This is a genomic window from Vibrio neptunius, from assembly GCF_000967495.1.
In the GTDB taxonomy this organism is placed as follows: domain Bacteria; phylum Pseudomonadota; class Gammaproteobacteria; order Enterobacterales; family Vibrionaceae; genus Vibrio; species Vibrio neptunius.
Window position 1 is genome coordinate 115343 of the sequence record NZ_JXXU01000001.1, and the last position, 57078, is coordinate 172420.

The 57078-nt window shown below is 43.6% G+C and carries 59 protein-coding genes (2 of these 59 only partly in view); 35 read left to right on the forward strand and 24 right to left on the reverse strand.

Annotated elements, in window-relative coordinates; genetic code table 11:
* The 6 genes from TW84_RS00490 to ttcA all read left to right on the forward strand — a co-directional run.
* Positions 1-1325: the 3' portion of a heavy metal translocating P-type ATPase gene (locus TW84_RS00490; protein WP_045973610.1), read on the forward strand. The gene continues 1048 nt to the left of window position 1, outside the view; only the last 1325 of its 2373 coding nucleotides appear in the window; the start codon falls outside the window, past its left edge; the stop codon is at positions 1323-1325.
* A gap of 1 nt (position 1326) precedes the next feature.
* Complete coding sequence (ccoS, locus tag TW84_RS00495; protein WP_006962265.1) at positions 1327-1491, forward strand: cbb3-type cytochrome oxidase assembly protein CcoS; 165 nt, start codon at positions 1327-1329, stop codon at positions 1489-1491.
* The gene (locus tag TW84_RS00500) at positions 1488-2159 is read left to right on the forward strand and encodes a sulfite exporter TauE/SafE family protein (protein WP_045973613.1); all 672 of its coding nucleotides are present in this window, start codon (positions 1488-1490) and stop codon (positions 2157-2159) included. Before ccoS ends, TW84_RS00500 begins: the two co-directional genes overlap by 4 nt.
* A gap of 91 nt (positions 2160-2250) precedes the next feature.
* Entirely contained in the window at positions 2251-3000 is a 750-nt protein-coding gene (locus tag TW84_RS00505) for an FNR family transcription factor (RefSeq protein WP_045973615.1), read from the forward strand.
* Between the two features lie 129 nt (positions 3001-3129).
* Entirely contained in the window at positions 3130-4077 is a 948-nt protein-coding gene (gene uspE, locus TW84_RS00510) for a universal stress protein UspE (protein ID WP_045973617.1), read from the forward strand.
* Between the two features lie 138 nt (positions 4078-4215).
* Positions 4216-5148 (forward strand): tRNA 2-thiocytidine(32) synthetase TtcA, encoded by a 933-nt coding sequence (gene ttcA, locus TW84_RS00515; protein ID WP_045973619.1) that lies wholly within the window; start codon positions 4216-4218, stop codon positions 5146-5148.
* A gap of 61 nt (positions 5149-5209) precedes the next feature.
* Here the strand turns inward: ttcA and TW84_RS00520 are convergent, their stop codons facing one another.
* The 3 genes from TW84_RS00520 to TW84_RS00530 are packed head-to-tail and all read right to left on the reverse strand — an operon-like array spanning position 5210 to position 7520.
* Positions 5210-5869, reverse strand: coding sequence for a DUF2987 domain-containing protein (locus tag TW84_RS00520; RefSeq protein ID WP_045973621.1), 660 nt, complete (start codon positions 5867-5869; stop codon positions 5210-5212).
* Between the two features lie 12 nt (positions 5870-5881).
* A complete protein-coding gene (locus TW84_RS00525; protein ID WP_045973624.1) occupies positions 5882-6724 on the reverse strand; it encodes a glucosaminidase domain-containing protein in 843 nt (280 codons plus the stop codon).
* Entirely contained in the window at positions 6717-7520 is an 804-nt protein-coding gene (locus TW84_RS00530) for a DUF2189 domain-containing protein (RefSeq protein WP_045973626.1), read from the reverse strand. Before TW84_RS00530 ends, TW84_RS00525 begins: the two co-directional genes overlap by 8 nt.
* A gap of 366 nt (positions 7521-7886) precedes the next feature.
* Between TW84_RS00530 and potA the strand changes: the two genes are divergently transcribed.
* From potA to TW84_RS00560, 6 genes are all read left to right on the forward strand, one after another.
* Entirely contained in the window at positions 7887-9020 is a 1134-nt protein-coding gene (potA, locus tag TW84_RS00535; protein ID WP_045973898.1) for a spermidine/putrescine ABC transporter ATP-binding protein PotA, read from the forward strand.
* Entirely contained in the window at positions 9001-9861 is an 861-nt protein-coding gene (gene potB / locus TW84_RS00540) for a spermidine/putrescine ABC transporter permease PotB (protein ID WP_045973628.1), read from the forward strand. Before potA ends, potB begins: the two co-directional genes overlap by 20 nt.
* Positions 9861-10631 (forward strand): spermidine/putrescine ABC transporter permease PotC, encoded by a 771-nt coding sequence (gene potC, locus TW84_RS00545; protein ID WP_045973631.1) that lies wholly within the window; start codon positions 9861-9863, stop codon positions 10629-10631. Before potB ends, potC begins: the two co-directional genes overlap by 1 nt.
* A gap of 122 nt (positions 10632-10753) precedes the next feature.
* On the forward strand, positions 10754-11788 hold the full coding sequence (locus tag TW84_RS00550; RefSeq protein WP_045973633.1) for an extracellular solute-binding protein: 1035 nt from the start codon (positions 10754-10756) through the stop codon (positions 11786-11788).
* A 173-nt stretch (positions 11789-11961) separates the two neighbouring features.
* Complete coding sequence (locus tag TW84_RS00555) at positions 11962-12999, forward strand: extracellular solute-binding protein (RefSeq protein ID WP_045973634.1); 1038 nt, start codon at positions 11962-11964, stop codon at positions 12997-12999.
* 80 nt (positions 13000-13079) lie between these two features.
* The gene (locus TW84_RS00560; RefSeq protein WP_045973636.1) at positions 13080-13874 is read left to right on the forward strand and encodes a GGDEF domain-containing protein; all 795 of its coding nucleotides are present in this window, start codon (positions 13080-13082) and stop codon (positions 13872-13874) included.
* Between the two features lies 1 nt (position 13875).
* On the opposite strand, the gene cobB is transcribed toward TW84_RS00560, so the two are convergent.
* Complete coding sequence (cobB, locus tag TW84_RS00565) at positions 13876-14613, reverse strand: Sir2 family NAD+-dependent deacetylase (RefSeq protein WP_045973638.1); 738 nt, start codon at positions 14611-14613, stop codon at positions 13876-13878.
* 346 nt (positions 14614-14959) lie between these two features.
* On the opposite strand from cobB, the gene TW84_RS00570 reads away from it, so the two are divergent.
* Positions 14960-16849 carry a methyl-accepting chemotaxis protein gene (locus tag TW84_RS00570; RefSeq protein WP_045973640.1) on the forward strand — a complete coding sequence of 630 codons (1890 nt, stop codon included), beginning with the start codon at positions 14960-14962 and terminating at the stop codon, positions 16847-16849.
* A gap of 196 nt (positions 16850-17045) precedes the next feature.
* On the opposite strand, the gene TW84_RS00575 is transcribed toward TW84_RS00570, so the two are convergent.
* Positions 17046-18344 (reverse strand): aminotransferase class I/II-fold pyridoxal phosphate-dependent enzyme, encoded by a 1299-nt coding sequence (locus tag TW84_RS00575; RefSeq protein ID WP_045973642.1) that lies wholly within the window; start codon positions 18342-18344, stop codon positions 17046-17048.
* A 136-nt stretch (positions 18345-18480) separates the two neighbouring features.
* Here TW84_RS00575 and TW84_RS00580 point away from each other — a divergent pair, with 136 nt between their 5' ends.
* Both TW84_RS00580 and TW84_RS00585 read left to right on the forward strand, forming a co-directional pair.
* Positions 18481-19374 carry a dihydrodipicolinate synthase family protein gene (locus TW84_RS00580; RefSeq protein ID WP_052707865.1) on the forward strand — a complete coding sequence of 298 codons (894 nt, stop codon included), beginning with the start codon at positions 18481-18483 and terminating at the stop codon, positions 19372-19374.
* Positions 19375-19396: 22 nt separating this feature from the next.
* Entirely contained in the window at positions 19397-20611 is a 1215-nt protein-coding gene (locus tag TW84_RS00585) for an MFS transporter (RefSeq protein ID WP_052707866.1), read from the forward strand.
* Between the two features lie 126 nt (positions 20612-20737).
* Here TW84_RS00585 and TW84_RS00590 read toward each other — a convergent pair whose 3' ends face one another.
* Positions 20738-22021: a hypothetical protein gene (locus TW84_RS00590; RefSeq protein WP_045973644.1), complete on the reverse strand. Its 1284-nt coding sequence runs from the start codon at positions 22019-22021 to the stop codon at positions 20738-20740.
* A 586-nt stretch (positions 22022-22607) separates the two neighbouring features.
* On the opposite strand from TW84_RS00590, the gene TW84_RS00595 reads away from it, so the two are divergent.
* Positions 22608-23681 (forward strand): M23 family metallopeptidase, encoded by a 1074-nt coding sequence (locus TW84_RS00595; RefSeq protein ID WP_045973646.1) that lies wholly within the window; start codon positions 22608-22610, stop codon positions 23679-23681.
* Between the two features lie 68 nt (positions 23682-23749).
* Here the strand turns inward: TW84_RS00595 and TW84_RS00600 are convergent, their stop codons facing one another.
* The gene (locus tag TW84_RS00600) at positions 23750-24625 is read right to left on the reverse strand and encodes a LysR family transcriptional regulator (RefSeq protein WP_045973648.1); all 876 of its coding nucleotides are present in this window, start codon (positions 24623-24625) and stop codon (positions 23750-23752) included.
* Between the two features lie 112 nt (positions 24626-24737).
* On the opposite strand from TW84_RS00600, the gene TW84_RS00605 reads away from it, so the two are divergent.
* Positions 24738-25607 carry an MBL fold metallo-hydrolase gene (locus tag TW84_RS00605; RefSeq protein ID WP_045973650.1) on the forward strand — a complete coding sequence of 290 codons (870 nt, stop codon included), beginning with the start codon at positions 24738-24740 and terminating at the stop codon, positions 25605-25607.
* Between the two features lie 68 nt (positions 25608-25675).
* Here TW84_RS00605 and TW84_RS00610 read toward each other — a convergent pair whose 3' ends face one another.
* Positions 25676-26545, reverse strand: a complete 870-nt coding sequence (locus TW84_RS00610; RefSeq protein WP_045973652.1) for a LysR family transcriptional regulator — start codon at positions 26543-26545, stop codon at positions 25676-25678.
* Between the two features lie 106 nt (positions 26546-26651).
* On the opposite strand from TW84_RS00610, the gene TW84_RS00615 reads away from it, so the two are divergent.
* Both TW84_RS00615 and TW84_RS00620 read left to right on the forward strand, forming a co-directional pair.
* On the forward strand, positions 26652-27365 hold the full coding sequence (locus tag TW84_RS00615; RefSeq protein WP_045973654.1) for an AzlC family ABC transporter permease: 714 nt from the start codon (positions 26652-26654) through the stop codon (positions 27363-27365).
* Positions 27355-27663: an AzlD family protein gene (locus tag TW84_RS00620; protein WP_045973656.1), complete on the forward strand. Its 309-nt coding sequence runs from the start codon at positions 27355-27357 to the stop codon at positions 27661-27663. The genes TW84_RS00615 and TW84_RS00620 overlap by 11 nt, the downstream gene beginning before the upstream one ends.
* A gap of 49 nt (positions 27664-27712) precedes the next feature.
* On the opposite strand, the gene TW84_RS00625 is transcribed toward TW84_RS00620, so the two are convergent.
* The 3 genes from TW84_RS00625 to TW84_RS00635 form a co-directional block, all read right to left on the reverse strand.
* Entirely contained in the window at positions 27713-28288 is a 576-nt protein-coding gene (locus TW84_RS00625; protein WP_045973658.1) for a hypothetical protein, read from the reverse strand.
* Positions 28285-29868 carry an FAD-binding protein gene (locus TW84_RS00630; protein ID WP_045973660.1) on the reverse strand — a complete coding sequence of 528 codons (1584 nt, stop codon included), beginning with the start codon at positions 29866-29868 and terminating at the stop codon, positions 28285-28287. The genes TW84_RS00625 and TW84_RS00630 overlap by 4 nt, the downstream gene beginning before the upstream one ends.
* A 270-nt stretch (positions 29869-30138) precedes the next feature.
* Entirely contained in the window at positions 30139-31620 is a 1482-nt protein-coding gene (locus TW84_RS00635; RefSeq protein WP_045973661.1) for an FMN-binding glutamate synthase family protein, read from the reverse strand.
* Between the two features lie 414 nt (positions 31621-32034).
* Here TW84_RS00635 and TW84_RS00640 point away from each other — a divergent pair, with 414 nt between their 5' ends.
* Together TW84_RS00640 and TW84_RS00645 are read left to right on the forward strand one after the other, a co-directional pair.
* Positions 32035-32802, forward strand: a complete 768-nt coding sequence (locus tag TW84_RS00640) for an SDR family NAD(P)-dependent oxidoreductase (protein ID WP_045973663.1) — start codon at positions 32035-32037, stop codon at positions 32800-32802.
* A gap of 181 nt (positions 32803-32983) precedes the next feature.
* Complete coding sequence (locus TW84_RS00645; RefSeq protein WP_045973665.1) at positions 32984-33562, forward strand: cysteine hydrolase family protein; 579 nt, start codon at positions 32984-32986, stop codon at positions 33560-33562.
* 65 nt (positions 33563-33627) lie between these two features.
* On the opposite strand, the gene TW84_RS00650 is transcribed toward TW84_RS00645, so the two are convergent.
* Positions 33628-34179, reverse strand: a complete 552-nt coding sequence (locus TW84_RS00650) for a cytidine/deoxycytidylate deaminase family protein (protein ID WP_045973667.1) — start codon at positions 34177-34179, stop codon at positions 33628-33630.
* 181 nt (positions 34180-34360) lie between these two features.
* On the opposite strand from TW84_RS00650, the gene TW84_RS00655 reads away from it, so the two are divergent.
* The 3 genes from TW84_RS00655 to TW84_RS24285 all read left to right on the forward strand — a co-directional run bounded on the left by TW84_RS00655 (position 34361) and on the right by TW84_RS24285 (position 36437).
* Positions 34361-35023 (forward strand): transcriptional regulator, encoded by a 663-nt coding sequence (locus tag TW84_RS00655; protein ID WP_045973669.1) that lies wholly within the window; start codon positions 34361-34363, stop codon positions 35021-35023.
* 308 nt (positions 35024-35331) lie between these two features.
* Complete coding sequence (locus tag TW84_RS00665) at positions 35332-36084, forward strand: queuosine precursor transporter (protein WP_045973673.1); 753 nt, start codon at positions 35332-35334, stop codon at positions 36082-36084.
* A 185-nt stretch (positions 36085-36269) separates the two neighbouring features.
* The gene (locus TW84_RS24285) at positions 36270-36437 is read left to right on the forward strand and encodes a hypothetical protein (RefSeq protein WP_157633984.1); all 168 of its coding nucleotides are present in this window, start codon (positions 36270-36272) and stop codon (positions 36435-36437) included.
* 178 nt (positions 36438-36615) lie between these two features.
* Here the strand turns inward: TW84_RS24285 and TW84_RS00670 are convergent, their stop codons facing one another.
* The 5 genes from TW84_RS00670 to TW84_RS00690 form a co-directional block, all read right to left on the reverse strand.
* A complete protein-coding gene (locus tag TW84_RS00670) occupies positions 36616-38208 on the reverse strand; it encodes an ABC-F family ATPase (protein ID WP_045973675.1) in 1593 nt (530 codons plus the stop codon).
* Positions 38209-38416: 208 nt separating this feature from the next.
* Entirely contained in the window at positions 38417-39169 is a 753-nt protein-coding gene (locus tag TW84_RS00675; protein WP_045973677.1) for a hypothetical protein, read from the reverse strand.
* On the reverse strand, positions 39154-39675 hold the full coding sequence (locus tag TW84_RS00680; RefSeq protein ID WP_045973678.1) for an RNA polymerase sigma factor: 522 nt from the start codon (positions 39673-39675) through the stop codon (positions 39154-39156). The genes TW84_RS00675 and TW84_RS00680 overlap by 16 nt, the downstream gene beginning before the upstream one ends.
* Positions 39676-39682: 7 nt before the next feature.
* Complete coding sequence (locus tag TW84_RS00685) at positions 39683-40399, reverse strand: hypothetical protein (RefSeq protein ID WP_045973680.1); 717 nt, start codon at positions 40397-40399, stop codon at positions 39683-39685.
* Positions 40400-40413: 14 nt separating this feature from the next.
* Entirely contained in the window at positions 40414-41211 is a 798-nt protein-coding gene (locus TW84_RS00690; protein ID WP_045973682.1) for a substrate-binding domain-containing protein, read from the reverse strand.
* Between the two features lie 355 nt (positions 41212-41566).
* On the opposite strand from TW84_RS00690, the gene mobA reads away from it, so the two are divergent.
* From mobA to TW84_RS00705, 3 genes are read left to right on the forward strand one after another with little or no spacing between them, the layout of a single operon-like run.
* Positions 41567-42154, forward strand: coding sequence for a molybdenum cofactor guanylyltransferase MobA (mobA, locus tag TW84_RS00695; protein WP_045973684.1), 588 nt, complete (start codon positions 41567-41569; stop codon positions 42152-42154).
* The gene (gene mobB, locus TW84_RS00700) at positions 42151-43599 is read left to right on the forward strand and encodes a molybdopterin-guanine dinucleotide biosynthesis protein B (RefSeq protein WP_045973685.1); all 1449 of its coding nucleotides are present in this window, start codon (positions 42151-42153) and stop codon (positions 43597-43599) included. The genes mobA and mobB overlap by 4 nt, the downstream gene beginning before the upstream one ends.
* A 51-nt stretch (positions 43600-43650) precedes the next feature.
* The gene (locus tag TW84_RS00705; RefSeq protein WP_045973687.1) at positions 43651-43917 is read left to right on the forward strand and encodes a DUF2960 domain-containing protein; all 267 of its coding nucleotides are present in this window, start codon (positions 43651-43653) and stop codon (positions 43915-43917) included.
* A 33-nt stretch (positions 43918-43950) separates the two neighbouring features.
* Here the strand turns inward: TW84_RS00705 and TW84_RS00710 are convergent, their stop codons facing one another.
* From TW84_RS00710 to TW84_RS00720, 3 genes are all read right to left on the reverse strand, one after another.
* Complete coding sequence (locus tag TW84_RS00710; protein ID WP_045973689.1) at positions 43951-44433, reverse strand: GNAT family N-acetyltransferase; 483 nt, start codon at positions 44431-44433, stop codon at positions 43951-43953.
* 63 nt (positions 44434-44496) lie between these two features.
* Positions 44497-45405, reverse strand: a complete 909-nt coding sequence (nagK, locus tag TW84_RS00715; RefSeq protein ID WP_045973691.1) for an N-acetylglucosamine kinase — start codon at positions 45403-45405, stop codon at positions 44497-44499.
* Between the two features lie 148 nt (positions 45406-45553).
* On the reverse strand, positions 45554-46288 hold the full coding sequence (locus TW84_RS00720) for a tRNA-uridine aminocarboxypropyltransferase (protein WP_045973901.1): 735 nt from the start codon (positions 46286-46288) through the stop codon (positions 45554-45556).
* 84 nt (positions 46289-46372) lie between these two features.
* Between TW84_RS00720 and TW84_RS00725 the strand changes: the two genes are divergently transcribed.
* Positions 46373-47161 (forward strand): sterol desaturase family protein, encoded by a 789-nt coding sequence (locus TW84_RS00725; RefSeq protein ID WP_045973693.1) that lies wholly within the window; start codon positions 46373-46375, stop codon positions 47159-47161.
* Positions 47162-47177: 16 nt separating this feature from the next.
* On the opposite strand, the gene TW84_RS00730 is transcribed toward TW84_RS00725, so the two are convergent.
* Positions 47178-49211 carry a methyl-accepting chemotaxis protein gene (locus TW84_RS00730; RefSeq protein ID WP_045973695.1) on the reverse strand — a complete coding sequence of 678 codons (2034 nt, stop codon included), beginning with the start codon at positions 49209-49211 and terminating at the stop codon, positions 47178-47180.
* Positions 49212-49306: 95 nt separating this feature from the next.
* On the opposite strand from TW84_RS00730, the gene TW84_RS00735 reads away from it, so the two are divergent.
* Positions 49307-49819, forward strand: coding sequence for an NlpC/P60 family protein (locus TW84_RS00735; protein WP_045973696.1), 513 nt, complete (start codon positions 49307-49309; stop codon positions 49817-49819).
* A gap of 2 nt (positions 49820-49821) precedes the next feature.
* Here the strand turns inward: TW84_RS00735 and TW84_RS00740 are convergent, their stop codons facing one another.
* Complete coding sequence (locus tag TW84_RS00740) at positions 49822-50166, reverse strand: DUF3802 family protein (RefSeq protein WP_006962343.1); 345 nt, start codon at positions 50164-50166, stop codon at positions 49822-49824.
* Between the two features lie 353 nt (positions 50167-50519).
* Here TW84_RS00740 and TW84_RS00745 point away from each other — a divergent pair, with 353 nt between their 5' ends.
* Positions 50520-51386 (forward strand): fructosamine kinase family protein, encoded by an 867-nt coding sequence (locus TW84_RS00745; RefSeq protein ID WP_045973697.1) that lies wholly within the window; start codon positions 50520-50522, stop codon positions 51384-51386.
* A gap of 267 nt (positions 51387-51653) precedes the next feature.
* The gene (locus TW84_RS00750; RefSeq protein WP_045973699.1) at positions 51654-51857 is read left to right on the forward strand and encodes a CPXCG motif-containing cysteine-rich protein; all 204 of its coding nucleotides are present in this window, start codon (positions 51654-51656) and stop codon (positions 51855-51857) included.
* A gap of 35 nt (positions 51858-51892) precedes the next feature.
* Here TW84_RS00750 and TW84_RS00755 read toward each other — a convergent pair whose 3' ends face one another.
* Complete coding sequence (locus TW84_RS00755) at positions 51893-52507, reverse strand: riboflavin synthase (protein ID WP_045973701.1); 615 nt, start codon at positions 52505-52507, stop codon at positions 51893-51895.
* 176 nt (positions 52508-52683) lie between these two features.
* Between TW84_RS00755 and TW84_RS00760 the strand changes: the two genes are divergently transcribed.
* Both TW84_RS00760 and TW84_RS00765 read left to right on the forward strand, forming a co-directional pair.
* Entirely contained in the window at positions 52684-54054 is a 1371-nt protein-coding gene (locus tag TW84_RS00760) for an MATE family efflux transporter (protein ID WP_045973703.1), read from the forward strand.
* A gap of 152 nt (positions 54055-54206) precedes the next feature.
* Positions 54207-55136: a DUF3080 domain-containing protein gene (locus tag TW84_RS00765; protein WP_045973705.1), complete on the forward strand. Its 930-nt coding sequence runs from the start codon at positions 54207-54209 to the stop codon at positions 55134-55136.
* Here the strand turns inward: TW84_RS00765 and TW84_RS00770 are convergent.
* Positions 55126-55989 (reverse strand): DNA ligase, encoded by an 864-nt coding sequence (locus TW84_RS00770; protein WP_045973706.1) that lies wholly within the window; start codon positions 55987-55989, stop codon positions 55126-55128. The two genes, TW84_RS00765 and TW84_RS00770, sit on opposite strands and share 11 nt — an antisense overlap.
* A 292-nt stretch (positions 55990-56281) precedes the next feature.
* On the opposite strand from TW84_RS00770, the gene TW84_RS00775 reads away from it, so the two are divergent.
* Complete coding sequence (locus TW84_RS00775) at positions 56282-56599, forward strand: STAS domain-containing protein (RefSeq protein WP_045973708.1); 318 nt, start codon at positions 56282-56284, stop codon at positions 56597-56599.
* Positions 56600-56640: 41 nt separating this feature from the next.
* On the forward strand, positions 56641-57078 hold the 5' portion of the coding sequence (locus tag TW84_RS00780; RefSeq protein WP_045973711.1) for an OmpA family protein. The gene runs 402 nt beyond the window's last position; the window shows 438 of its 840 coding nt (coding positions 1-438); it begins with the start codon at positions 56641-56643; the stop codon falls past the right edge of the window.

The following is a 57078-nucleotide window of genomic DNA, read 5'->3' on the forward strand; positions in this document are numbered from 1 at the left end:
TCCATATTGATGAGTCCATGTTAACTGGCGAGTCGGTACCGGTGGTCAAGACTGTCGATGACTACGTATATGCAGGGACATTAAATGGTGAAGAGTCGTTCGAGTTAGAGGTGACTTCGACCAAAGCAGATTCGATGATTTCCAACATCGTCCGATTACAGGATGAAGCGCAATTGTCGAAGCCGAAAATTGCTCAAATAGCTGATATTGTCGCTCGCTACTTTGTGGCGATCATCTTAGTAATTGCAGCAGGTACGTGGTTTTTCTGGCACCAGACTAGGCCAGATGACGCATTTTGGATCATGCTTTCAGTCTTAGTGGCTACCTGCCCTTGCGCGTTATCTTTAGCGACACCAACAGCGCTTACTTGTGCTACCTCTCGAATGGGTAATCTAGGCATTCTTTTACGTAAAGGACACGTGTTTGAAACACTCTGTAAGATTAACCACCTTATCGTCGACAAAACTGGAACGCTGACGCACGGCGACATAGTGATCAGCGAAGTAAACACCTTCTCTAATACCTCAAAAGAAGAAGCCCTAGCAATCGCTGCCTCACTAGAATCCCACGCAAACCACCCGATCGCGAGAGCTTTCAAGTCATATCAAAGCTTGGAAGTTCAAGTGAATGATGTTGAAAACATTATTGGCTCTGGCATTCATGGCATTTACCAAGGCCAAAACGTCAAGATCGGCAGTGCAAGATTCATCTTGGGGGAGCAAGCAGAAGCGGAAACTAACTCCGTGTATCTGTCCTTGAATGGCCAACATGTGGCTACCTTCACTTATCAAGATCCAATTCGAGTAGAATCGAAAACATTTATTGAGCGCTTTAAAAAGGCGGGCATCAAGGTCACGTTGCTCACTGGAGACTCCCAATCTAACGCTAACGTTGTCGCTAAAGAGATCGGTATCGAGACAGTAGTTGCAGGCGCAAAACCTCAAGACAAACTGGAGTATCTGCAAAACGTCGATGACAGTGATGTGACCATGATGATTGGAGATGGTATCAATGATGCCCCTACTCTCGCGGGAGCCCATCTTTCTGTCGCGATGGGCGGTGGTGCTGATGTGGCTAAAGCGTCCGCAGATATGGTTCTACTCGGCGATCAATTGGACCGTATTCTTGAAGCTCGTAAGCTCGCTCTGCAAACACGTAAGATTATCCGCGAAAACCTTGCTTGGTCACTTGGCTACAACATTTTGATCTTGCCATTGGCAGTAGCAGGGTTTGTCGCTCCCTATTTTGCAGTTGTTGGTATGTCTGCGAGCTCAATTATTGTAGTATCTAACTCTCTACGCTTGCTCAAAGAACAAGGTAAATAAGATGGAAAGCCTTTATATTCTGATCCCAATTGCTATCGTTTTGGTTTGTGTCGCCATTGCAATCTTCCTCTGGGCGGTAAAAAGCGATCAGTTTGAGGATTTGGAGCGACAGGGTCACAATATTTTGTTCGACGAAGACGAGAAAAACGAGAGCAAGACCAAATGACGCCAGACTGGTTAGGTGCCTTGCTGATCGGTGTCATCGGCGCAGGGCACTGTATGGGGATGTGTGGAGGCATTGCCTCCATGCTTACCATGGGGCAAGCCAACAGCTCGAAGCTAGTCCCTGTCTTCTACAACCTGGGTAGACTAATAAGCTATTCCATCATAGGCGCTATTGTTGGTGGCGCCATCTCTTCCATCGCTGAAGTCAGTACAATGAATAATGCCTTAACTTGGTTAAGGTTAGCTGCCGCAGTGTTTATGATTCTATTGGCTTTTTATATTGGTCGATGGTGGCAAGGGCTACTTTATGTTGAGAAGATAGGCCAGAAACTGTGGAAGTTCATCTCCCCAGCAGGTAAATCCTTACTGCCGTTAAAGTCCCCGCTCCATGCTCTTCCTTTTGGCTTTATCTGGGGTTGGTTACCATGTGGGTTAGTCTATTCAACATTGACTTGGTCTGCGGTGTCGGGGAGCGCGTTAAATGGCGCTCTAATCATGTTAGCATTTGGCGCTGGTACTCTACCTGCTATGCTGCTCATGGGCTTTGGCGCAACCTATTTACATAAGCTGCAACAGTCGTCAATATTTCGTAACTTCGGGGCATTATTGATCTTATCTTACGGGATCTACACGGCTTACGGTGCGGTAATCATATTATCATTAACATGATATACCCCTGTTTTTCTGCGGCTTTTTTAGCTACCCTTTCGCATTAATGAGTGCTAAAATATTGATGTATATCAAATCGTGAAAGGTTGTTATGATTTCTGAAAAGCCTGCAACAAAACGCGTCCAATCCGGCGGATGCGCTATTCACTGTCAAGACTGTAGTATCAGCCAATTGTGTATTCCGTTTACACTGAATGAGTCTGAACTTGACCAATTAGATCAGATTATTGAACGCAAAAAGCCAATCCAAAAAGGACAAGAGCTTTTTAAAGCGGGCGATGATCTTAAGTCTTTATACGCGATTCGTTCTGGCACAATCAAAAGCTACACCATCACAGAACAAGGTGACGAGCAAATTACCGCTTTCCACTTAGCTGGCGACTTGGTTGGTTTTGACGCCATTACAGGCGACCTGCATCCAAGTTTTGCACAAGCACTTGAAACATCAATGGTTTGTGAAATCCCCTACGAAACCTTAGATGACCTTTCGGGTAAAATGCCCAAACTTCGCCAGCAAATCATGCGTTTGATGAGTAACGAAATTAAAGGCGACCAAGAAATGATCCTTCTGCTATCTAAGAAAAATGCAGAAGAACGCTTGGCAGCATTTCTATACAACTTGTCCACGCGATTCTCTCAACGTGGTTTCAGCCCTCGTGAGTTTCGTTTGACTATGACGCGCGGCGATATCGGTAACTATTTGGGTCTAACGGTTGAGACAATTTCCCGTTTGCTAGGTCGTTTCCAGAAATCAGAAATTCTCAGTGTTAAGGGCAAATACATCACGATTCTTGATCATGATACCCTTATGGAGTTGGCTGGCGTTTCAACAGAATCTTAATAACTTCAATGACGTAGCTCAAAACTGAGCTGCGTCATACTTTTCTCACCTTCCTTACTGTTTTTCTAAAAATCTTCATCTAGCTAGGCTACATTAATCATATAACTCTCCCACTCCTAAGGAGTTACTATGAGTATCTACAACAAAATACTAGTTGTTGCTGACATTAATAAAGATGAACAACCCGCTTTAGCCCGTGCCATGCAGCTTGCTGCGAAAAGCCGTTCTCGTAGCCATGTGACGTTCTTCTTATCCATCTACGACTTTTCTTATGACATGACCTCAATGCTGTCTATCGATGAGCGTGACGCAATGCGACGTGGCGTCATTGGTCAGCGTGAGCAATGGATGCAAAACGTGGCTAAACCCTACACTAATGCAGACATCGATTTTGAAGTAAAAGTCGTGTGGCACAATCGCCCCTATGAAGCTATCGTCGCTGAGACATTCGCAGGTAGCCATGACATCGTAATCAAAGGTACGCGTAAGCACGATGTTCTAGAATCAGTGATTTTCACGCCAACGGACTGGCATTTACTGCGTAAATGTCCTTGCCCTGTATTACTGGTGAAAAATGCAGATTGGCCTGAAGATGCCAGTATTCTCGCCTCTGTCCATGTGGGCTCTGAAAATGACACGCACTTAGGCTTAAATGACAGCATGGTCGAACAGCTTAAGAGCCTCACCGAACGCCTAGGTGCCCAACCCTATCTAGTTAACGCCTACCCTGTGACCCCTGCTAACATTACAATCGAACTGCCAGAGTTCGATCCAACAACTTACAGCGATGCGGTACGTGGCCACCACCTAACTGCGATGAAAGCGCTGCGCCAAAAGCATGGTTACGACGAGCAGCAAACCATTGTTGAACAAGGTTTGCCTGAAGATGTCATTCCTGAATCTGCTGAAAAGCTTAATGCCGCAATGGTTATCGTCGGAACAACCGGCCGAACAGGTTTATCTGCCGTGTTTATCGGTAATACTGCAGAGCATGTCATTGATAAGATCAACTGTGACGTTCTGGCGCTGAAACCTAAAGGCTATATTAGCCCGCTAGACCCTAAAACAGCAGTTTAGAATTAAAATATCAAATCCCCTCAAGACTACTTGAGGGGATTTTTTATAGCGTTCTATTATTAGAACTGGCATCTAATTCATTTATCCGTATCATACCCACTTCATTTTGGTTTCATGATTGATTAAGACTGCAAGCGAATGACTGAGCAAACTCAAGAGCTAACAAAAGCTCAACAATACAATTTCAACAAGTTACAAAAGCGTATTCGTCGGAATACAGGCCAAGCGATTCAGGACTTCAATATGATTGAAGAAGGCGATCGCATTATGGTGTGTTTGTCAGGCGGTAAAGATAGCTTTACTATGCTTGATATTCTGATGAGTTTGCAAAAGAGCGCGCCAATTGACTTCTCGTTAATTGCAGTGAACTTAGACCAAAAACAACCGGGCTTTCCGGGCCATATTCTTCCTGGATACCTAGAATCTTTAGGTGTTGAATACAAAATTGTAGAGGAAGACACTTACTCAATTGTTCAGGACAAGATCCCTGAAGGTAAGACAACTTGTTCTCTATGTTCTCGCCTGCGTCGCGGCATTCTATACCGTACCGCGAACGAACTAGGTGCAACTAAGATTGCTCTAGGTCACCACCGTGACGATATTTTAGAAACACTGTTTCTAAACATGTTCCACGGCGGAAAGATGAAAGGCATGCCACCTAAGTTGGTATCTGACAACGGTGAACATGTGGTTATTCGCCCACTGGCTTACTGTCGTGAGAAGGACATCATTAAATTCTCTGACATGCGTAGTTACCCTATCATTCCATGTAACCTTTGTGGCTCTCAGCCAAACTTGCAACGTCAAAATATCAAACATATGCTGAACGACTGGGACAAGCGCTTCCCAGGCCGCATTGAAAGCATGTTCCGTGCAATGCAAAACGTTGTTCCAAGTCACTTAGCAGACCATGAGCTTTTTGATTTTAAATCGATCGACAAAGACTCAGGTGTTATTAACGGTGGCGACATCGGTTTCGACAAAGAAGAAATGCCAAAGCAGCCTATTGTTGATGAAGATAGGGTTCAGGAATTTGATCCTAGCTTACAACTTGATGTCACCAACATCTAAATGCATTTAGAATTAAAAAAGGGTCGCAGCAGCGACCCTTTTTGTATAAACACCCAGCGGATCAGTTAGCTTTGGATAGATAAGGCAAAACACGCGCTGTTTCTTGAGGTAATGTCATAGTACCGCCTTCACCAATTTCCGATAAAGCGATCTGTACTTTACCATTCACGATCGGCTTACTAGAGCCATTAGAGAACTCCACTCTTGAATTCAGTTTGTTAGCGAACTCAAGCGTCACTCCATCTACATCTGGGGTAAACCAGCTGGAAAACATCCCACCTAAGTCTTCAAGCATAGCCTGCATCTGCGGCATCAACTTCTCTACGTCTGCGTAGGCAATCTCACCGTTAAATGGCTCTTTCGTCATCACAACCATTGAAAAGTCACATCGTTGATCCATTGGCGTTTGCACGAAAACCAGTGGGTTAGCTGATTTTAGGTTGTTGTCGAGTGGAACAAGCAATTCATGGTACGGCGAAGATTTAAGCTCTTCATAATGTTCTTCTTTCTCCATCCATGCTTTCTCAATAACACAGTTTTGCTTTGTATCGGCATTAAGGAAGAATAAGCCAACTTTAACATCTTGATGCCCTTCTTTCGCATTTTGCTTCATATGAGTGAAGAGCTTTGAATAGGTAAACATGTATTCTTGAGCAGAGACAGGTAACGCCGCAATAGATGTAACAGCAGCAGTTAAAAGAGCTAACGATAATTTTTTCATTGAGTGTAATACTTATTGTTTAGTAAAGGTGTCTTCCCAGAACGCTTGATTGTGCCTGATCATCATTTGCAAGTCCTTGACGTATGCCTCACCGCGCTCAGAGTATTTCAACAACCCATTGGTCAAGGCAATCGCTGCATTGATATCTGTCAGGCTCTCTCCCCTCAGGTGGCGTTGATAGCGAATTTCTCGCAATTCTTCGTAAGCTCGATTTCGGTTAACGTTCATAAAGTAGCCCTGTATCGATTGCTGTACCGAACTGAATTTTTCCACCTCATGTGTCATGCCCTCTCCGCGTTGTAGCGGAACGAGGCCACAACCGGAGCTATAGCACCATTGGCCGAAATAATTGTTCGCTTGAGTGGCAAATCGCGATGTTCCCCAAGCGGACTCATTGGCACCCTGCACTAAGACTAACGCTTCTGGAATGACATCGATACGATGAAACATTTGATCAAGCCACTGCTGGCTAATCCCATTAGAATCCAAGTCGACGTTATAAAGCTTTCCTAATTGCTTCGCATAACTTTCGTCATCATTGGAAAGCCGATCTGCTTGGAAGTTAACTTGTATCTTGTCCAATCGACTTCGTTCGTTAAGAATACGTTGATTTTCAAATGCGATACCTGGGCGCAGATAGTCGAAAAAGGCTTGTTTTTTTGCTGTTACATTGGTGATGGCTGAAAAGTCAGGGGCTTGACCTACAGAGTGACCATCAAACGATATAGATTGTTCTGTCGTCTGGGCCTGCTTTCTGCGTTCACGTTCCTGAGCTTCATTTTTCTCATAGCTATAAAAGCTGCAGCTGGCGATTAAGCCAGCTGCAGCGATAGCAAGGAATTCACTTTTACGCATTGAACACTTGTGAATCGTCGTCATTGTCATCCTCATCTTTAGGCCTGTCCGTTGCGACAACCTTGAGTTTGATACCGAACATATTGCGATAGATAATACCCTTCACATGGAAGAAGAACGGTAAAACAAAGATTAAACCTAGACCATAGAACATGGCTCCTGCCACAAACATTAACATAACCAATGAATAGATCCCTGCCAAAACAAAAATCTTTTTATTCACCGCACGTAAAGACAGTAATAAAGATTGCATTGGTGGGATCTGCTTCTCACATATGAGAAGGATAGAATTGCTAAATGCAAGAGACAAATACATAGAAAGAAATGGCAGGATCATGCCTGCAATTCCTTGAAGCAATAAGCTAAACAAGGTCGCTAAAATAACAGGCACCGTATATTGGAGCCCTTTACCAATATGACGAGGCTTTGTTGATAAGCCAGCAACATGACTCATTGCCATTAAGCTGATACCCGCATAAATAGGTGCACTCACTACTTCATAACTGAAGTTTGCAATAAATATCGCCTGAATGATTCTTGGATCAATGCCTTCAGGGTTTGTCACTGCATCAAGAATGATTGAAGGGTCACCCAGTTGCAGTTTTACCGCAACATAGAAAATCGCGAGTTGAACAAAAATCAAAATGATAATAGCGGGAGAAAACGACAAGAAGTTTTTGATCGTATGACCCCACGCCTCTCTGAAAACTTCCCCAGCTTTTAATTCGTAGTTACCAGAAAGCGCACGTTCGACACTTCCACCTAAATTGAAATCTTTTTCAATATCATTATTCATTATTGAATCCGGTGCTTAATGAATCTTTCACTAAGCTAACTTGTTGATTAAGAGTTATGTTTCGATATTCCGACATTATACTGAATCCTTTCCAAGTCCAAAATCGATTCACGCTCATCCGCTTGCTTTATTGCCTATATGGTTGATAATTGACCATTAAACGCGCAAGTAAAGCCAAAATTTGACTTCGATTTTCTAAGTTTGATGCATTAAATTTGTCTAAAAACAGTATGGTAAGGAATGTTTACTTTTACCTGCAAAATTTTTTGTGTTTCAAGGTAAGAAAATGCTTTGATTTCACACTTTTGGTGATTATGATGCGCGCCTCTAAATTGTGTAATTACAGGTCATTTTCTGTTGGCCGGAGTGGGAGAAAAACAGACGTTGAACGCTAAACAAAAAGCAGGACAACCAGTTATCCGTTTAACTGGCATCAGCAAAAGTTTCGATGGTAAAGAAATTATCGGAAATCTTAACCTCGATGTGAACCACGGAGAATTCCTAACGATTTTAGGTCCGTCTGGTTGTGGTAAAACCACGGTATTAAGAATGATTGCTGGTTTTGAGGCCACTGACAATGGCGACATCATTCTTGATAACCAGAATGTTACTCAAGTCCCTGCTGAACAGAGGCACGTCAACACTGTATTTCAAAGTTACGCACTGTTTCCCCACATGACCGTTTTTGACAACGTTGCATTTGGCTTGCGTATGCAAAAAGTGCCCGCGGATGACATCGAACCGCGTGTTATTGACGCGTTGAAAATGGTGCGTCTTGAGAAAATGGCTCAGCGCAAGCCACACCAGCTTTCAGGTGGTCAGCAGCAGCGTATCGCTATTGCGCGTGCTGTCGTCAATAAACCTAAGGTGTTACTGCTTGACGAATCTCTTTCTGCGCTAGATTACAAACTTCGTAAACAGATGCAAATCGAGCTTAAACAGCTTCAGCGCCAGCTTGGTATTACCTTTATCTTCGTCACACACGATCAGGAAGAAGCATTGTCCATGTCAGATCGCATTATTGTTATGCGTGATGGCGTTATTGAGCAAGATGGCTCTCCACGTGAGATTTATGAAGAGCCTAAGAATTTGTTCGTTGCCCGGTTCATTGGTGAAATTAACGTATTCGATGCCACCATGATTGAACGCATGGATGACAAACGCATTCGCGCCGAGATCGAAGGTGTGGAGTCGATTGTTTACTACGATAAAGAAGCGCTAACCGGTGACAAGCTACAAGTTCTGCTTCGCCCAGAAGATCTTCGCCTAGAAGAAATCAAGGAATCCGAGCAAAAAGGGATTGTTGGCCACGTCACTGAACGTACTTATAAAGGTATGACTCTCGATTCTGTGATTGAATTGGAATCAGGCATGCGCGTCATGGTCAGCGAGTTTTTTAACGAAGATGACCCTGATGTGGACCATTCATTGGGCCAGAAAGTCGCGATTACTTGGGTTGAAAGCTGGGAGGTCGTTCTCAATGATAAGCAAGAAGCTTAATCTGCAGAACGCCATCATCACACTGGTCGTCGGTTGGCTAGCGCTGTTTGTACTTGTGCCCAATCTAATGATTATTGCTACCAGTTTTCTGACTCGTGATGAAGCGAACCTAATTGAACTCACTTTCACGTTCGACAACTACATTCGCCTGATGGATCCGCTCTATGCGAAGGTGCTTTGGCATTCCTTCTATATGGCAATCATTGCAACTCTATTGTGTTTGGTTATTGGTTATCCTTTTGCTTATATCGTTGCAAAAATGCCTGAGAAATGGCGACCTATCATGCTGTTTTTGGTCATAGTACCTTTTTGGACCAACTCACTGATCCGAACCTATGGTCTTAAGATTGTACTTGGAACGCAAGGTGTCTTGAACAAATCACTCATGGCAATGGAAATCATCGATAAGCCTATTCGTTTGATGTACACAGAAACCGCGGTGATGATCGGCCTAGTCTATATCCTATTGCCATTTATGATTTTGCCGCTCTATTCTGCCATTGAGAAGCTCGATAATACCTACATTGAAGCAGCGAAGGATCTTGGAGCAAACAAGTTTCAGACCATCACCAAAGTCATTCTGCCGCTCACCATGCCAGGTATCATCGGCGGATGTTTATTAGTGCTTCTTCCTGCGTTAGGCATGTTCTACATTGCTGATCTACTCGGGGGAGCGAAAAACCTGCTTATTGGTAACGTGATTAAAAGTCAGGTGCTCAATGCCAGAGACTGGCCGTTTGGCGCCGCGACAAGTATCGCGCTCACTATTGCCATGGCGATCATGCTCTATGCCTACTATCGAGCAGGCAAGTTATTGAACAAGAAAGTGGAGCTAGACTGATGGGACGTACAGTTAGATTTAGCTTTATGGCGTTGGTGTATGCGTTCTTGTACCTGCCAATCATCGTATTGATCGTTAACTCGTTTAATGCCAATAAATTCGGCATGAAATGGGGAGGCTTTACCACTAAGTGGTACGAAACATTAGTTAACAATGACAGCTTGATGCAAGCCGCTTGGCACTCACTGAATGTCGCTATTTTTTCAGCGACAGCAGCGACTGTGATCGGTAGCCTAACGGCCGTTGCCCTATTCCGTTATACGTTTAAAGGAAAAGGTGCAGTCAATGGCATGTTATTCGTTGTTATGATGTCACCAGACATTGTTATGGCTATCTCTTTGCTCGCTCTGTTCTTGGTATTGGGTGTACAACTGGGCTTTTTCACCTTGTTGATTGCGCACATCACCTTCTGTTTACCGTTTGTTGTGGTTACGGTTTACAGCCGCTTAAATGGCTTTGATGTGAAAATGCTTGAAGCCGCCAAAGACCTTGGTGCTAGCGAATGGGTTATTCTCAAACAAATCATTCTGCCACTGGCGAAACCTGCAGTGGCCGCAGGTTGGTTGCTAAGTTTTACGCTTTCTCTGGACGATGTCATCATCAGCTCGTTCGTGACCGGGCCAACCTATGAGATATTGCCACTCAAGATCTACTCAATGGTTAAAGTGGGAATCTCTCCTGAGGTGAATGCGCTGGCCACTGTCATGCTGATTGTTTCACTGATCTTAGTCGTGATTTCTCAGTTACTGGCGAGAGAAAAAGTTAAATAGATTTGAATCTTTTTTCATGAAACAGAATGGCTTGATGCCATTCTGTTTTTCTATCGATCGCCGTTTATGCTTACGCGATTACTCAATAGCATTCGGCAACGTTTGGTTTGGAGCTAACGTCAATGAAAAAATGGGCTACTTTTTTAGCTGGTAGTGCATACGCGCTTTCACTGTTCTCTGGTTCAGTGCTCGCCGATGAAAACAAAGAACTGGTATTCATGAACTGGGGGCCATACATCAGTAGCAGCCTTCTGGAACAATTTACCAAGGAGACAGGTATTAAGGTTATTTACTCGACTTACGAGTCAAATGAAACCTTATACGCCAAGCTAAAGACACACAATCAAGGTTACGATTTGGTTGTACCTTCAACGTATTTCGTCGCCAAAATGCGCAATGAAGGTATGCTGCAAAAAATCGATAAATCTAAACTAAGCAACTTTAATAATCTGGATAAAAACTATCTAGATAAACCTTATGACCCTAACAATAACTACTCTATCCCCCACGTAGTTGCGATTACCGGTCTAGCGGTTAACGCCGATATGTATGACCCTAATGACTTTCAGAGCTGGGCAGATTTGTGGAATCCGGAGCTTGAAGGTCAGGTTATGCTGATGGATGACACACGTGAAGTGTTCCATATTGCGTTACGAAAATTAGGTTATTCGGGCAATTCAACTGATGCGAAACAAATCGACGAAGCTTACGCTGAGCTGCAAAAATTAATGCCTAACGTTCTAGTGTTTAACTCTGATAATCCGGGTGCGCCTTATATGTCAGGTGAAGTCGGCGTAGGCATGCTTTGGAATGGCAGTGCAGCGGCAGCTCAAAGCGAAGGGATCAACCTTAAACTGGTATTCCCCAAAGAGGGAGGCATTGGTTGGGTGGATAACTTTGCGATTTCATCGGGTGCAGTAAACGTAGACGCTGCGCATAAGATGATTAACTTCCTACTGAGACCTGAAATAGCGGAGCAAATCTCTCGTGACACGGGATACCTAACGGCCGTTCAAGCATCGAACTCAAAGTTTAAAGATGTTGCCCCACTCTTCCCTTCTCAAGAAGATCTAGACCGTGTCGAGTGGCAAGATGCCGTTGGTGATCTGACAGTGAAATATGAAGATTACTTCATGAAGCTGAAAGCGGGTCAATAAGCATTCATTTTCTACGAAATAGGCAGCATTCGCTGCCTATTTTCGTTATTGGCTGATATAATTCTTCCCCGTATGGTTTGTCGTCACGATAAACGTCTTTACTCACGGCTTTATCTCCAAACATCGTCAGGGCTGACGGTTTAATGATTCAGCAAAAACAAAACGGAAAAAGAATGAAAAGTAAATTCTATGCAAGCGCACTTTGTGCAGCGACTCTGATCGCTTCGCCTGCGATGGCTGCTGATCAAGAACTCTACTTCTACAACTGGTCTGAATACATTCCAAATGAAGTTCTTGAAGACTTTACAAAAGAAACTGGAATCAAGGTTATTTACTCTACCTATGAGTCAAATGAAAGCATGTACGCCAAACTTAAGACTCAAGGTTCGGGTTACGATTTAGTAGTACCGTCTACTTACTTCGTTTCTAAGATGCGTAAAGAAGGCATGTTGCAAGAGATCGACAAGAAAAAGCTGTCGCACTTCTCTGATCTTGATATCAACTTCCTGAACAAGCCTTTCGACCCGAACAACAATTATTCTATCCCTTACATCTGGGGTGCGACTGGTATTGGTATTAACTCCGACATGTTGGATAAGTCTTCCGTCACCAAATGGGATGACTTCTGGGACAGCAAATGGGAGGGTCAGTTGATGTTAATGGATGACTCACGTGAAGTTTTCCATATCGCATTGACTAAACTGGGTTACTCACCAAATACAACCAACCCAGATGAAATTAAAGAAGCCTACGAAGAACTGAAGAAGCTTATGCCAAATGTATTGGTGTTCAACTCAGACTTCCCTGCAAACCCTTACTTAGCTGGTGAAGTATCTCTAGGCATGCTTTGGAACGGCTCTGCTTACATGGCACGTCAGGAAGGTGCATCGATCGACATTATCTGGCCAGAAAAAGGGACCGTCTTCTGGATGGATAGCTTAGCGATTCCTGCACAAGCAAAGAATGTAGATGCCGCTCATAAAATGATCGACTTCCTGCTGCGTCCAGAAAATGCAGCGAAAATCGCCCTCGAAATAGGCTACCCAACTCCTGTTGCTACAGCACATAAGCTGTTACCTAAAGAATTTGCAAATGATCCAAGCATCTTCCCGCCTCAAGAAGTGATGGACAGTGGAACCTGGCAAGACGAAGTCGGTGAAGCTAGCGTTCTTTACGACGAGTACTTCCAGAAGCTAAAAGTAGACAACTAAAACGTAAACTTGTTTTCAGTTATATACTTAATAAAGCGGCTCTGGCCGCTTTATTTGTTTTCTCACGGACCGAGGACGCTATGATTGTAAAGTACAAAAGATTCCTATCTGGCTTCTGCGTGCTGTCTGGGCTTGCGATACTGGTTACAACAATCAGCTATCAAACGAATCCTGAATCTTATAGCGACCTTCTTTTTGAAGCGAATACGCTATTCGTTCTGCTGTTCATCTACTTTGTTTCGCGCGAATTATACCGTAGCAACACCTTTATCAAACTGGGCCTGATACTCCTTATCGTTAATCAAGGCTACGATATCATCACGGAAATCCCTGCTTTTGACCAATGGGCAGACAACAATGAATTCACTCATATCTTGATAGAAGATGGTGGAGTCCAGATTGCGTACCTGCTGATTGCTTTTGGTGTGACACAACTATTCCGCCAAATGAGCGAGCATGCGTATACCGATGATTTAACTGGGCTTTTTAACCGAAAGAAACTATTCTCAATCGCTCGCAAGAAATTCGATTTAATCTACATCGATTTGGATGGATTGAAGCAAATTAACGACACCCAGGGACATGCCAGCGGTGATTTAACCATCATTCGTTTCGCACAAGCGGTCAATGCAGCAGTCAGTCCAACAGATAAGGCATTTCGTATTGGTGGGGATGAGTTTGTGATTGTAGTAGGCCCAGGAGAAGGTGAAGCCTTCATCGATAGAATCAAACAAGAGCTGATAGAAGAGCAAATCTTATTTAGCTATGGAATTGAGGCTTCTACACCTGAAACCTTAAAAGAGAACCTGATAAAAACGGATAAAGCTATGTACGAAATGAAACACTCTCAGCGTAAAACTATTCAGAACGACTGAGTTATGCATGCTTAGCGTCCGACTGTTGCAACGAGAGTATTTCCTCAACCAATTTAGGTACTTCAAGACTGGCTTTACCGTAGCGTTTCTCTTCAAATTCACTCTCAACCGCACTTGGCTCCAGATTGATTTCAAGTGTATGCGCACCATGCATCTTGGCATCATGTACAAATCCTGCGGCAGGATAGACAACCCCTGAAGTACCAATTGAGATAAACAAATCGGCTTTTTCTAATGATTCGTAGATATCGCCCATTCGCAAAGGCATCTCTCCGAACCAAACAACATGAGGTCTCATCTGAGAAGGAATTTGACAGCAGTGACATAGATCTCCGGTCTTAACTTCCCCCCTCTCTTCAACAACCTGATTAGATTCACTGCATCGTGCTTTCAGTAGCTCTCCATGCATATGAATCACATTCACACTTCCACCACGCTCATGAAGGTTATCAATATTTTGCGTAATAATGGTTACTGTACCCTCGAGTTCTTTCTCGAGGCGCCCCAAAGCTAAATGGGCGGTATTGGGCTCTATACCCTCTTCCTGAAGCTTTAAACGACGCTGATTGTAGAAGTCCTGAACGAGGTCTGGATTACGCTCAAAGCCTTCGGGCGTAGCCACATCTTCAATGCGATGATCTTCCCATAAACCATCCTGAGCTCTAAAAGTTTGAATCCCTGACTCAGCCGAGATACCTGCGCCGGTAAGTACAACGACATTTCGGTACGGAAATTTCATACGATATTCCTTTCTCTTATACTTTTTTGCTAGCTTAGCACCTAGCGCTTAGCATCAGAAGTGATTGGAATTAGACCATGGTCGCACCCTTTCAAATTCTACTGTATTTATGTGAGCTGAAACAACAAAGTGAACCTAGAGCCAACTCGAACTGCGTTATTTGGTTTTCAAGGGCCCTGAATACATCGTCTTTGATTCAAAAGGTGATATGAAATGACATTTATAGCCAGCTAACTTGAAAAACACCTCTTCAGTGCTATTAGTTTTATATTCGCATTAACAATATTGTCATAATGTACATAATTTAAGCGAATATCTAACGTCATAAGGCTAAACGGAGGTGTCCATGAGCGGCTCACCCAAATCAGAGCGATTTGCTTTTTCTTTTTCCATACGAGCTAAGTTAATCCTCATCAACTTGACTCTGCTGGTTAGCGTCGGCTTGTACGCCTACTATGAACAAGTCAGCTTTAATAGCTTCGAGTCCTTAGAACAGGCCGCCATAGATAATTTACAAAGCTCTGTTGACCTGCTTATGTTACGCCGTCACGAAAAAGACTTTATTGCGCGTAAAGATATGAAATACCCGCAATATTTCGACGCAACGTTTGAAGAGCTATCCGCACGTTTAACGGCTCTCACCAGAATTTTAAAATCGCACAATCTTGACATGGAAGAGCGTACTTCAACTATTGTGTCGACTCTTAATCAATATCAAGTTCAGTTCCACCAATTGATAAAGCAAGTGAACACAATTGAAGGGATGAATGTCACATCCAATTTAATTACACAATTGGAGCGCTCAAGAAAAGATTTGAAAGTCGCCACAGCTGAAAAAGACAGTTTTGTTCTTGAAGTTGAACTGCTTGAGTTAATGGAAGCAGATTATCAATACCTAGCGAGCACCGATAAAGAAACCAGTGTGACCTTTCTAGCCGCGCTTGACAAATTCTCTGCCAGTGAGCATGTACCTCAGGGGCTTGAGCCTGTGTTTACTGAATACCGCCACAGTGCAGAAAGCATCGTCGAAGCCTACGAAGTACTGGGGTTGACTTCTAGAGAAGGGCTGCGCGGCGCACTAAGAGCTAACGTGCATACTACAGAGAAAGTCATCAATGGACTTCAAACGGAGATCAGCCAAGTCATTTCTCAAAAATCCTCGCAGATAAAAACTCAACTTTTCTTAATCGGAAGTGCGATAGTTGTTTTACTCTCTAGTATGTTACTTCTGATAGGAAGAAGCATCCTAAGCCGCATTCAAGCCATCAACCTTCTTATGGAAAACATTGCCAGTGGGGATGGTGATCTTACGGTGCGTATGAATGCCAAAGGTGATGATGAATTAGCCCAGCTTGCCAACTCTTTTGATCGATTTATTTCTCAACTGCACGGTCATGTAAAAGAGTTGGCCGGTGTGATGTCTGTATTGAGTGAAAGTTCATGCAGTTCGGAACATGCCGCAGTAAAAAGCATGAACAACGCTGAACAGCAAAAGGTACAGTCAGAGTCCGTGGCAACAGCCGTTAACCAATTAGTCATGACCAGCAATGAAATAACCGCCAATATTGAATCCGCAGCACAGAATGCAGAAAGTATGAAAGATCAAGCTGATGGCGCGCTCAAAGTTACCCACTCTACTAGCGATAGTATTGAGGCTCTATCAACGAATATTGAAGATTCTCAAACCTTAATTGAAAATCTAGATGAACAAAGCAAAGAAATTCATCAGGTGATCGCAACGATTCAAGGGATTGCAGAACAAACCAACCTCCTTGCGTTGAATGCGGCAATAGAAGCCGCTCGCGCGGGTGAAAATGGCCGTGGCTTTGCTGTTGTCGCCGATGAAGTCAGACAACTTTCGCTAATGACAAATAATTCCACCCACCAAATAGAAACGACGATTCAGGGCCTAACATCTGGTATACAACAGACAGTGACGAAAATGTCTTCAAGTTTAGAACAAGCACGTCACACCAAGACCAGCACTAAGGAAGTGGTGAGCGCAATTGACGCTATGACACTGCGGATCAGCGAAATGTCCGACATGAATACACAAATCGCGACGGCTTCAGAAGAACAGTCTATGGTATCAGCGGAAATAGATCGCAACATTACCGAGATTGCACATTTGGCAGGTGACACCCACCAGGTAGTAGCGGGTTCTGTTCGTTGCAGCGAACAAGTCTCTGGTGTTAGCCATAAGCTGGAGCAAATTGTCGCTAACTTTAAATACTAGTTGGTTATTCTCTTTGGTCGCATCAATAACGGGTGAATGTGATGCGACCTTTTGCTACATACGGTGAGTGATCGACAAAAACCCTTGGGTTCAATTGGCTAGGAAGCGAATATCGCATCGGTGCAGCACTACGCTCAGTTGCCCTGGTTTCAAAGATTCGGTTTGATCCTGCAAGATCTTTGACGTTTAATCTTAACTACCTGTCAACCAGCGCGATATCTTGAGCCAATTGCGAAGCTAGCTCTTGGTCCAGCTTAGTTGTGGTTATCCGCAGACCCATCGCTTTGCCGTCAATATCAAATTGGCCGCCTGGTCTCACCAGCCAACCACGTTTTGATAGCTCATACGCGCGCGCTTGAGGGTCACCGTTGACTGGAACCCATAAGTTAACACCTTCAACAGGACCAGCAATTGATATTCCATGAACTTCAAGCGCTTCAATCAACCATTGGTTCCTTTGTCTACAGTCTTCACTCATTGATTGTAGCCGCTGCTCAACACTTTTTGACGTTAGTGCACAAATAACTAGCGATTGAAGGATACGGCTGACCCAGTTCATGCCCACAGTCAATCGACTGTGAAGACGTTCTGTTGTCACTGGATCAGCAGCGACAAACGCAAGCCTTAGGTCTGGGCCTAGCCCTTTTGATACTGAGCGAAACACAGCCCAAAATACACCGTTGTCCGGCACCAGACTGTAATAGGGTTGCTGAGCAAGTAAGGCATAGTGATCATCAATTAACACCAGCACATTCGGAAACCGTTGTAGCACTTGGCGAATAGCTGTTGCTCTTTCTTCACTATAACAACACCCGGTAGGGTTATGGGCTCTCGGAGTAAACAATACGGCCCTAGCCCCTTTTTTTAGCTTGGATTCAAGCTCATCGACGATCATGCCATGAACGTCGATTTTCACACCTACTGGACGCATTCCAGCCAACTTGATAGCGGTCGAAGAGCCGAGATAGCACGGGTCTTCGACAACCACTTGATCACCGGGTAATAAGTGGGCTGACATTAAGCGTTCCAATGAATCGACCGCCCCACTGGTGATCGATAAACCCATGTTGTCCGGGCACACGTCTATGAACCACTCTCGACCAAACGTCTCAATATCAGACAAAATAGGCGCTTCACCATAGACAAACTGTCTCAGTTGCGCTTTTCTGGCTAATTGTTCAAGGTTGGGGAGCCATTCCTTAAGAAGATTGCCGTCAGCAAGATCCATTAACTTCGTTTCTGTTATCCCGTCTTGCTGCTGTTGTGATTGCCTCGCTTTAACGCGCGTACCTAAACGGCCTTTGGTCTCTGCCAACCCTGATTTTACCAAGCGTTGATAGACACCAGCGACAGTATTTCTGTTGACGCCGACATGTGCTGCAAGCTCCCTTACTGGAGGCAGCGAGTCTCCCTCTTTTAAATCTCCTGACGCAATCAAAGACCGAACAGACTCAAATAATTCCTGCCCGGTTTGCCCATTTATCTTGACTTTCATGTTTGTCCTATGACAATGTTTATATTGAACTATGACAATTAGTTTTTATGACTATGACTAAGATAACACTTGTGAGTGTTTATTTCATTATTGACGTCAAGTCCACCATCAACCAATTATCCAAAGGAATAATCCAATGATTTTTAAAGGAATAAGTGCCTTCCCTATTACCCCTATCTCAAACGAACAAGTCGATGTCGAGGCGTACTATAAGATTCTTGGCCGTCTAGTTGACGCCAAAGTAGATTCTATATGTGCACTGGGATCGACCGGCTTATATCCATACTTAAACGCAACAGAAAAACATGCGGCGATCTCAACAGCAGTCGAAATGGCAGGAAGTACTCCTGTCTTAGCGGGTATTGGAGCACTGAGATTAAGAGATGTGCTCGCGAATGCTCAACAAGCAGAACAACTTGGTGTCAAAGGGCTTCTACTCGCGCCAATTTCCTATCAACGTCTCTTTGATGAGGAAGTCTATGAGCTGTACCGGTCTGTGTCTGACAATGTTTCTGTGCCGATTTGTGTCTATGACAACCCTAGCGCGACTCACTTTACCTTTAGCGATCAGCTCCATGCCGAGATCGCTAAGCTTAAAATGGTGCAGTCAATAAAGTTCCCCGGAGCTCAATTTAAAAACCAAGGGCAAGATAGAGTTCAAACACTAAAAGAACGCGTACCTAAGGATGTAACTATTGGTGTCAGTGGTGACGCTTTTGCTTCTATGGGCATACAAAGCGGATGTGATGTTTGGTATTCAGTCCTCGCTGGTCTGTTTCCTCGTACTGCAAAACACCTATTTGAGCAAGCAAGACAGAGTAACCCAGAACAAGTGAGTAACTTATCTTTGAAATATGAAAAGTTGTGGCAATTGTTCTCACATAATCTTGGTGGCATGCGTGTAATGGTCAGTGCTGCTGAGCTTCTGGGCTATGCCGAGTCTCCATGTTTACCTGCGCCTCTCTCTGGATTAGACAGCGAATCCAAGCTCCAGTTGCAAAACCTTATCTCAGAACTAGACCTAGCTTAACGATGACCTTGGGGAAATAGATATGGACAATGTTAGTACCTCGAATTCAAGTGAGCAGGAACATAAACCTTTATTGCTGTTGTACTTTGGTCTTTCTTGCTTTGCGAGAACAGCAACAGGTGCTGCCATTGTCGGCGTATTGATCCTCTCATCTGAAAAAGGGATACCTAGCCATCAGATGGGGATACTTGCCGCTTGTCTGAGCGCCCCACATTTACTTGGCCCCATATGGGGGCGCTGGTTGGATATAGCGAACGACCCGAGAAAACTGATCGTGGTAGCAGCTTGTATCTATAGCACTTTCATGGCAATAACGACATTTTGGTTCCAACAATTAACATTGCCCGTTCTGATATTATTTCTTATTGCTTGTGGCAGTTCTGCACCCTATTTGATGGGCGGAATCAGTGGGCTACTGAACACTTTATTCAGTACCAGCAGTTTGATGAGAAGAAAAGCACATGCTTGGGATGTATGTAGCTACGCTGTTGGAGGAACTTTAGGTCCTATGCTCGTGGCTGGATTGACGGAAATCAGTGATACACAGTCAGCAATGATAACAATTGCTTTTTTTCCATTAATCAGTGCTCTGTTAATACTGAAGCTACCCAAGAGTGAACCGAATAACCTTAGTCCTGCTGCTGTGCCAAGCGTTACCATGGTCGCACGGCAAATAATCACCAATGGGCCGCTTACTCGTACCATGTACTTAACAGTAGCAACCTCATTTTCACTCGCTGCACTGCCAGTCTGCGCAATTTCTCTCGCTGAAGATTGGGGGCAAACTCAAAGCAGCTCCGCTACCCTCATTGCTCTGTACGGCGTCGGCAATTTATTAGGCTCTGTTTGTTTAATTCGCTTTCCCACTCTCAAAGAGCCACAACAGCTTATGACGCTATCAGCCATAGGTGTCTCAGGGGGGCTTTTTCTCGTTTCATTGGCTACTGCCTATGAATTCGGCCTGAGCGCTTACTTCATATGCGGTATGACCAATGCACTTTTCTTTGCTGCAAGTCTGACAGCTAGAGTTGACTACTCACCGAGGGAAAGTTCTTCTCAAGTGTTCATGTGGATTGCAGCTCTAAAAATTGCTGCTGTTTCCGTCGGTAGTACTTTTGCAGGTTTTATGGCTGATGAATCTCCTTATCAGTCAATATTGGCCAGTTTTTTTATCACCATTGGGGTCGCGGTTATGAGTGACATTCATAGGCGATTCACAAAAAGCAATAAAAACTAGCAGATACCTCATACAATAGGCCCAACTAAAGCTAAGAATTGTGAAACAAAACACCAGAGTAATAGCTATGAGAAAGCAATCAACAACAGTAAAACTATACTTTCTGTTGTTGAAGGCAGACAACGATCACAATAGGTTTTTTTGCACATGACGTATTCTAAATTTTAAAAAGTCATATATATCGCCTATTTTGCCATGATTTTGAATGGCTCCACTGGTAGCGATAAGAGACATTTCATTGAGAACTCTTTCAATCCTTTTGTAGTTAAATAACTTTATTCTACTTCTTAAGAAATCACGAGCACAATCATCATTAATACAAGCGTAATTGGAGTAAAACGACTTGGCATTCCTTTTCCCTAACGTTGTATTAGCACCAGCTCCTGTGATTCCTCTTATTTTGTGGCCAGCCCTCAGTAGCAAGCCGTTTGCTTTGCCTGGGGAAAAACGCAACGATTTAGCCATTACTTTCAAATTTGAGATGTCGCCTGAGTTTATATATTCAATGATATTATTCAATGGAAAGCTTGATTCAAAATGATTTTTTTTCTCTTCCCATTTAGACACAATATAGTCATGATCTATTTTACCAAAAACTGTTCTTCCATTTATGGTGCAAAGTCCAATATTTTTGATATGTAGATCATCCTCTACAAGTAAATAAGATAAAAGAACTATGGATAAAAGCCCCATTTCCTTAGGATACTCACATGAGTTAAGTATTTTTTTTACTTCTTTAAAATTAGGTAAAGCTTCAGAGCAAATTCCTATAATATTATTGTCACCGTCAACCATACATAAAGATTTTGACGCTCTATAGCCAATAATTTCTCGCCAAATTTCAGAGTACAGAACTTCCGCTAGTGCATTAGAACGTTCATGCTCAGAAATTTTTTTGCCAAAATATATTTTATGAGAGAAGTTATGTTTATACATCACGACAGCATGCGCTGAAGCACTAGCAGTACCAGATTGAGTTAAATGTTCAACGGGTATAGTAAAGCTATTATCGTAGTTATCAGTTGGCAAAAGAACCTTGTTGAGAGATTCAAGCTTATTGTTATATGAACTCTTATATGCGTTGCTAACATGGCTCCTCAACGAAGATGAGCTTGATTCTTTACCTCCCCCACTTAGAAGCTTCCGATCATTACTGCAAGAGCCAACTCTACTTAATTTAGTGGCCAACTTTATTAAAGTTGCATCGTTGATGGATTTCTTTATATATGAATCAATTAGTTTCGATAGTTCTTCCATTTCATCACAAGCTAATATATAGGAACTTAAAACTGTAGCCCTAGATATTTTCTTTTTCCTTGATATGACAGCCTTTCTTTTCTTTATAGTCATCATATAGTAATTAATAGATTTAATTAGATTTTGTTTTGTATAATTAAGTTTGGCTGACATAAATAACCCTTAAAAATAAACCATTTAAGTACGAAAATTAGCACTAGCCCCTTCAATAGTGACAATCAAATCAATATAGTCCAATGTGGCTTTTTTTCAAGTCGATTGTTCTTTATATCTAGGCATCCGATACTGATGGTTGAGGAACGACTATCTCGTCAATAATTGAATCTAGATCTCATTTTTATTTTCAAGGGACTATATCTTTTAGAGCAAGTTTATACCTCCATTTATAGGCCAAGCAACAAGGGCCAGCCTCCAATCTGGTTGCCTCAATCTTAATAAAAGAAAGATCTGTTCATCCATCTATACAGCGTACGACAAAGCATCATTTTGGCATTAAGTACACAAGTTATTACACTTTCATAAGAGCATAATTTGGCTCTATAGAACGGTGATGTATCGAGAGTAACTCGCCGTATCAGGCTTAAGGCTCACTGGCATTGGGTGCTAGTGGATAACGCTTGCAGTGCTGCAATGATTAAAATAGAAAGTTTACGAGCAGTCGTTCTTCCACGGACTCGCTGTCAGCTCGTAAGTTCACCATGATGGGGCTTGCAAGTAAAACAGTTGGCTGGAGAACATTATGAAAACACAACTTGGTACCTTGTTGTTACTGTTTAGTACGCAAGGGTTCTCACACTCTATTCTACCTGCGATTGACACAGGAAACCTTAACCTCTCCACATTGAAAAAACACAATATTCCGACTTTAATGACAGAACAAAGCTTCGTTTACAGACCTATAAAGCAACCTTTTTCCATCTCTGATTACTTCGAGAAGAGCTCAAAGTGGCTAGTGCTAGAAGAGGAGCTCAATCATTGGAGCGGGGCAATGGGGGTAGATCCTCGAGTGATATTGGTAACGCTGGCAGCATCTCATGATATGCCACTCGCTGACATACTATCTGAGTCCGAGTTAGAACATGTTAGGAGCGAAATTAAACATGTTGCAAACCGCCTCTCTCAACTTTTCTATCACGCAAAGCAAAAACCAGAAGCACTAGATAGCGCAGCCACCTTTGCCATTGTGTCATCACTCAAGGATATCCAACAATGGTCTAATTGGCAGACATTGTATTCACAGCGATTTGGAGCCCCGAAGGCAGAGGAAGAAGCAAGCTTTGCTTCTCCTCCAGATATGCAGTGGCCATGGAGGGCTGGATACAACTGGATACCCAATGGCCCACATTCACATACAGGTTCAGGCTATCCGCTCTCGTCAGTTGACCTTTCATATGACTGGCCACGATGGGGAGAACAAACTTATAGTGTCACCGCTGCGCATGAAGGGTACGTTTCCGTGTTTTCTCGTTGCCAACTGAGGGTAACAGCACCAAATGGATGGGCGACAAACTATTACCACATGGATGGGATACAAGTTCAAGATGGGGCTTGGGTGTCCAAAAACCAAAAAATCGGAACCTACGCCAATCAGAGAAACATTGCTTTATGTCAAGGGGGGTCTTCAACAGGGCCACACCTACACTTTTCGTTGTTGTATAACGGACGTTTTGAGTCATTACAAAATGTTTCATTTGGTCCATACACTATTGACGTAGGTCGCTACAGCTACGATAGCCATTGCAACTACACGTGGATGCTAGATGCTAGAACCAACTCCAAACAATGCTTTTGGTATCGGGTAGATAATCCTTAATATTTTGCAGCTATCTCTCGATTTCTTTTCGGGAGATAGCTCTAGGTTCATTGAGGCAATAGAGACGTTCAGCTTGCGAGATAATCTTCAAAGAAGTCAATCAGACAACGCACTGTTGGCGACAAATGCTTTCGGGAAGAATACAAGGCATACACCATCATCTGTTGGGGTTTCCATTCTGGAAGTATTTGAACTAGTTTACCACTCGATAAATATTCATCTGCCAAATATCTTGGCTGAACCGCTAAGCCGGCACCACTTAATGCCGCGTGCAATAATACCGTCGCCTCATTCGCTGTCAGCTTACAATGCACCTCTACCGCTTTGTGCTCGTCACCTTTAGTCAAGTGCCACACATGTCGCTGGAAGTTTTTGTACCCTAAGCACTGAAATCGCGATAAGTCTTCCGGCTTACTCACCTCAACGTTTGCAACATAACTCGGAGAGGCAACAATCACAGAGTCACATATCGCTATCGGTTTACCAATCAAAGAGGGATCTGGGTTAGAAGCAATTCTGATCGCCAAATCGATTTGACTGTCTGCCATGTCTGTCACTGAATCTTGAAGATCGATATCAATACTGACCTTTGGATGTAACTGCATAAACGCAGAAACCGCAGGTATTAGCTGCGAAAAGCCAAACGACATACTGGTCGCCACTCTTACCGTTCCTGTTAGTTCGTCACCAGTATACGTTGTCGCTGTGAGCTTATCAGCCTGCTCCAACCATTGCTCGACCTGCTTGAGACAAGACTCCCCTGCCGTGGTAAGAGACACTTTGCGGGTCGTCCTATGCAGCAGTCGCACACTCAGCCAATCTTCCATGGCTTCGACATATCGAGTGACCATTGGCCTCGACATATCAAGCCTATCCGCCGTGGCAGTAAAACTGCCCGACTGTACGACGTCGACAAATACTTTAGCAGCGGTAAGTCTATCCATCTATATGTTCGATTTAAGAAACAATGTTGTTAACTATGGTGTGTTTTTCTGGTCAGGTCAATGACCTATTATCCCCTTGTCCCAACAAACAACCCTGTTAATGGAGAGAATGATGAAAAGACTTACCCTACTTGCTGCTTCGATGCTGATCGCAACGAATACTTTTGCAACTGAACAATCCAACCTCACTTTTGATGTTTACAACGCTGACCAAAATAGCTTCCACGTGAATTCAACGCTAATTATCGGCGAAACTGAGGTTATGGTTATCGACACTGGTTTCACAAAAGCGGATGCACTTCGTATTGCAGCAAAAGTGCTGGATACAGGTAAAACGCTGAAAACGATCTTTGTTAGCCAGGCGGATCCTGATTACTATTTTGGTGCAGAAGTACTGCATAGCTTGTTCCCAGAAGCGCAAATCATTACAACACCTGCAGTAAGAAAAGTTATCGAGGAAAAACTGCCGACCAAACTTAAGGTGTGGGCGCCGCGCATGGGCGATAACGCTCCAGTAACACCTTATATTCCAACAGCGTACACCGCTTCTAGTTTAACCATTGACGGCCATACCATTGAAATTCATGGTACTGATGGTGACATTGCCCACCGACCGTATCTTTGGATTCCATCAGAAAAAGCGGTACTGGGTAACGTTTCAATATATGGCACAAACCTCCACCTATGGATGGCAGATGCCCAAAGCAATGAAAGCCAAGTACTTTGGTCTGAACAATTGGAAGAAATCCAGTCATTGAAACCAGAAGTCGTTGTCCCAGGGCATATGATCTCCGGTACAAAACTTGACGCGAGTTCTATTCAATATTCTCACCAATATCTTCAGGATTTTAAGCAGGCGAAGAGAACAACCAAAAACAGTGAGCAACTGATTGAAAAAATGAGAACTAAATATGGTGAAGCAGCGTTGCCTGTTGCCCTGAGTATTGGAGCGAAAGTCCATAAGGGAGAAATGGAGTGGTAACAACCATGATGTGGCGGTGTTCTAACACCGCCACATCACGAAGATAATTGTAAATCAAGGATAATATTTTAGCGAACAGACGCCGTTTTCAATGTCTTAACTAGTAAATCATGTAAATAGTCTACCGCTCTGGAGCCTTTGGACGCTTTGCTGCGATAAACAGCGACTTCCATTGGTTCTAATGGGCCCAATCCATGTTCCAGCCCCAATACCTCGAGGTGTTCTGGCACACTACACTGAGTAAACACCGCTACGGCCAGCCCACTCTCAACCGCTGCAATCTGTCCAGCAACACTTGAACTGTTGTAAACCACTTTATAGGGCCTGCCATGTTGAGCCAATGAGTTGATCGCGCTGCGCCTGGCTAGACTTGAGCTTTCATAAACGGCGATAGGCAAAGTCTCTCTGCGCCAAATTTCAAATTGTGGAGCCCCTACCCAGACCATCGGCTCCTGAAAAAGCAGAGTTCCTCTACTGGCGTTATCTCTTGAAACTAACGTCAAGTCTAGGTCGTTGCTCTCAACTCTTGGGATTAGCGAAGTGGATTGCTCACAATCGAGTTCGATTTCAACGCCCGCAAAACGAGAAGCAAAGTTTCTTAATATCGGTGTTAAATACTCTGCAGCGTAGTCTTCGGGTACACCTAATTTCACCTGACCGACTAGCTCATTGCCATGAAACGCAGCCTGCGCTTCTGAGTGTAAATCGAGTATACGCCTAGCATAGCCCAATAAAACCTGACCTTCTTCTGTGAGATCTATGTTTCGGCTGCCCCTGACGATTAGCCTCCTGCCTGTTGCATTTTCCAATTTTTTCAAATGCATGCTAACAGCCGATTGTGAACGGTGTACGCTTGCCGTGGCGTTGGACAAAGAACCAGCGTCTACGATAGCAACAAAACTCTTTAACCAGTCAATTTGCAGATCTTGATTATTCATTATTCGATTTTCGAATGGGTAATTTCTGAATTATGCGCTTTTCGATTTCATCATTCCAGTTTACTGTTTGATTCCTTTAACATCACTCATGAAAATGACTAACTCTATGCTCGAAAAAGAATTAAAACTAGAGTATCAATCAGTTCAACATGGCTTTATTAGCTTATTACCGATCTCGATATTCGTTGTGGTTTTTGGCACTGCGTATGGGCTGGCGGCGGTTCAGGTTGGGCTGAGTCAATCGTCTGCTTTGTGGATGAGCACGCTGGTTTTTGCTGGCGCTTCTCAGTTTGGTGCATTAGAACTGTGGGGAACGCATGTCCCTGTCTTTCCATTAGCTATCACGGTATTTGCCATCAATGCACGCCATCTTCTTATCGGGGCAACGCTATATCCTCACATTAAAGCCATGAAAGCTTTACCACGTTACGGAGTGATGTTATTGGCATCAGATGCCAACTGGGCCATGTCGATGAAAGCGTTTGGGAATAATGAGCACTCGAAAGGGCTAGGCATTTTGTTTGGAGGTGGTCTAGCAATATGGATATTCTGGATTATAGGCACTTGGGTCGGTGTTTATTTTGGTAACGCGATTCAAAACCCATCCGCTTATGGCATTGATATGGTAATGGGATGTTTTTTGCTCACCATGGTGCTAGAAGGTAACAAAGAGAAGGGAACTTACCTTATCTGGGCATCTGCTGCCTTCTCTTCTATTGCCGCGTATTTGTATCTACCAGAAAATGCTCACGTGATTGTTGGTGCCCTAACTGGAGGTATTGCTGGCGTGCTTGTAGGAGAAAACAAACATGAACATTGAGACGACCGAACTAGGCACATTGGCGATCATAGCAGTGATGACCATCGTCACCATTGTGACTCGGTGGGGTGGCATCTATGTAATGTCTTACATTCCTATCAGTCAACGCGTGCAGCAGTTTATTGCCGCTATGTCGGGCTCGGTGCTAGTCGCGATTATAGCGCCGTTATTTATTACCGGGGACATGGGCGCTAAGCTTGCTTTGCTGGTTACTGCTCTTGGTACACTGGCTTTTAAACGGCCACTCACATCCATCACCCTAGGAATTGTCCTAGCGGCTTTAACAAGAACTTTTTAACGATATTGGTTAGATGCAGAGCCTCGCTTAAGGCTCTTTTCAATTCAAGTTAAGTTGTCGCTGTTTTCAGATTACTCAACCACTTTTTAATCGGTTGAGTAATCCAGTATCGTAAAACAAACAGCCCAATCTGGCACAAAATATACTCACGGCGGCAATAAAGCATACAGACGTAATCAAACTTCTCCGTTGTACCTTCAAACAAGATCTTGGGATAAATGTACTTTTGCCTTTCAGCGACTTTGGGATTACGAGCACCTGCCATGAAATAGCGCTTTTTCATACGATACGCCTCCCAGCTTGCACGAATAAAGACAAAACCACGTTCAAAGTCCGATAGCTCTTGTTCAACCCAAAGTCCACCACCTTCAACAATATTATCCGTGGCATATTGAAGGGAGTGCTTTTCCATGTGTTGTGGTAAATCTGCAACATAAACCAAAGGATGGTCGCAGTTGACTGTATACCCTGCACACATCTGCCCTTTTGAATCGTAAAACGCTCTGACACACGTTCGGCTTTTAAGTTGCTCTATATTACTCGTATTACCCGATATGGATTGGTAGTGCTTGGCAAACTCCAGAAAGTCACTATCTCTGGAAAGGCGTTTGCTCGATAAGATCATGCTTTACTGTCCTCTGAAAATTTGTAAGGAACCGCCATCTGATAACGACCTGGAGAAACAATGTCATCCGGATCAAACGCGGCTTTGATACGACTGCGAAGTTCTAATGCGTCTTGCTCCAGCTCTGACTCACCATTGAATGGCATTTCATCAACGGCACGTCGATAACACGGCCACTGGTAGCGTCGATATAAAGCGCGCAATTTACGCACTAACTCTGTCGCTCTGCTCACTTCATCTGGATTACCGGCGTCGTAATAAATACTGATAATCGCCTGACACATGTAAGCATTAACGGCGGTTAACGTGACACCAAATTCAAACCCTGCTTTGTCAAAAGCTTGCTGTGACAAACGCATACATTTTTCAACCTCTTCGCCAACCATCGCAAGCGTAGGTGCAACCCAATAAAAGCCAGCCCCATCTTCCACAGGGTTCATTTTTTCCGGAATGTTTCCACGATAGCGCCAATAGCAACCTTTGAGTGCCAAATCTTTAGGGTTCCCCTCGAGCATATCCATCATCTCAGTAAATTCATTGAGACTACTCTGCAAGCGCTGGTACACCGGTAGGCGCCCAAGCAAGCGACTGGCACTGATCGCTATTTGATTCATTTGTTTCAGCTTTGCCAAACTAACTACATTGACTTTAGCGATGGGTTTAAGCAGTGCTTTTACCCGTGCGGCTTTAGCTTTTGCTACTGCCTTAGTGCCTGTGATAACAAACGCACCCGACCAAGGAGATAAGTTGTATTGGTTGCACAGAGATTCAACATCCTTCTGGTTCGCACCATTACTCGTGCTCCACTTGTTAAAATCGAATCGTTCCATCATGGTTAGCATTCGGTAGGTGTTCCCTAAGTGAGGCAAACCATCAATACTGCCTTCTGACTTCAGCCGGCGCATAATATCGATATATGAAGGCAAATCACTTGCATCTCTAAGGCGAACCAAACAACGTAAGCTCGCTTCTGGTTTAAGCATCAGTTCGAACTTTATTTTACTGATCACTGCAATATTGTTCTGAGTGAATAGCTCGTGAAGATTGGCGGCTAGGCCAGCTCGACCACAGTACCGTGAGCTTTGATTCAACTTCATTAACTTACCATTGGCTAAGATCAATTCGCTGATCGTAAAGTGCTGGCTTCGATTACCAACAGGACCGTGACCAAACCCTCTCTCTAATATGTTCCCCATTAGACTGGTATCTGGCCCAGCTCCCGTGCAATCCAGCATCCATGGTGTGTGTTTGAGATATGCGGAAACTTGGCCTTGTGTCACACCAGGCTCGACCTCAATCACTCCAAGCTCTTCATCAAAGCTCAGTATTCGATTCATTCGACTAAGATCAAGCAAAGTACAACCATCACTGGCAGGTGTTTTGCAACCATACCCCCAGTTGTTGCCTTTACCCACAGGATATACAGGCAGCTTTTTTACATGCGCTTGTTCAATAATTTGTTGCAACTCCAAACCATTTTCGGGATGAAGAATTTGCGGGACAATGCGCGAGTGATGGCCAAGCCCACTGCGCAGTTCGATTGGCTGATGCAAATCAACCTGTTCCACAACAGATGACACGTGTAGCTCCTTTACTGGTGAATAATTTAGCTATCAAGGTGTTACCAGACAGCTTTGTCTGCTGTTTTAATTAGGGGCAGGATTATCTCAGCAGCTTAAATACCAAACAACACACATATATGTGGAGTGAATGCATTCAGCAAAAACAAGTAGATAACAACATTAATATTGATCCAGTAAACACAAACAAATGAATGGGTAAGTGTTACTGATGCGTGAAAGTTAATGAGAGGAAAAGAATGTGCTCATGACCCCATGAACACATTGAGGCTATCGGTGATGTCGGTACAACTCGTCCAATGCGACAGATAATCCGTCTTCTTTGACAATACGGATGTGTTCACGGGACAAGTCGCGTGCGTTGGTCACACCACATGAGTGGGCAATCAGACCAATGCCATAGTGAATATACTTGTTGTAATTCGCAACACGCTCCATTTTGTCCTCTACATTCAACCCTTGTTGGAGACGAACGTCATGAGTGGTGATACCTGTCGGACACGTGTCTTTATTGCATTGCAAGGCTTGAATACAACCCAGTGCCAGCATGTGGCCCCTTGCAGAAACAACAAAGTCGGCACCTAGTGCTATTGCCCACGCGACCTTAGAAGGCGTGATAAGCTTGCCAGAAGCCACCACTTTAATTCTCGGAATTAAACCACGCTCATTAAGTAAATTGACTACAAGAGGAAGGCTTTCTTTCAACGGCAGCCCGACATAGTCCATCAGCGGTTGAGGCGCTGCTCCGGTGCCTCCGTCAGCACTATCTATCGTAATAAAATCGGGCGCACTGTCATGACCTCTCTGATCAATTTCATCGAGTAACTCATTGAACCATACTAGCGAACCAATGACACTTTTGAACCCAACAGGTTTGCCCGTCACTTCTCGGATACGATGAATCATATCCAGTAAGTCACTCACATTACGGATATCCTTATGCCCATTCGGGCTGATCGAGTCGTGCCCCTGAGGGATACCGCGAATTTGAGCAATTTCAGCGGTCACTTTGCGTCCAGGCAGTATGCCACCTTTACCTGGTTTCGCCCCCTGGCTGATTTTTATCTCGAACATTCTGACATTATCTCGCGCAGCCAGCTCTGTTAGCTTCTCATCAGAAAGATGACCATCTTGGTCTCGAACACCATACTTCGCAGTGCCAATTTGGAACACAATGTCACACTGGCCTTCCAAGTGATACGAGCTTAAACCTCCCTCTCCCGTATTCATCCAACATCCGGCGATCTTTGCGCCTTTGGACAAGGCTCGCACCGCAGGCTTTGATAAAGCACCGAAACTCATTCCAGAAATATTGAAGATCGATGACGTGGTATAAGGCGTTCGACAACCCTCACCTATGGTGACCGCGGCTGGGGATACCGCGTCTTCCTCCAAAGTGGGAAACGCACAATTCATAAACATGATGGTGCCTGTAGCGTCCAGATTTCGGGTAGAGCCGAAGGCTATCGTGCGATCAACATTTTTCGCCGCTTTATATACCCAGCTACGTTCTGCACGATTGAAAGGCATCTCCTCTCTATCCATCGCAAAGAAATATTGCCTGAAGAACTCTCCCTGTTTCTCAAACAAGTAGCGAAAGCGTCCGATAACAGGGTAGTTATGTCGAATGGCATGTTTGTGTTGGCGTTTGTCTGCAACGTACATATATAGAACACTGATAACACCAACCCCAATCGCGATAATGAAAAGCCCTGAAAATAGATCGATCCCTATGACAAAAAATTCACCCATTTTATGCTCCATTAGTCTTTGTATTTTCTATTTGTATAGACCGTCTTCATCAATATAGTTGACGATCTGGAGCCATTTTAATTTTTTCAATCAATAAGAACGTATTGCATCATCTACAAGCTTTCAAACAACAAACTGACCATTTTATAAACGCCCTCTCCTAACCCCTTAGCCCGCATCAAACTTTCTACCTAATTGACGTTCCCTTTACAACTCAAATGTAAGCTCAGTTAAAGTATTGTTTTTACGAACTAAGTCCAACGCAGTGTTTTATATATAGTCGATGTTTATCAGTCTTAACAACGCCACCGCCGACTCTAGACCGAAACGAATACGTCATATGTCAACGAGCAATGGTCACTAGAGGTTCGTATCAAACCAAATGTTTATCATCTCACCTATTAAAGGATTACTATGAAACTAAAAGGAAAAAAAGCGTTCATTACCGGTACAACGTCAGGTATCGGCTTGGCTATTGCGCGCCGTTTCTTTGAAGAAGGCGCTACGATTGCTATTAACGGACGAAATGCAGAAAAGCTGGAAACCATTAATAGGGAGTATTTTGAAAACAAAGCCCTCGAAGTCGTCGCAGACATTTCCAAAGTGGAAGATATTGCTTCAGCGTATGAATTGCTTGAAAGAGAATTTTCTCAACTGGATGTATTGGTTGTTAATGCAGGGGCCTATCAACTAAAGCCTTTTACAGAAACAACTGAACAAGACTTTGACGACATGTTTGCACTCAACGTTAAGGGCGCTTTCTTTACTATGCAATATTCTGCGCCGTTATTGAGAGAAGGTGCATCAGTTATTTCAATTTCTTCTGTTGGCGCGCTCCATGCTAATTGGAATCAAGCGCCTTACAACGCTTCAAAAGCCGCTATCTCATCATTGACCAAAAGCTTCGCATGTGGGCTTACTCATAAAAAGATCCGTGCCAATACCATTTCGCCAGGTGTCACTGAAACTGAAATTTGGGACAAAGTTGATTACCGAGAGCAGGTTAACCAAGTCGCCAAAGACGGAATTCCTCTCGGAAGAAAAGGCTCCGTCGAAGAAGTCGCAAGCGCTGCGCTTTTTCTCGCCAGTGATGACTCTGCTTTTATGACAACCAGCGATCTGATGATGGATGGTGGCGTCACCTACATCAATGATCCAAAAGATTGGGGTCATAAGCAGTAAGCCAGTGAATCTACTTAAAAGGAGCCTTTGATGAGGCTCCTTTTCGATTTTGAAATCATAATTTAGTTTTTTTCCATTTTTGAAAATTAAACTTTACCACCATTATTCCATCGCTCAATTCAATACTATCGCTATTAAATACACGCCTACACCCAAGCCAGTTCATGTCTAGGAGAATACTATGTCTAAAGCGATCTTAATCATCGATTTAATCAACGATATTATTCATCCCGAGGGAAAGATACCAAGCTGTGCGCAACATGCGAGCCAAATGAATGTGATTGCTAATACCAATCATGCATTGAACTTTGCTAGGGAAAACAAATGGTTAGTAGTTCACATTAAGGTAGGCTTTGATGTAAACTATGCAGCACTGCCCAAGTCTTCTCCAGTTTTCGGTAAAGCGGACCAGTATCAAGCATTAAAACTAGGAAGTTTTGGTACCGAATTTCACCGCGATGTCGACTTTCGAGAAAATGAATTGATCGTCGTAAAACCAAGGATTAGTGCATTTTACAACACATCATTAGAGGCCACTCTGCGCGCCAACCAAGTTACACAGCTTTATCTTACAGGTGTAAGTACTGAATGGGCGATTCAGTCCACAGCCAGAGAGGGTCATGACCGTGACTATAAAATCACTATCTTGGAAGACTGTTGTGCCGCATCTTCACATCAGGCTCACCTAGCTTCCTTGACGATGCTTAGCCGCATAGCGACGCTAGCAAAAGTCGACGACTTAAGCCGCAAAGAAAAGTAATGACTTGTTCAAACTGCACAAAAAGGGAGCCAATTGAAGCTCCCCCCTTTATTATCTGAAATGGATTAAACAGATTCGGACAGCCTGAGTGACAAAACCTCATCAAAAAACTGATCGCCTAGTTCGAGTTTTATACCCAATAAATCGCTATTGATTCTCGAATCATATATAGCAAACATGCTCATTAATTTTTTACACATGTCTGCTAAACGGCGATCTTCTGTCAACGTCGCAATCAAACCATTCTCGGCGTAATCTTCTGGGCAATTGACGTGCATGTCATCCAATACTCCAAAATGAGTGCGTTTGACTCCTAGTTCCTTCATCAACTGTGAACAAGAGGGTTCACCGCGATATTTAAGCGTTTTCAAACAAGGTGACAAGGTAACAACAAACACCGCATCCGATGAAGGTTCACCATAAACTTTCCTGAACGCTTCATAAGCATTACGCTCTGCGTGTTTCCAATTTTGTCCATCTCTTGTGCTTGTCGCAAATACTTTGTTGTCACCATCGACTAAACAGCTTGCAACAATTCCCACATCCCTTTCGTACCATCTGTCAATCAGGTAACCTATTGTTTCTAATAGTAACCTATCCAGATTTTCAGCCAGCATTGTTTGTACTCTTACTGTTGTTTTAATTATGTGACTGTATCAGAACGAACTTAGCATTAGGACATAAATCAGCACCATTATGTGATATCTGTTACATATAAATGACAACTTGCTTTCAAGCACCTGTTTTTATGCAAATAATTGCGCTACTGAAAGATAAATAGGTTTAGGTTTTTGAAACATGGAACAAGCTCGAGACTCTCGAATTGACTTAGCGCTTTATGACCTGATCGAACAGAAAAAAAATAGAGATGGCAAATTTACAAGACAAGACCTCGCTAATGCTATTGGCGTAAATCCCTCAATATTAACTCGGATTGCTCACGCCGACCCAATGAAAAGGCAAACTAACCCCCAGCTACACACGCTGCAGAAGATTGTCGAATTTTTTCAACTCGATGGGTTTGATATTACTTTAAATGACCTCATTCAGCAGGAAACGCAAAGGGTTGTCTTCTCCGAAAACACTCATCGCCAGCTCCCTACTAACGAAATAACGATACCACTCTTTAAGCTTTATAGTGACCTGAACAGGATTGGCAAAATTACCACTGATGTTGAGGTGAATGACAGCGTATTAGTCGGTTTCAAATCCGATGAGTTCATTCCTCCTTTCTTTAAAAAGGGGACGGTTTTCGTCGCTAACAGAGAATCTCTGCCTGAAGTAGATAATCTTGTTGTAGTAAAGTCAGGGTCATCTGGTTGCTTCCAGTTAAGAAAAGTTGCCCAAGATGAAGCCAATATGAAAATCTATCTTATCGATGTACGAAACCCTCATCTCAAATACGAATTCTCAGTGGCATCTTTTATCGGAGTAGTTCATCAAATCAACGCAAAAATCTAATAAGTACATCTGCATGTCGATACTCACAAATTTTCTATCCTCTATCGATGGAAAAATTAATAGCTATCTTGGTTTGAGTAAACCAATTTATGTCCCACTATATACTGAAATTATCGATGATGAAGTATTTCTATACAGTAGAATAAAAAACAAAAGGCATATTATCAAAGAAAATATTAAGGACGTCAGTATAGAAGACAACTATTCCTTGGAAGACCAAAGAAAAATCATTTCTGCTGTAAGTAATCTTATGTTTGCAGGCTTACATTGTAAAAAACACGACGACGTAGTAAAAATGGAATATCACAATGAGTGACACTTTAAATATTAACAGAAGCATTATTAACAAACCAATTGTTTCAAATTATCTCTGGTTTCTTGTAATGAGTTACTCGATTGTTATCATCCTTTCGAATTGGTTCGCAGGGCGATTGATCAGTCTGTCAGGTGATTTCTCTACCGGTGCTGGTGCGTTGATCTTCCCACTCGCCTTTCTTTTGTCGGATATCATTACCGAGGTTTACGGTTACAAATGGGCTAGGGTTGCGGTTTGGTGTGGTTTTCTCTTTAACACTATCTTTTTAGTATTGGGACAGATCGTTATCCTTCTGCCCAGTCCGGACTATGCGATACAAAGCAATGAAATGTTTGACTCTGTTTTGCAAACCAGTGGAAGAATTGTCATTGCATCAATACTAGCTTACCTCATAGCCGAACCCGTTAACTCTTATATCATGGCTAAGACAAAAGTCTGGTTCAATGGTAAATATATGGGTGTTCGCTTTATTTTATCTACTACTGTTGCGTCGTTTATCGATAGTAACATTATGGGAACTGTCGCATTTTATGGAAAAATGCCTCTTTACGAACTATTTATCTTTAATGTCACACTTTGTTTTGTCAAAGTATTCATTGAGCTGATCATAACACCTTTATCCACTTCATTTACTAGAAGACTTAAAGATATTGAAGGCTCAGACATTTATGATATTGATACAAACTTTAATATTTTTAGTTTTGACACCAAATATTCAGAAAAGTCGAATAAATTTAAAAAATAATGATAACGATCACCTGATATAATAAGGAGATTAACAGTAGTTTGAAATTTGAGACTGACAATTGTCCTCATACCGATAACATAACAATCGAACTTTAAAGCATCCATGCAATTTTGGTCAATCGATAGGCTCCTTCGGCTACTGCCTACTCTGTTGATCTGACGCTTACTTACCGAGAGGAAGTTATGATGAATGACATTGACGAGCTAAAACGCTGGGTTGAGATTGTTCAAAGGTCAGCAATCCCTGCTCAAGGCGAAGAGTTAACCGCTGATGAGCGAGCGGCCTTGGCACAAAGCTGTCGAGTGCTAGCGCAAACTGCTCAGCTTATCGCCGAGAAAATAGCCGCTTGACTAGAGAATAGTTTAGTCGCGCTAATATTACGCAATAAAAAAGCTCCACAGTCTATTTTGGAGCTTTTTGCTTTTGTGCATCCAGAAATTGACGACCTCATAGATGAGATAACGGCCAATTTTGGCTATGAATACCATATAGCCCCACATAAATGAGGCTTTGATTCATATCCGAGCGTTAACCATCAATGCCTTTCGACTTTAGGAATTCTGAGTAAGTACCACGAAAATCGTTAATCTTGCCGTCTTTAATTTCCAGAATTCGCGTTGCCAAAGAATCGACAAACACTCGATCATGCGAAACGAAAAACAAGGTACCCTTGTATTGTTCAAGCGCTGAGTTCAACGACTCGATGGATTCCATATCCATGTGGTTAGTTGGTTCATCCATTAACAGCATATTGGGTTTATGCATCATGATTTTTCCAAGAAGCATTCGGCCCTGTTCGCCACCAGACAGCACCTGAACAGACTTTTTGATGTCGTCTTGAGAGAACAGCATGCGCCCTAGGAAACTACGAACAACCTGCTCGTCTTCACCTTCTTGCCGCCACTGTCCCATCCAATCCATCAGATTCATATCTTCGGCAAAATCTTGTGCATGATCCTGAGCGTAATAACCGATGTTGGAGTTTTCAGACCATTTGAACTCACCACAACGTGGTTGAAGAGCACCCACTAGTGTATTGAGAAGCGTCGTTTTACCTACGCCGTTCTCACCGATAATTGCAACACGCTCACCAACTTCGAAAATTGCGTTGAAATCTGAAAATAGATCGTCTTCAAAACCTTGCGAGAGGTTTTCTACAATTAGAGCATTCCGGAATAGCTCTTTTGATTGCTCGAAACGAATAAACGGGTTTTGGCGGCTTGATGCTTTCACTTCTTCTAACTGAATCTTGTCGATCTGCTTAGCACGAGAAGTCGCCTGTTTGGCTTTAGAAGCATTTGCAGAGAAGCGTGCAACGAAAGTTTGTAGCTCAGCAATTTGCGCTTTCTTCTTCGCATTGTCAGACAACAGACGCTCACGTACCTGAGAGGCAGCGGTCATGTACTCGTCATAGTTACCTGGATAAACACGCAATTCACCGTAGTCTAGGTCAGCCATATGAGTGCATACTGAGTTTAAGAAGTGACGGTCGTGCGAGATGATAATCATGGTGCAGTTACGCTGGTTCAGCGTTTCTTCCAACCAACGGATAGTATCCATATCCAAGTTGTTGGTGGGTTCGTCAAGAAGCATAATATGCGGGTCTGCAAACAGCACCTGCGCAAGAAGCACACGCAGTTTCCAGCCTGGTGCCACTTCGCTCATCAAACCGTAGTGCTGTTCTTCTGGAATACCAACGGCCAAAAGAAGTTCACCTGCTTTGGCGTCGGCCATGTAACCGTCCATCTCAGCAAATTCAACTTCAAGCTCAGCAACTTTGATTCCGTCTTCTTCGCTCATCTCTGGTAGAGAATAGATACGGTCACGCTCTTGCTTTACCTTCCACAGTTCTTTGTAGCCCATGATAACGGTATCGATAACCGTAAACTCTTCATAAGCGAACTGATCCTGATTCAGCTTAGCAACACGCTCGTTTGGATCGTAACTCACGTTACCTCCAGTCGGGTCTAACTCACCGCTCAGAATCTTCATGAAAGTCGACTTACCACAACCGTTAGCACCAATCAGGCCGTAACGATTTCCTTCGCCAAATTTCACTGAAATATTTTCGAACAGTGGTTTCGCACCAAATTGCTGCGTGATGTTATTTGTACTTATGATGAGAGTATCCCCCTACAATTTCTCTATATATTTCATTGAGATAGAGAAATTATTATTGAAACAGATAAGAATTTGCGCAAAGTATAGCAGTTTGGAACTGTGAACTACATCAATTGTTCAAATCCATTTCCTTTTCAAGACACTTTTTGCCACCGTTGATGGTTTTTCAAAAATACAAGCGCCCTTTCGAGGGCGCTTCATATGTCGTTTAAATTGCTTGCCAGCTGCTGAGCTCGACACAGCGTCCGCGATACAAGACATCACTTTCTGGATCACGATTTTTAGTCACCAATAACTCAGAACTGTTCTTCAGTGCCTGCCATTCTGTAGGCGACATATAACGAATATCATTCACGTTCTGCAAACTATCGATCAATTGAAGCTCACCACTCTCGGAGTCTCTCATCCACACCATAGCCCTATCCATCGGAACGTCATCCATACTTAGATTACGCTGCATACGTAGACTCGATTGGCCGGGTTTGTCGCCCTGATATGCCACCAGCGCAAAGTGGTTTCTCTGGGTCTCTGAAGACATCATGGCTAAATAACTCACCGGGCGAACCTGAGCAATTTCAATGGGTAAAGAGGGTTGTAATAAAATCGGTCGCAGCCCAATACCCGCTAACAGTGAAAGCGCCATACCTGTCGGTAGCCACCACCAACGTATACGCCTTGCACCTCGACGAGAATTAAATGTTCGGGCAGATATATTTTTCCACACTCTTTTTGGTGGACGTTTTAAGTCATGTTCAGAAGATTCCAACTCTGTGCAAGGATTCAGACCAGATAAATGCTGTTGCCACAGCTCTACATACTCCCACCACGTCGTGTCTGCTTTCATCAGGGCCTCTAACCTGCGTCTTACCCGAGGCGTTTGCGTACCTAACACGTATTCACTGGCTAGCCTATCTCTTAGTTCAGAGTTCTGGTAACGGCGGGTCGTTAATCGGTCAGACATCGTTTCAGCTCCTGTAGCCCACGGCGAATCCAAGACTTTACTGTGCCAAGTGGCGTTTTAATGTGTTGGACGATCTCCTGATGGCTCATCCCGTGTTTATAGGCCAGTACTATCGCATTCCTTTTCTCTTCGCTGAGAGATTGTAAACAACGTTCAAGCCCAGTTTCTGCAGTCGATAAGACTTGCCGTTCAGCTTGCTCCAATGATTTTTCCAGCGGCTCTTCTCTCCGCCTGTTGCGCTTCCTGACTTCATCAATAGCAAGGTTCCTCATACTTTGACACAGCCAAGCCCATGGATAATCTAATGGGTATCGGTTGTCGCTATACCAGAGTTTAACGAAGCCTTCCTGAAGCAATTCCGCCGCGACTTGTTCGTCTTTTACGACACTGCAAATCAAGCTGAAAAGTTTTGTGCTGGTTAACTGATAGAGCGCTTCGAAAGCCTCACGGTCTCGAAGCGCTACTTTGGCAAGCAGTAAACCTATTTGATGTTTATCTGTACTCACACTTTCCTCATTGGGTAACAAGATGCCAAACGTTTTTCACACCATCGCCACTGGTGTCACCCGGATTCTGGTCCTTAAACCAACGATAAAGCGGTTTACCCTCAAATGTCCATTGATATGAGTTATCACTTCGCTGCGTAACCCCGAATCCTCCGGTCAACTTAAGGCTTTCGATACCTTTTTCAGTTAGCTCGGAATCCACGTAGGCGGGCGGCCATTTCACTTCACAATCCCCATTACAAACCGATTGATTGGTACTGTCTTTATCGAAGGTATAGAGTGTTTGATTGCCACCATCGACCAAGAAACGACGTGTGCCATCATTAAACAACTTAATTGTCACATCATCGGCACGAGCAAGTGGCCATACACCTTTCACGCCAGCTCCAGTTATATCACCCGGCTGGTTATCTTTAGCCCAACGATACAATGGTTTTCCCTCTAAAGCCCATTGCTTGGCGCCATCTGCACGAACTATCTGGCTAAAACCTGTTTGCCCTGCAAACTGCATACTATTGCGCCCTTCAGCCAACAGTGGTGGCCATAACGCCTCGCAGTCTCCTTTGCATACCGATTTCCCGATTGGGTCCTTAGCAAAAGTGTAAAGAGATTTACCTGTATCATCCACGTATACCTCGCCGAAGCCAGTATCGACTGTCGGTGCGGACGCCATAGCGTAGCTGGTTGGAATGAACATTAGTGTTGTAATGAATAGTGCTTTCATTTTGGTCGTCCTTATTATCGAGTCCAGCCTTCACGGGAAAAAAAATCACTCCCTTCACTGCTGTTAACAAAATTGATGAAGTCTTGGGTTTTCGAGTCAGCCCCTTTCGCTTTAGCCAACGTGAGATCACGATAGATACGCCGCTCAGGCTCAATTTCAACGTAGTCAACCTTATCGCTGTGATTCAGTGGCCAATGAATCCACGTAATCCAAGCGTCTGCATTTTGCTGTTGAAACGCTTTAAAACTCGCGCCACTGCCTTTGGCATAAGCAATAATCTTGCTACGAAAATTTTTCACATCAGCGAGCGACCCTGTTCTACCGACTACATCTTCCCAGACCCCCGTGCCAGAGGTGTTGTACACACCTAACCCCTCAGTGACGACAATCCGAGCAGGCTTGTCTAACAAATCTTTAATCCCGGTAATATTTTTGGGATTCCCTTTTGGAACAGCAATAACGGCACGTCGAAGATACACAGGCTCAACATCTTGGTTCGTAATGAATGGATAGGTTTCAACAAATGCACTCATCGACTGTTCAGAGGAACCAAAAATTAAATCTGCATTCTTTTGTGCATCCAGAGTCCACTTTGACTCAGGACCAGCAATCACATTGACCTGTACACCACTTTTCTTAGTGTACGCCTCCGCCGCTTGGCGTAATGCAGTGTCCGGGCCACCTGGTCCATAAACATGGATCACACCATCTTGAGGTTGATGAATGATGCTTGGGTCGAGTTTGGGCGAAGCTAATGCTGATGTTGTTGCGATCAGCATAGCCAAGCTGGTCAAAGTCAAGTGACGCTTCATGTCTTCTCCTTAAATAAATGACAGTTTCAGACAAGAGACGCACAGAGGTACAATTTGGATGCAGCAGAAAACAAAATATTTTCAAAGCCTGATTATGAAGCAAGCTGTTTCGATACATTTTACAACACGGTTTATCAAAATGTTGCCTATGGCAATAGGCCCTAATTAGCATCAGCTAAAATTAAGCGAGCTCAAGTTATTGTGACGCGACACATGGTAGGCTTTACAAACACACTAGCGGATGAATATGTTTCTGTACTTTCTTGCAATAAGACGCAGCGCGTTGCGAGCGCTAGGAGCCAGATAATCTATCCATCATTCACACGTTATTAAAGATACAAGGCAGAGAACACTTATGCTTCTTCCAACGCAAACAAGTTGGGTAATATTAGCTGGCGGTCAGGCTAGGCGTATGGGCGGAAAAGACAAAGGCCTTATTGCACTAGACAATAAGCCTCTGATTCAACATGTATATGAACGACTGTCCGCACAAGTTTCTGACATCATGATCAACGCAAACCGCAATCAGGATACCTATTCGGCGTATGGTGTCGTAATTGGCGATAAAATAAAAGATTTCCCCGGTCCTATGGGCGGTATTCATGCTGGACTAGCTTCAGCAGCTCAAGACTGGGTTGGGTTTGTTCCATGCGACAGCCCACAAATAAGCATGGACTTAGTCGCTCGTTTTTGCTCTGCCGTAAAAGAAGATTCTGACATTTTGGTCGCCCATGATGGTCACTACCAGCAGCCCGTCTTCACGCTCTACCATAAACGGGTCTTTGCAAAACTGACCGCGTTCCTTGCGCGTGGCGATAGAAAAATCAGCCTCCTTTATAAAGAATGCAACACACACTATGTGGATTTTAGCGATGCGACAGACTGTTTCGTTAACCTAAACACCCCTGAAGAACTGGCACAATTTGGAACCATACATTTATGAAGCTCTCGATCCCTATCCCAATTCTGGGGTTCGCTGCTTATTCTGGAACTGGTAAAACCACATTATTGGAAGCTTTGTTGCCAAGATTAACTCAAGCAGGATTACGCATTGGTATGCTAAAGCACGCACACCACAATTTTGATGTAGATAAAGAAGGTAAAGACAGCTTCCGGTTACGTAAAGCTGGCGCGTCTCAGATGCTCGTTTCGTCTCGTCATCGGCACGCTTTAATGACGGAAACACCCGAAGCTGAATCTGAATTTGATTACCTACTCAGTCGCTTCGATACGGATAAGTTAGACGTCATCTTGGTTGAAGGGTGCAAGAACATCGCTTTTCCAAAAATCGAGCTGCACAGAGAAGAAGTGGGTAAACCTTGGCTGCACCCTAACGACAGTAACATCATCGCTATCGTTGCTGACACGCATGTTGAAGATGTGTCCCTGCCTCAGATGGATATTAAAGATCTTGATGCTATCGCACGTTTTGTTTGTGACTACGTCAAGCCCAAGGACTTAGAGCAAGCCACCAAAACTTCAGGTTGTTGCGATACATTGTCTCCTACATTTCTTTCAGTCAGCGAAGGGCAAGACAAAATCCTCTCTGCAGTTCAATCCCTGAAAGACGTGGAAACATGCACTATTGAGCATAGCTACGGACGCGTGTTGTTCAGTCAAGGCAAAAGACTAGAGTCACCTCAAATGGGGATGTTCGCCTCTTTGGGTGTTGCAGAGTGTCCTGTTTTTCGCCGCTTGAAGGTCGCGGTGTTCTCTACAGGTGATGAAGTGCAGACGCTGTATACCAAGCAAGCTCCGAAATCTATTTATGACTCCAACCGCTTTACCCTACTTGGCCTGTTAGAAAGATTGGGCTGTGAGATCCTTGATCTTGGTATTCTCGAAAACAATCAACAGAGCATAACAGAAGCCCTGCAAGCTGCCTCGGCTCAAGCAGATGCCATTATCACGTCAGGTGGTGTTTCTGTCGGTGATACCGAATTCATCAAACTCGCTTTAGATAAATTGGGCAGCATTGACTTTTGGCGTATCAATATAAAGCCAAGTCGACAGCTCGGCTTTGGTAAGGTTAACAATAAACCCTTCTTCGGCTTACCAGGTCATCCCCTAGCTGTGATGGTGTCGTTCATCAACTTTATTGAGCCAGCGCTGCGTAAAATGCAAGGAGAGCAAGGTTGGCAACCATTGAAAGTCAAAGCTGCCGCACTTGAAGACCTACATTCTTGCCAAGGCCGTACTGAATTCAGCCCTGGCGTTTATGACATCGATCCACAAGGGCAATTGATCGTCAGAGGCACAGGAAAACAAGGATCTGACATTTTGCGTTCAATGAGTGAAGCCAATTGTTTAATTGAAGTTTCGCCAGCGATCGATACAGTAAAAGTCGGAGAAAGCGTGACAATCATTCCTCTTCAAGGCAGAATCTAGCGCAATCAAAGGCCAGCTCAGCCGGCCTCATTTATCTTAAGAGAAATACATATGGCTCGCACAATCCTGTATACCTATAAGGGTGAAGACAAAACGCTGACTTTTTCGTATCAGCAACATCGCAATATTCATGAAGCAGTGGCTGAAGCAGAAGGTATCGATATTTCCGAGTTCCTTAAGATGGAACAGCAGATTGAAGCGGTGTCAGATACCAAGGCAATGCGCAATTACCGCGACAACCACTTTAGAAAGTTAGGATTTGAAAAAATCACTCTCAAGCAAAAAGAAAACCGTGGTGTCGGTAAAAAGAACAACTAGTTGTAAACAGGAGCCTAGCGCTCCTGTTTTGCTTTAATTGATTTGTAATTTTTGAACCATATGGATAAGTTCCCAACTCTCTCCATCAAACTCTCGAACACCATGCTCTCTCTTCACTTCAACAAAACCTAGGGAGTGATAACAGCGAATAGCCGATGGATTGTGGCTAAATACACACAATGTAATTTCGCTATACCCTTGGCTTCTAGCTTCTCGAATCAACGCTCGCAACATGGTTTTCGCTACGCCCTGCCCTCTAAATTGCGGAGCAACGAAGACACGGCAGATTCGAGCAATATCATTCGAATGACGATACAGCTCGACGAAGCCAGCCACTTGGCCCTGATGAGCGTACAGAAATGGCTTGACTTCAGCTTGTGAGCAATGGGCGTCGATGCTTTCAACCGTTAATGGATACTGATACGCAGGCCCACCCCACAGATAGTTAAGCTCAGCGGAATCGATCCAGTCGATTAGCTGCTTATAGTGTTGTTGTTGAAAGGCGAGCAAAGTCATTGTGATTACCATAAAAAAGAGCCTGCCTAAGCAAGCTCTCAAATTTATGCAATCAAATCAAGATTATTTGATGTTGAGGAACGCAGCCCCACGCACACCACCAGAATCGCCATGTTTTGCTTTGATAATCTTCGGGCACTTAGCAACAGATAGCAGATACTTAGGCACACGCTTTGGCATCTCTTCGTAAATGAGTTCGAAATTAGACAACCCACCACCCAGTGCAACAACATGTGGGTCATTAGCGGTGAAGATATTAGCAAAGCAAATTGCCAACAGCTCCATAAAGCGCTCAACATGCTCAGCTGCCTTAGCTTCGCCTTCCTTATATGCATTGATGATATCAATCGCTTGTTTCGCTTCGCCGTAATAGTGCTCGTATATTAACTCGAAACCACGGCCCGATAAGTAGCTGTCCAAGCAGCCTTTTTTACCACAGCCACAACCTAGTAGTGGCGCGTTGTCTCCCAAGTGGAACCAAGCATCAATTGGTAAACGCATATGTCCAAGCTCACCCGCCACGTGGTTACGGCCGGAAAATACTTGGCCGTCGTAAATTAATCCACCACCAAAGCCAGTGCCAAGAATCAGCCCCATCACTGAAGGCTCATCTTTAAGCGCTTCATCCCACGCTTCAGAAAGTGCAAAGCAGTTCGCATCGTTTTCAATTTTAACGCTACGGCCTATTTTAGCTTCAAGATCAGCGCGAAGTGGCTTACCTTTGGCCGCAGGCACATTGACCGTCAGAACGGTAGCATCATCGGCATCTTCCATTCCAGGTAGACCTAGACCGATCTTGCCCTCGCAACCAAACTGTTTGTCATACTTATTCACTAGTTCAGCAATCGTGCTCACTAATAAAGAATAGTCTTCCGTTGGCGTTGGTACGCGCTCTGTGGCAACACGCTCTAATTGTTCATTAAACGCACCAAATTCAATCTTAGTGCCTCCAACGTCAAAGCCGTAGTACATCGTATCTCTCCCAGAAACAAATATAAAAAAGTCAAAATCGGTTCATTATCCACATTGGTACGCCTACAATCCGTGACGTGGAACGAATTTAACCACTACCTAGACTTAACTGTGCAGACTATCGCCAACAAACCGATTATTTTCAGACTTAATTCTCGATTTTCACCTTCTGAAGATAATGTTGCAGCAGTGGTCGGTCGAAATTTGGCTTAATTCTGGTCTTACTTAACAGGTAGCTTTCTTTAAATACGTCAAACCACAGTTTAAGCGTTTGCCCCGTCTGTTCTTCACCTAGCTGTTCAAGTACCAATGTGGCGACTTCCGCCGTAGCTAGATGTTGTTCATTGTCGGAACGTCTCATGACGTACTGAGAAATTGACTCTGGCGACACTGACAAAACAGGAAGCGCATTCAGATATGGTGACTTTCGAAAAATGCGCCTAGCTTCTCTCCAACTCCCATCTAGAAAGATGAGTAATGGTTTTTTACCACCACACTGCTGACGAGGATGTTCTCCAAGTAAGCGAGACTTATCTTCAACATACTCATCAGGAAACACTACGATGGGCTGATAATCTTCATGATTGAGCAACGACAGCATCGCCTGATCGGGTTCTGTGCGACTCCATTGATACACATAACCTTCTTTTACCGTATCAAGGATAAGCCGCCCAGTATTGCTTGGCTTGAAGACTTCGTTTTCAGACACTAGCAGCATCACCGCCACTGAGCTGGAGACATCAGGCTGATATGGACAGATACAAAAGTGTTCAGCGACCTGACAGTACTGACAACGCTGGACTTTACAGCCCCTTGCATTAAACGGCTTAGTCGAGTGCTCTAGGCGATGTTGATAGAGACGGTGAAAAGCGTGGATTCTCATGTAAGTTAGTGGATAATGATAAAGGGTGCAGAGTTTACCTTGAGACAAATCTGTTGCAAGTTCCATGAGGGAGAAAAACGTCGTATGCAGAATCCTGATCTTATTCGCTTAAGCTGTTTTGTTTCTGTGCTCGTACTGTGTGGAATGTGGGAGTGGCTAACTCCACGAAAAAAGCTGACTCAGAATAAGCTCTATCGCTGGATGAACAATCTTGGTTTAGTCACGTTTAACTCGGTCTTTCTCGGCATCTTTATGCCAGTACTCGCCTTTGAGGCAGCAAACGTTGCGCTCAAACAGCAATGGGGCTTACTCAATCACCTAGATTTCCCCTTGTTCGCGCAAGTCGTCATGTGTGTCATCTTTCTCGATCTGGCGATCTACCTTCAACATCTGGTCTTTCATAAAGTCTCTTGGCTATGGCGATTGCACAGAATGCATCATGCGGATCAGGATATCGATGTCACGACAGGCAGCCGCTTCCATCCAATTGAGATCGTGTTGTCGATGTGGATTAAAATTGGACTTGTGGTCGCACTGGGTGTTTCTCCTGTTGCAATCATCGTGTTTGAGATCATTCTCAATGCAAGCGCGATGTTTAATCACAGTAACGCCAAGCTGCCATTCAAGGTGGATGCTGTTCTACGCAAAATCATTGTCACACCAGACATGCATCGCGTGCATCACTCAGTAATACCACGAGAAACCCATTCTAACTTTGGTTTTTTTCTTTCTATCTGGGATCGCTGGTTCGGTACTTACATCGATCAACCTGAGCGTGGACACAACGAGGTAAAGATTGGCATTCCACTTTTCCAGACACCAAACGAACAAAGACTGGATAAGATGTTAACCCAGCCCTTTCGAGACAAGTAAGTTACTGGTTCAGTGACTATTGTGGCAAGTTGTACTTATGAAGCATAGCTTGTTGATGACCTGCAATTTCTGCAACTTGTTCTGAATTTTCAACCATTGATTCAAGTTGAAGTTTAGTTTGCTCTCCCTGTTCCGATACATGAGCGATGGACTGGCTTACATCCGCTGTTGCCCTCTCCTGCTCTTCTGTCGCTACAGTAATTTGCTCCACTCGAAGACGTATCTGATTAACCGCTTTCTCAATGTTTTCAAAAGTATTTTTTACTTGCTCACTGGACTCAAGAGCGAACGTCATTTCCTCACGGCTAGCTGAAACTGCACTACGCGATTTCTCGGCAGCAGCAACCAATTCACTCATACGGTCGCGGATGTTGGACGTCTGTTGCGATGTATCACTCGCCAGCTTGCGCACTTCATCAGCAACCACAGCAAATCCTCTTCCTTGCTCTCCTGCTCGTGCAGCTTCAATAGCAGCATTGAGTGCCAACAAATTGGTATTCTCTGCAATACCGGAAATCATATCGACCATTTCACGAATCTGTTTCACTCGATTGTCCAATTCAACCATGGAGTGTTCATTTATGTTAAGTGTGTCTTCTAACGATTGAAGCCTGACTTGATTCTGTTCGATGACTTTCACCCCGTTTCCAGAATACTCTGCCGCTTGTTGGGATTCACTGTATGACTCGTTGGTCACGGTTGCGATTTCTTTTATCGATGCTTCGAGTTGCGTGACCGTCTCAACCATGTTTGTGAGGGATTCATTCTGACGTGCCAAGCTCAGATTGGATTGCTCCGCTGCATCATGACTAATTTCCGCTGTTTGATATAACGTCTCGCAGTTTCTCGTCACCGTCGAGATAGAACCTCGGGTTGACTCGATAACCTGATTAAGTTTGCGCGCCACTTCTTTCATTTCAAATGGCCCGAGCAAAGTAACCGTGTTGGTAAAGTCATGCTCAGTTAGCCTATTCAGACTACCAGTGATGTTTCTCAATCCTCGATTAATCCAAGCTCGTAGAGAAGCCCAAGAAACAACAATAATAGCGACCAACGCCAAGCTACTAAAAATCAGTAGCGTATTGATAGAGTGGATAGTGTTGCTAACGACACGTTTACTGCCATCGATTAGCGCTTCTGCTGTCTGGGAAATATTATTAAGCAATTGAATGGTGTCATTGGCCAAAATCGCCGCTTGAGAAAACTGCGCGCTCTGATTTTGTGCCAATTCTAATTTTTTCAAAATTTGCTTTAGCACCCCTGACTCAGAAAACCCATCTTGGACCATATCGTATGGGGCGATTAAACTCGCAAACTCTTTAACCTCGGGGTGCCATTCTGAAAAGTCATCGAACGCTAGATTGATCCCAGCAATACGATTACGCATCTCCTTGTACTCTTGCATTGCTATGTCTTGATCCGTTTGCATCATCAAAACTAGAAATGTGCTTTCCATAGAGCTCGCGCTGGCAATAAATCGATTCGCAGCATCTGAAGATTCAGGGTTATCAACGGCAAGAAAGGAACTGATTCGATTCATTTCTGGTCCGATTGAGCTCAAACCATAACGGAATTCTGTCACTTGCGAATCTATACTCCCCTGCATTGTCAGCAGCGACTGCTGGGTTGAAAGTATTCTATTGGTTAAATCAGATAACGCTTTAATATTCTCTCTAAGTGCTAGTTCTTGCTGTTGCGATATGGCTTGATTGAATTGCGAAGAAATCACAAAGACCTGCTCGACTAACATCAATGTTTCATCTGCACCGTTAACGGTTTGTTGCTTGATTCTATTCAAGCTTTCAATATCACTAGCTTGAGAGCCGTAGCCGAGTTGTTTCACCTGTTCCAGAATGGCTTGTGTGAGCTTTGCATTGGTCATTGAAAGAGGAAGCGCCTGATCTGAAAGCGTCTCAAATTGAGCACCAACTCTCTCAATCCCTTTAATACTGGTGACAGATAAGCCGATGACCAGTATGGTTATCGTTAAGAATACAGCACTGATAGTTTGAATGAGCGAGGGTGAGAAACTCGTCTTTTGCTTGGGCATAATTTTGAACCAACATCATACAAAAGTTTAATCAGTGTGCGATTCTATTTAGACAATATTACATAAAAATGTCACTAAGAGGTTGAATTGACACCATGAATAGATTTGCGCCGCAATTTTCAATCGCTTTGTTAATTATCTTCTTAGCAGGATGCACCAGTTCCCCTTCCTCAACAGACTTCAATACCTTAGATAGTGCTAAGAATATCTCTTCGTATGAAAAAGGTGTGCAACAAGAGTTTCTTGAGGTCTATAAGGATTGGAAGGGCGTCCCCTATCGTCTAGGGGGCAACAGTTACAACGGTATTGATTGTTCTGCTTTCGTTCAAGTAGCTTACAGAGAAGTATTGAACATTCACTTACCCCGTACCACCCTGGCACAGGTAAGTGTCGGAAACGAGATGAGTTATGAGCAAGTTCAAGTGGGAGATCTAGCCTTTTTCAAAACATCAAGAAAGGTTCGTCATGTAGGCGTATATATTGGTAACAAGCAATTTATGCATGCTTCAACATCAAAAGGCGTGATAATTTCTAGACTGGACAATCCTTATTGGGCTTCTAAATTCTGGCATTTCAGACGGGTTGCCACGCCGCCTGTGGTGAATTGAAATCAGTCGTATTTAGCGACTGCGGAATCAAATAGGTTTTTAACCAGTGCAATATACTCATCAAGGAATGTAATCTGATCATTAGTTGCGGGTTTAGCCCAAACACCCGCTAACACTTCCCCTAAATCTTCTACTACTGAGTCGGCTTCCTTCAACAATTGGAAGCGAACACTAGAGTGCAGCTCTGGATTCTGCTCAAAAATGGCCATGATGTTACTCGCTACCATATCGGTAACAACATCTTCGACACTTTCAGCACCTGTGTCCCCATCGTCAGATGAAAAGACATCAAGATTAAAAGCCAGATGCTCAATGAGTGCTAGGTAGCCATCGGTTTCAACAACCACTGTCGTTCTCCATTAATTATTCTACTTTCGAGTCACTATCTAATACTAAGCCATATCAATGAGTTTTCACAACTCAAGTCGACTCGATGCTCATTAAAATTCAAAAGTTGTTTATACCTTAGTTGAAGAGTTTGGTTTAATTTCCAACTGATTGCTTTGAACTAGGATCAACTTTTATCAGTACTAAACTATTTTACTAGTTTATAGATTCTCGTTGGACATGACAAAGCTCACAAATTAACAAGCTCAATCCTGTCTCATGCTAAATGATTGAATTTTTTGTAGTCTGATTCAGAATTACCTCATTTCTTATTCTACAATGTTAGTACTCAGCGGCAAAAACGGATCTGGATATGTGGCATGCCATAGCCGAGCAATTGTCTGAAGCATTAATGTTCTCGTTCGATATTGTCGAGAAAAATCGCTTAACTGGCGGTGACATCAGTGATTGCTACATGATAAGTGATGGAGAGCAACGCTATTTTGTGAAAGTCAATCTAAGAGGCTTTTACTCTCAATTTGAGATAGAAGCAGACAACATCCGAATCTTACGAGAAAGCTCCACTATTTTCGTCCCAGAACATATTCATACCGGCAAGAGTAAAGAACACGCCTTCCTGATTCTGAATTACCTCCCAACCAAACCACTCGACGACAGCAGTGACAGTTATAAATTTGGCCAGCAGCTTGCAATGCTCCATCAATGGGGGGATCAGAAAGAATATGGGTTTGACCAAGATAACTTTATTGGTTCAACTATCCAACCCAACAAATGGGGACGAAAATGGGGACGTTTTTTTGCCGAGCAACGAATTGGATGGCAACTTCAGCTAATGAAAGAAAAAGGGATCACCCTTGTCGATATCAATGACTTTAGTCATTTAGTGAAGGACAGATTAGGCAACCACAACCCTCGCCCATCTTTACTGCACGGAGACCTTTGGCATGGTAACGTGGCCAAGTCAGTGTTTGGCCCTATTTGCTACGATCCAGCCTGTTATTGGGGAGACAGAGAGTGTGACATTGCAATGACCGAGCTTTTCGGTGGTTTTCAACCAGAATTCTATCAAGGCTATGAGAGCATTTTTCCCTTAGACTTGGCTTATAGCGAACGTAAAGACATCTATAACCTTTATCACCTACTCAATCACTACAATCAGTTTGGTGGACATTATTTAGACCAATGTGAGCGCTTAATTAATAAAATACTCAGCTACTAAATTAGAAATATTAAACAGCAGGTTAAGTGCAAATCACCAGCAAATCATCAATCCACATACAAGCGCCTAGCCCAGTGCTTTAATAGCCATCTCAAACTTTTCACTTAATTTACGCCTATAACTAACTTAGCGACTTAAGCTTAAATTGTCGAAGCTAACAGTAGCGGTTTGAACACACCCAAAGCTGGACTTTGGAATGTACCTAGATGACGCTCAGGTATGCAAGGCTTTGGCATTGATCTCATCAAAGGCGTAAGGAAGAGAGCTATGCGAAAATACACAGAGAAAAGAGTGACCTGCCCCCATTGTGGTCACGCCATTGGTATCACGTTAGATGCAACCAATGGTAGCCAGAATTTTTACGACGACTGTCCTGCTTGTTGCAACGCTATTCATCTGAGTATGATGGTTAACGAGCAATTGGACGAAATCGAACTCTCAATTGATGCCGACGATGAACAAATTTTTTAGAAAGCGCCACAAGGCGCTTTTCTGTTTATTAATGCTTACTGTTTATCTTTGGCCGCTAGCACACGTTCAACTGAATTGACTATAGCCTGAGTCTGGGGATCGATTTCAACGTTTACCTTGTCACCTTGCTTACGCTGACCAAACAATGTTCTTTGTAAAGTTTCCGGGATCAAATGAACTGAGAAGCGATTTCCTGCAACTTCACCAATCGTGAGCGAGCAACCATCTAGACCAATAAAGCCTTTCACTAATACGTACCTCATCATGTCCTCAGGTAACTCAAGCCACACCGTCCTGTTGTTCGGTGTGTCGATTACTTCAACGATTTCACTCACCATGGAAATATGGCCAGACATAGTATGACCGCCAATCTCGTCACCAAATTTGGCAGCGCGCTCAATGTTAACCGAATGACCAACCTCCAACTCACCAAGATTGGTTAGCTTCAAAGTAGACTGTATTAGATCGAATGATACGAGTTCTCCATCGATTTTTGTTACGGTCAGGCAACAACCGTTGTGCGCCACTGAAGCACCTATAGATAACCCATGGCCCATTGATGAATTCAATCGAATGACATGAGTTTGAAACGACTCTTTCTTATCAATAGCGATGACTTTCGCCATTCCCTGAACAATTCCAGTAAACATTGCAAATTCCAACAGTTTTTCGTGGAGGTTAGTGTGACATTTAATTATCATTTAGCACAACAGCACCATATACAAATTATCGATAACAGTGGTGTTCACCCCTTTGATTTTCGTGTTGATTCCATCATTTGATTCTGCAGAAGTCAAAGCACCTTTGCTTTCATTGGAGTTTTTACGTGCATCGTTACAAACAAGAAGCGAATAAGCTGATCAAATTGGCCACGCCAGTACTGATTGCTTCCGTCGCGCAGACAGGTATGAGCTTCGTCGATACCGTCATGGCAGGTGGAGTCAGTGCGACCGATATGGCTGCAGTTTCCATCGCATCAAGTATCTGGCTTCCTTCAATACTATTTGGTGTTGGCCTACTCATGGCCTTGGTCCCAGTAGTCGCTCAACTCAATGGTTCAGGCCGGCAGGTTAAGATTCCATTTGAGATCCAACAAGGTGCCGCAATGGCATTGCTCATTTCTATACCCATTGTTGGCGTGCTTTTTCAAACTCAGAATATAATGGGCTTGATGAATGTCGAACCGTTAATGGCCGAAAAAACCAACGGTTATATGCATGCTGTAATTTACGCTGTGCCCGCCTTCTTGCTTTTCCAAACCTTGCGCAGCTTTACTGATGGTATGTCGCTCACCAAGCCCGCAATGGTCATTGGCTTTATTGGGCTACTGTTCAATATACCGCTAAACTGGATTTTTGTTTACGGAAAATTTGGCGCTCCTTCACTGGGCGGTGTGGGCTGTGGTGTCGCAACAGCCATAGTGTATTGGCTCATGTTGTTCATGTTGCTGTTTTATGTCGTGACATCCAAACGTGTTGCTCATATCAACTTGTTCGGTCAAATACACAAGCCTCAACTAAAACCTCTTGTTCGATTATTCAAGCTAGGTTTTCCAGTTGCAGCCGCGTTATTCTTTGAAGTGACCCTATTTGCTGTTGTTGCACTCTTAGTTGCACCACTTGGATCGCTGATTGTCGCAGCGCACCAAGTTGCGATTAACTTTTCGTCGTTAGTCTTTATGCTGCCGATGAGCATTGGTGCAGCGACCAGCATTCGTGTTGGCCACAGCCTTGGAGAGAATAACGTGGAAGGTGCGGCAATCGCCTCTCGCGTAGGTGTCATTGTCGCGGTGTTACTCGCCTTATCAACGGCACTATTGACGGTTATGCTCAGAGAGCAAGTAGCATTACTTTACACTGACAATCGTGCCGTTATAGAGATTGCTTTGCAGTTATTGCTATTTGCTGCCATCTATCAAGTCACAGATGCGGTGCAAGTCGTCGCGGCCGGTGCCTTGAGGGGATACAAAGACATGGCTGCAATATTCAACCGTACTTTTGTCGCCTATTGGATTCTAGGCCTCCCGATTGGCTACGTTTTAGGAATGACGGATTGGATTGTTGAACCCATGGGTGCTCATGGCTTCTGGATAGGTTTCATTATCGGTCTTTCATCAGCAGCAATAATGCTTGGTCTAAGATTGCGTTGGATGCACAGACAGCCTGATGATATCCAATTAGATTTTTCCTCAAAATAACCAAAAAGGTCAGCTATGCTGACCTTTTTTGCATTTATTTCGTAAACTAATAACAACCCTTGACTGTTTCACTATTTATCATACCTATGCGTATCTTTGTTGTTTTAGCATCACTGTGTTTCCTTTCTGCTTGTGATTTTATCAAGAGCCCGATGGACGCCAGTTTAGACACTTATTTAAGCCGCATCGCCAATGTCCAAGATAGACCAGCGTTGACAATGCCGGATAATGTCAATGTGTTCCTGCCAACGAAAAGAGAGCTGCATATTACGATCCCCAGCATTAGCATAGGTCTTCTCGACAGTTATGAGCTTAGAAAATGCGGTTTATTCAATCTTGTTGCAGAAAAAAATTCAGTATTAGGCAAAGTTCAGGACCAGTTTCGAAATTTCGATTACCAAGTCCAAGTGAGTTACGGTATCGAGCGCTGCTTAACGAGCCCTAACATTTCCTCTGCGCTTAAAACACAATTAGCTTCAATCCAACAACAGAAGCTCAAACAATTACCAGCGCATTTTACCAACCTAGTGTTTTCAAGTGATGCGATGCGCCAGCAACTGGAAGCGACAGAATGGTTATCCGTCGAGCAAGGTAGAGGCAGCACTCCGGTCATTCAAGCATTCAATCATATCGATTCTGGATTTTCAGGCAGTGAAACGCTGGATTACACAAGCACTTTAAACGCACTTACGCCCTATCAGGAAGTACTGGAAAAAAATGCCGTTTTAGGACCACTGAGCTATTCAATGCTCAATGCCGCAAATAAGCTAAACGTCATAACTCAACAACTAAAAGGTCATGATGAGACCATCATATGCGGTCAAGGAAGAAATACGACTAAATTTCGCTACCTCAGAAACGTGTTTAATGAGTTTTTCATTGGCGAAATACAGCCATACCTCGCCAAAGTCGATAGCATTTACAATGAACTCAACCCTTTAATAGACTTCGTCGATACAAGCCACGAAAACTATCAATACCCGATCAAACAATATCACCAAGATTTCAGAGCAGCGACCAAAGAACATATCGAGTATTGGCAAAACTTGTTCAAACGTTGCGGAGCCTCTCCTACTCGCTAACATACTCTGGTCTTTCTCTCATATAACGCGCGAATTTAGGCACACCGTTTTGCGTGTAGCCACTGTATCTAAATGTGATGATTGAACCGAGTTTAGGCGGGTTGCGGCGCTGTTCATCAGTAAAGCCTGTACCTATGTAAAATTCTATACCCGAATCCAGCTGGATAAGTAGCGCTCCCATCTGACCGCTGTACTTTCCTTTACCGACTTTGTAACCAACCACCAAGCCTTCTTCATCTTGGTGCTTCTTCATCTTGAGTAAATCACTACTACGGCCAGCCTGATAGCGGCTTGTGATCTTCCTTAACATCAACCCCTCACCTTTTTGCTCGATGACGTTGTCTAGGTCATGAAACAGTTCCTGTTCAGAGCGAATCGGCGTATGCTCAATAAACTTAATGTGTGATGCGACTATGTCTTCCACTAAATCACGAAGATTGTCATACCGCTTTTGATAGTCACCGACGGCTTGTGGCATATCAAACAGCATGAAATCGATCTGTTTCCAAGATGGTTCGACAGGCTCTTTGTCCAACACTGTTTGCTGGACAATATGAAACTTTCCTCTCCCCGCCCATAATTCTCCTTCGACGACGACATCAGGTAAGGGTTTAGTAAACCAATCAGGTGCATGTATGACTTTACCACTGCGTGTCATCAATTGACTGCCATTCCAAATAGCTCGAATGCCATCGAGTTTTTCACTCTTCCAGTACTCGTCAATATTCATGTCGTTCTTATAAGGGTTGGCCTGTACCAAAGGCATAGCACTCAATGATTGACTGTTTGACCAAGCAGTAAAAGATGTAGCGACTCCAATGGCAATAGCAATACTGGTTAACCTAATTTGCATACCCGAACTCCAGCAGTTTCCTAGCGAAGTGATTTTCAGCCCTCTTGGCTTAAGTTCAATCAATAGCCAGTGACAATTCGAGTAACCTCAAATGTTTCTTACTCCTAGAGATGTATCAGTTGCAGTGAACCTCAACTACTTTTTAGTTATAGGCATGATTCTCAGTCTGAGAAAAGTCATTTCTCAAATTGAGAACTTTACGGAGATAAAATATAAGCAATTGTTTTTTATGCGTTTATTTCTTGGCACGTAAAGTGCCTTATCTAAGAAAACTATCTGAGGAGATATCGTTATGGAACTACGTAAAATTGAACTAACTAATGAAATCCTTACCCTTCAAATTGATGGCAACTTAGATGCTGATGGCAGTCGACACGCTCAAAAACATATTGATGAAATTATCGCTGACCAGCACGGAGAAGTCGAAATCGATTTCCGCAATGTCCGTTTTCTGGATTCGTCAGGTGTTGGCGCCCTAGTGTACCTCTATAAACGCTTAGTAGAACGAGAGCGTCTAATGCGCATCGAGAATGTCACTGGTCAACCACTGGAGATAATCAACCTATTGCGTATCAACAAAGCAATCCCTGTGAACTCTCGCACTCACTAAAACAATAAACGAGATTTCACTCACTAACAAAGGAAGTTGGCATGGTAAATTACATCAAACACATAGCCCTGATAGTGCCTATAGTCAGCGTAATTGGCTGTAGCAGTTACCCCGAAGAGGGACGCGGGGGACTTGCAGAACAATACATTCAGTCTAGCTTCACCCCTGTTATGCCCGACGAACCGTTAGGCCCTGAACACGGACTGCGCTTCGATTGGCAATTGGCAAAACTCCACCTTGATGCCCTCATCCGTGAAGGTGCTCGCTGGTGCTTCCCAGCAGCTGTCGTTCAGGCACTTGAAAAACAGAGCCGAATCGCCAGAGAGCTCGAAGGGGGATTGTTGCTGGATGCAGCCAACGACATCGTCATCCAACGCAAACGTCTGGACGAACTCGAGAGACAACTTGATTATGTCACGTCACAAGCTAAGTGTGTCCCGCCACATGATGAATTTTCTTTTCAGCAACAATTGGCAGTC

Bases quoted from the DNA above. Each gene is read 5' to 3' on its own strand.
- ccoS (WP_006962265.1), top strand. From the start codon at position 1,327: ATGGAAAGCCTTTATATTCTGATCCCAATTGCTATCGTTTTGGTTTGT.
- TW84_RS00500 (WP_045973613.1), top strand. From the start codon at position 1,488: ATGACGCCAGACTGGTTAGGTGCCTTGCTGATCGGTGTCATCGGCGCA.
- TW84_RS00505 (WP_045973615.1), top strand. From the start codon at position 2,251: ATGATTTCTGAAAAGCCTGCAACAAAACGCGTCCAATCCGGCGGATGC.
- uspE (WP_045973617.1), top strand. From the start codon at position 3,130: ATGAGTATCTACAACAAAATACTAGTTGTTGCTGACATTAATAAAGAT.
- ttcA (WP_045973619.1), top strand. From the start codon at position 4,216: ATGACTGAGCAAACTCAAGAGCTAACAAAAGCTCAACAATACAATTTC.
- TW84_RS00520 (WP_045973621.1), bottom strand. From the start codon at position 5,869: ATGAAAAAATTATCGTTAGCTCTTTTAACTGCTGCTGTTACATCTATT.
- TW84_RS00525 (WP_045973624.1), bottom strand. From the start codon at position 6,724: ATGCGTAAAAGTGAATTCCTTGCTATCGCTGCAGCTGGCTTAATCGCC.
- TW84_RS00530 (WP_045973626.1), bottom strand. From the start codon at position 7,520: ATGAATAATGATATTGAAAAAGATTTCAATTTAGGTGGAAGTGTCGAA.
- potB (WP_045973628.1), top strand. From the start codon at position 9,001: ATGATAAGCAAGAAGCTTAATCTGCAGAACGCCATCATCACACTGGTC.
- potC (WP_045973631.1), top strand. From the start codon at position 9,861: ATGGGACGTACAGTTAGATTTAGCTTTATGGCGTTGGTGTATGCGTTC.
- TW84_RS00550 (WP_045973633.1), top strand. From the start codon at position 10,754: ATGAAAAAATGGGCTACTTTTTTAGCTGGTAGTGCATACGCGCTTTCA.
- TW84_RS00555 (WP_045973634.1), top strand. From the start codon at position 11,962: ATGAAAAGTAAATTCTATGCAAGCGCACTTTGTGCAGCGACTCTGATC.
- TW84_RS00560 (WP_045973636.1), top strand. From the start codon at position 13,080: ATGATTGTAAAGTACAAAAGATTCCTATCTGGCTTCTGCGTGCTGTCT.
- cobB (WP_045973638.1), bottom strand. From the start codon at position 14,613: ATGAAATTTCCGTACCGAAATGTCGTTGTACTTACCGGCGCAGGTATC.
- TW84_RS00570 (WP_045973640.1), top strand. From the start codon at position 14,960: ATGAGCGGCTCACCCAAATCAGAGCGATTTGCTTTTTCTTTTTCCATA.
- TW84_RS00575 (WP_045973642.1), bottom strand. From the start codon at position 18,344: ATGAAAGTCAAGATAAATGGGCAAACCGGGCAGGAATTATTTGAGTCT.
- TW84_RS00580 (WP_052707865.1), top strand. From the start codon at position 18,481: ATGATTTTTAAAGGAATAAGTGCCTTCCCTATTACCCCTATCTCAAAC.
- TW84_RS00585 (WP_052707866.1), top strand. From the start codon at position 19,397: ATGGACAATGTTAGTACCTCGAATTCAAGTGAGCAGGAACATAAACCT.
- TW84_RS00590 (WP_045973644.1), bottom strand. From the start codon at position 22,021: ATGTCAGCCAAACTTAATTATACAAAACAAAATCTAATTAAATCTATT.
- TW84_RS00595 (WP_045973646.1), top strand. From the start codon at position 22,608: ATGAAAACACAACTTGGTACCTTGTTGTTACTGTTTAGTACGCAAGGG.
- TW84_RS00600 (WP_045973648.1), bottom strand. From the start codon at position 24,625: ATGGATAGACTTACCGCTGCTAAAGTATTTGTCGACGTCGTACAGTCG.
- TW84_RS00605 (WP_045973650.1), top strand. From the start codon at position 24,738: ATGAAAAGACTTACCCTACTTGCTGCTTCGATGCTGATCGCAACGAAT.
- TW84_RS00610 (WP_045973652.1), bottom strand. From the start codon at position 26,545: ATGAATAATCAAGATCTGCAAATTGACTGGTTAAAGAGTTTTGTTGCT.
- TW84_RS00615 (WP_045973654.1), top strand. From the start codon at position 26,652: ATGCTCGAAAAAGAATTAAAACTAGAGTATCAATCAGTTCAACATGGC.
- TW84_RS00620 (WP_045973656.1), top strand. From the start codon at position 27,355: ATGAACATTGAGACGACCGAACTAGGCACATTGGCGATCATAGCAGTG.
- TW84_RS00625 (WP_045973658.1), bottom strand. From the start codon at position 28,288: ATGATCTTATCGAGCAAACGCCTTTCCAGAGATAGTGACTTTCTGGAG.
- TW84_RS00635 (WP_045973661.1), bottom strand. From the start codon at position 31,620: ATGGGTGAATTTTTTGTCATAGGGATCGATCTATTTTCAGGGCTTTTC.
- TW84_RS00640 (WP_045973663.1), top strand. From the start codon at position 32,035: ATGAAACTAAAAGGAAAAAAAGCGTTCATTACCGGTACAACGTCAGGT.
- TW84_RS00645 (WP_045973665.1), top strand. From the start codon at position 32,984: ATGTCTAAAGCGATCTTAATCATCGATTTAATCAACGATATTATTCAT.
- TW84_RS00650 (WP_045973667.1), bottom strand. From the start codon at position 34,179: ATGCTGGCTGAAAATCTGGATAGGTTACTATTAGAAACAATAGGTTAC.
- TW84_RS00655 (WP_045973669.1), top strand. From the start codon at position 34,361: ATGGAACAAGCTCGAGACTCTCGAATTGACTTAGCGCTTTATGACCTG.
- TW84_RS00665 (WP_045973673.1), top strand. From the start codon at position 35,332: ATGAGTGACACTTTAAATATTAACAGAAGCATTATTAACAAACCAATT.
- TW84_RS24285 (WP_157633984.1), top strand. From the start codon at position 36,270: ATGATGAATGACATTGACGAGCTAAAACGCTGGGTTGAGATTGTTCAA.
- TW84_RS00675 (WP_045973677.1), bottom strand. From the start codon at position 39,169: ATGTCTGACCGATTAACGACCCGCCGTTACCAGAACTCTGAACTAAGA.
- TW84_RS00685 (WP_045973680.1), bottom strand. From the start codon at position 40,399: ATGAAAGCACTATTCATTACAACACTAATGTTCATTCCAACCAGCTAC.
- TW84_RS00690 (WP_045973682.1), bottom strand. From the start codon at position 41,211: ATGAAGCGTCACTTGACTTTGACCAGCTTGGCTATGCTGATCGCAACA.
- mobA (WP_045973684.1), top strand. From the start codon at position 41,567: ATGCTTCTTCCAACGCAAACAAGTTGGGTAATATTAGCTGGCGGTCAG.
- mobB (WP_045973685.1), top strand. From the start codon at position 42,151: ATGAAGCTCTCGATCCCTATCCCAATTCTGGGGTTCGCTGCTTATTCT.
- TW84_RS00705 (WP_045973687.1), top strand. From the start codon at position 43,651: ATGGCTCGCACAATCCTGTATACCTATAAGGGTGAAGACAAAACGCTG.
- TW84_RS00710 (WP_045973689.1), bottom strand. From the start codon at position 44,433: ATGACTTTGCTCGCCTTTCAACAACAACACTATAAGCAGCTAATCGAC.
- nagK (WP_045973691.1), bottom strand. From the start codon at position 45,405: ATGTACTACGGCTTTGACGTTGGAGGCACTAAGATTGAATTTGGTGCG.
- TW84_RS00720 (WP_045973901.1), bottom strand. From the start codon at position 46,288: ATGAGAATCCACGCTTTTCACCGTCTCTATCAACATCGCCTAGAGCAC.
- TW84_RS00725 (WP_045973693.1), top strand. From the start codon at position 46,373: ATGCAGAATCCTGATCTTATTCGCTTAAGCTGTTTTGTTTCTGTGCTC.
- TW84_RS00730 (WP_045973695.1), bottom strand. From the start codon at position 49,211: ATGCCCAAGCAAAAGACGAGTTTCTCACCCTCGCTCATTCAAACTATC.
- TW84_RS00735 (WP_045973696.1), top strand. From the start codon at position 49,307: ATGAATAGATTTGCGCCGCAATTTTCAATCGCTTTGTTAATTATCTTC.
- TW84_RS00745 (WP_045973697.1), top strand. From the start codon at position 50,520: ATGTGGCATGCCATAGCCGAGCAATTGTCTGAAGCATTAATGTTCTCG.
- TW84_RS00750 (WP_045973699.1), top strand. From the start codon at position 51,654: ATGCGAAAATACACAGAGAAAAGAGTGACCTGCCCCCATTGTGGTCAC.
- TW84_RS00755 (WP_045973701.1), bottom strand. From the start codon at position 52,507: ATGTTTACTGGAATTGTTCAGGGAATGGCGAAAGTCATCGCTATTGAT.
- TW84_RS00765 (WP_045973705.1), top strand. From the start codon at position 54,207: ATGGACGCCAGTTTAGACACTTATTTAAGCCGCATCGCCAATGTCCAA.
- TW84_RS00770 (WP_045973706.1), bottom strand. From the start codon at position 55,989: ATGCAAATTAGGTTAACCAGTATTGCTATTGCCATTGGAGTCGCTACA.
- TW84_RS00775 (WP_045973708.1), top strand. From the start codon at position 56,282: ATGGAACTACGTAAAATTGAACTAACTAATGAAATCCTTACCCTTCAA.